Source organism: Burkholderia sp. TSV86 (genome assembly GCF_001522865.1).
Taxonomy (GTDB): Bacteria; Pseudomonadota; Gammaproteobacteria; order Burkholderiales; family Burkholderiaceae; genus Burkholderia.
In genome coordinates, this window is record NZ_LOWB01000010.1 from 1 (window position 1) to 41,386 (window position 41,386).

Sequence of the window (41,386 nt, forward strand, 5' to 3'; positions counted from 1 at the left end):
CGTCGTTGCCCAGCCGGGCCGACAGATTGCGCGCGCGTTCAAGCTCCGTTTCGCGGGCAACGTCGTACACGCGTGCGTTGAGAATCGACGTCAGATAATCATTGAGCGCGTTCGCGGGGACGATTGGCGTATGGGCTTGGGACATTTGCGCAACGGCACCGGCTGACTGCATGGACAGGCTCCTCGATGGTGGATGTCCCGGCAGGCGGAAACAAAAAACCCGCCTCACGGGGCGGGTTTGCAGTGATCGAGACTCGGACGCGCGCTAACCCACCATTCGATGAATGGTGCGAATAATAATGTGCGCGAAGTAAAGGCGAGCCGAGTTCATGCCAAGCAGCATGCGCTGGCAGACGCGCTTTGTCAAGCCCCGGACGCCGGACGCTGCCGCCCCGCTCAATAAATCTCCGGCACGATCATGTCGTCCGGAACCGGCCGCCGGATGTAATCGGGATGGTGCTCGCGCTGCGGCAGATGCACCGGCTCGCGGTCGATATCGTGATACGGCACAAGGCTCAGCAAATGATGAATGCAGTTGAGCCGCGCCCGTTTCTTGTCGACGGCCTGCACCACCCACCAAGGCGCTTCGGGAATATGCGTGCGCAACAGCATTTCCTCCTTCGCCGCCGTATACGCCTCCCAGCGGCGCCGGCTTTCGAGATCCATCGGGCTCAGCTTCCATTGCTTGAGGGGATCGTCGATGCGGTTCTGGAAGCGCGTCTCCTGTTCCTGATCGGTGATCGAAAACCAATATTTGATGATCTGGATCCCGCTGCGCGCGAGCATCTTCTCGAATTCCGGCACCGAGCGGAAAAATTCCTCATATTCGTCGTCGGTGCAAAAGCTCATGACGCGTTCGACGCCCGCACGGTTATACCAGCTCCGGTCGAACAGCACGATCTCGCCCCCCGCCGGCAGATGCGCGACATAGCGCTGGAAATACCACTGCGTGCGCTCGCGGTTGCTTGGCGCGGGCAGCGCGGCTACCCGGCACACGCGCGGGTTCAGGCGCTGCGTGATGCGCTTGATCGCGCCACCCTTGCCCGCCGCGTCGCGCCCCTCGAAGATCACGACGAGCCGATGTCCGGTATGCACAACCCAGTCCTGCAGTTTCACCAACTCGCCTTGCAGACGGAACAGTTCGCGAAAATAGCTCTTGCGCGCGTCGCGGCGCTCCGCGGAGAAAATCGATTCGTCGTCGAAACGGCGATCGTCCAGCTCCATTTCAAGTTCCTCGTCATACGCGTCGACGAGATCCTCTTCGAAACGCCGCTGCCGCTCTTCCAGCGGAGCCATGTCGCGCCGCTGCGTATCCTGCTCGCCCATTCCGGCCTCCTTGCCTATGCTGATCGCGTCTGCGACGCTGCGGTGCAATTATCGCAGGCCGGGCGTGTCGCGGGTATGACGGCGCGCGGCCCGGCGCCGCGAGCCAAGCATCAGCGGCGGTGGCAACAGTAACGCTTTACTCCTTCATCAGGCGGTATCGATTGGTTTTCGCTGGTGGCTTGACCTCTATGCCGATGCTCCGGCAAACCGAGGCGGCGAAACTGGCCGAAGCATATCAGCCGCGATTTTCTTCCCCGCTTAGGCCGGCTCGGCCGAAGGAATCGCCTGCGCAAGGCCACGTCTCAGCGTCCGCCGACGCGCTTCGCTGTCGCGCCGACACTGCCCGCTCCGCGCCTTCCCGGCCCGGCAGGCAATCTACCGACAAATGACTAGGCCACCGTTTCGGTCATTACATGATCGTGCGGATTCCAAAGCTTCGGATTCAGAAACGATAATTGAGCAAAACCGTGCAGAGTATCGGATTTGCGGAGAGCTTCACCGAATTCTTCGCGAGCACTCGCTTCGGATCGTTGATATTGACGTTGATCGTCGTGCGCAACGCCATGTAGGTCAGCGACCCCGACAGCGACAGATTACGGGTGAGCTGATAATTCGCGCCGAGCGTGAAGACGGGCGACCACGCGCTTCTCACGGACGCCGTTGCATACGCACCGGTCGGCAGAATCAAGTCGGCGCCTGCTTGCAGCAGCCGGTTAAGCGCATCCGGGCTGGTGAGCAGCGATTGCAGCGTGCCGATCGACATGCCGGCCGACAGCAGCCCGCCGAGCGACGAGAGCTTTTGCGCGAACACCGAATTCAGGCTCGTGTGCGTGAAGCGCGTATAGCTCAAGCCCGCCCCGAAGTAAGGCCGGAACCGATCCTCACGCTTGCCCAAATAATATTCCATCAAGATTGTGATCGGCCACGCGCGCGTCGTGCCGAGCGGATTGCTGTTCGGATTCGCGAGATTGATGAGCGGCAGACTGCCCAACGTGCCTGGAAAAATCTTGTCGAACGGCAAACCGATGCTGCCTTTGCCGTACATCGTCAGCTTCGGCGGCAGCCCGGCAAGAAGCTTGGCGGTCACATGCTCGGTAAAGAAGTGCGTGAATGCGAGCGCGAGCGTGTTCATGTTATTGATCTGCACGCTGCTGCCCGGATTGTCGAAGGATCCGATGCCGAGTGCGCCCGTCTCCGTTGTCACGCGCGTCGAGCGGCCAGTCGTCACGATATAGTGCCAACCAATCCCAATCATGTTGCTGTCGTCGCCTTGCAGTTGCTCGACGATCGACGGCCATTGCGCCTCGGGCAAATCCGGCAACTGCTGCGAATCGATCGGATGAAGTTCGTATGGCATCCGATCGTAGCGCACGCCGGCAATGAAGCGCGGCGCCGAGCCTGCAGGCGGGCGTACCGGCCCGTCGCCGGGTCCGCACACGTGATCGCCACACATATCGGTCGAATTCGACGGCGACGCGGCGCGTTCGGATCGAGCGCTCGCGGATAACCGTCGCTCGGAAGGTGCTCGGCTGGGAACGTCGGAAAAACCGATGCCGCCGTCACCTTGCGCGCCCTCGCCGGGCGCGGCCGAAGCCGATACGTCATGCCCGAGCGTGATCTTTTCTTCCGTCAGCCTGCGCGGCGGCGCATTCGGATCGACGGCCGACGCAACGGCGCCCGCCGTTGCACCACTCGTCCTGCCGGTTTGCCCCGGCGTTCTCCATGAACTTGCGTCGAAGCCCGGCGCATCGCCGCCCGGATAGAAACCGATGCCATCTGCGCCGTCGCGCCAGCGGCTGGAGTCCGCGCCCTGTGCTTGCGCGGCGCCCGCCAACATCACGAGCGTCGCGCCGAACCAGCACGATGCCGGCACGCGCCAGCCGCGACACGCTCGTTGACGGTGTTGCTTGTCCTTCTTGCGCATGAGCGATTATGCAGGCGTGCCGAACATTCGCTGCCGGATTCGATAGAGCGGCTCAAACAGCCATTCGAGCAGACTGCGATTCTCCAGCACGATATCCGCCCTCAGCAACATTCCCGCCCGCAACGCAAGCGGCTTGCCTTCGAACACCGGCTGCCGATCGGCAAGCTCGACCCAGCTCTTGAAATAGGTCTGCGTCGCGTTGCTGCTATCGGTGGGCAGATTCAGTTCCTTCGCGGAAAACGCCACGGGAGACACCGACAGCAGCTTGCCACGGTACGTGCCGAATTTCTCGACCGGATAGCTGCCATACGCGAGTTTCACTTCCTGGCCGGGCTTGATGAAGCCCGCTTTCGACGACGGGATATACAACTCGGCGACAAGCCCATCGGCCTTTGCCGGCAGGATTTCGACAACGCGTGTGTTCGACTGGTCGATCACGCCGCCCTGTACCACGTCAAGGCGCACGATCTGCCCGTCGGCCGGCGCATACAGTATCTGGTTGACGTTCTCGTCAATGTTGTACTCGCGCGAGTTCAGCTCTTCCTGCTTGATCTTCAGTTCCGCATTCGAGCCGTCGTACTTGCTTTGCATCGTGTCCAGATCGCCGCGCAGCTTCATGATGTTCTTCACGAGATCAGCCTTGCGCAGCAGCAGATCCTGAAGCCCCTGGCTGGCTTGCAGGAACTGCGTATTCACTTGGTTGTACTGCTCAAGCGTGACGACCTGCTCGTTCAGAAGCTGCTTCACGCGATCGCGCCGCTCCTGGTTTTCCGACACGATACGGCGCTGATCCTGGATCTGCTTGTCGATGAGCCCGCGGCTTTCCGACAACGCGGCGATCTGCTGATTGGTCTGCTGTATCGACGATTGGTATTCGAGCTTCGCGGCATCCATTTGCTGATTGACCTCGACGCGCTGGCGCTTGATCGAGTCGCGCATTTCCTGCGCGTTGTTCGCCTGCGCGACGAAGCTCGTATCACGCGTGACGCTCATCAGCTTCTGCCCGGCCTTCACATATTGATCCTTCGCGACATATACCTCGCGTACCGCCCATCCCGGCGGCGCGCCGACGCCGATTAACCCCGAGCGCGGCGCGAGCGTACCCACCACGCTTTCGGTATTCGCGTATGAAAGGCGCACGAGTGCGATGATGAACATCGCGAACATCGCAATCGATAGATAGCAGAAAAACCGCATCGACACCGGCACCCCGACGACTCCGTTGATAACAGTGCCAAACGTCGTGCCGCGCGCCAGCTTGCGTGGTGCCTTTTGCTCTTTCAGGGATTCTGTCCAGGCAGGCATGGGAATACTCGTCAAACGTTCTTGAGCGCGGGCTCGGAAGCGCGCGTGCTGTGCTCGAGCAACGGGGAAGGCATCAAATACGGGGCGAAGTGCTCCCAGAAGTGCCACTGCTCAGGTTGCTTCACGAGCGCTTCCTCGAGTCGATCGACGATCAGCTGGTGGGTCGTCAGCACGCGCGATGCGTTCTCCGGCGTGCTCAGCATTCGCGATCCGTTTTCCGAACCGAGCTCAACGAAATGCACGGTGCAGCGATCGCGAAAAGGCACACCAGTCGCATACGCGACGAGAAGCGGAATGCCTTGCTCGACCGCGAGCTTCACGCCGCCTCCGGCGAGTCGAATCCAGCGGCCACCAAGCCGGCACGGGTTGGTCTTGCCGAAACGGCCGTGCAAATCGGAGAACAGCAGGAACACCGGCTCCTCCTTGCGCAAGCCGGTAATGAGCCGCCGCAGATGCACGCGCTGCTCGATGTCGATCAAATCGATCTTGCCCGCACCGAATTCGTTGACAAGCCGTTGCGCATCGTCGAAAAACGCGCCAGGCGCATCCTTGTGCATCACGATCATCATTTTGCGATCCTCAGGAATCAGGAAACGCAGCTTCGTGACGAACATCATCAGGTTGCCGAAATGCAGCCCCGCGAGCATCAGCGGGCCGCCACGCGCGAGCGCCTCGCGCAGCAACGGCTCTCCTTCGCACTCCATCCGGTCGAGCATCGCCTTCATCGAACTCAGGCTATGCGTGCGCAGCATCAGGCCCGCGAGCTCGGCCTCGAACAGTTCGTTGACGACCCGGTCGGCAACCTGCCGGATCCAGGCCGGATCGTCGTTCAGGTGCGCGCTCATCATATGCGCGATCGAGCGCTCGATCGAATAGCGGATCGACGGAAACAGGCGCAAGCACGTGCGCGAGCACCAGCGCATCATACCGAGCCCCTGCTCGGGCGAGCGGCCAAGCGCGATGCGCCGGACGATCCGCCGAATGAAGAACGAATACGAGAATGCGTTGAATAGAAAGAGCCGAACCAACGTCATCTTGGCACCTCGAATTCCTGCTGCTGGGCGCGATCGATCTCGGCAAGCTTGCCGTCGCGCATCTCGTAGATTCGATCGACCATCGACAGGATCGACGCGTCATGCGTGACGAGCACGATCGTGCACGGCAGCGTCAACACGTTGCGGCAGATCTCGTGCGTCGTTGCCTGATCCAGATTCGACGAGAATTCGTCGAGAATCAGCAGGCGCGGCTCGCAATACAGCGCGCGTGCAATCAACAAGCGCTGCATCTGCCCAGCCGACAGGAATTTCTGCGTGTCGCCAAGCGGCGTATCGTAGCGGTTGTCGAGCATATCGATGTCGCGATCGATACACGCGAGGCGCGCTGCCTCAAACATCGAACCGAGACGCGGTGCCGGCGCGAAGTTCGTGATGTTGTCCCGGATCGTGCCGCGAAAGAGCTGATCGGACTGGGTGACCGCCGCGATATGCTTGCGGTACAGCCGCAAATTCACTTCCGATAGATCGACGCCGCCGACGAACAGCATATTCGGCGCAGGCTTGTACAGGCCGCAAATCAAATTCAGCAACGTTGTCTTGCCGCTGCCGGTACGTCCGACGATTGCGATTTTCGAGCCGGCCGGCACGTCGAGATTGATGTTCTCGAGAATCGCGCGGCGGCCGCCCTTCGGCGTGTAGCTCAACGAACGAATCGATAGCGAACCGTCGAACTGCTCGACTGAGCGCACGGCCGCATCGGGCGCCGGCTCCTCGGTCTCGGTCTGCAGCACGTCGGCGACGCGATCCATGTGAACCTGCAATACCTTGCGCCGCACATAAAGCTGAATCGAATCGATGAACTTGTCCGCAAACAGGTTCTTATATTGGATGAACGCATAGATGACGCCGATCGTGCTTTGCCCATGCATCACGAGCCACGCGCCATACGTGACGATCACCAGTTGCTCGACGTGCACGATGCCCTTCGAAATTGCATCGAACAGAAGCTGCAGCCGTTCCTGTTGGCGGATCGCCTGAAGTTTCTGCGTGAAGGCGTTCACCCACAGATTGCTGCGTGAAGTCTCCGCCGACAGCAGCTTGATCGAATGCGCAGAGCGGATGTTCTCGATCAGCAGCGCGTCGGCCTCGGCGCCGCGCGTGAGGATCTGCGACATCGCATCTTGCAACTGAGGCTGGATCGCCAGCCGCGACAGCGCGAACAGCACCATCCCTGCAAGGCTGATGCCGGCAAGCACCGGACTGTAATACAACATCAGCACGAGCGTCAGCACGCAGGTGACGATATTGAGCAGCCCGCCGATCAACCCGTCGACCAGAAAGCGCCCGACCTCGGACATCGACGATACGCGCGAAATCGAATCGCCGGTATTGTGGAACAGGTAGTAGCCGATCGGCAGCCGTGCCAAGTGCCCGACCATGTTCGACGAGAGTTGCTGCGAAATGATATTGCGCAGGTAGCTCTTGATATTGCCGACGAGATTCGAGTACAGCGTGTCGAACAGAAACACGATGCTGAACAGAATCGTCAGCAGATACAGGATGTCGATGTCGGTTTTCTTCAGCGCCTCGTCAATCGTCAGTTGGACGTAAGAAGGACCGAGCAACAGCAGCAATTGCGTCGCGATGCCAGCTCCCACGCCGATCAGCAAGCTCTTGCGAATACCAGTCAGCCCGTTCAGATAATCGCGCAGACGAATCCGGTCGGTCGTGTCGGAATGCTTGAAACCGATGTCGGGATTGAGTTCGAGCGCGTAGCCCGTGATCTGCGAGAGCGCCTGCGCGAGCGGCATCTTGGTCTCGCCGAGCGCCGGATCGACGATATGGACGTTGCCGTAGCCGACCTTCGTCAGCACGACGAAGTGGTTCATCCCCCAGTGCAAAATGCAAGGCAGCTTCAGCGCGTCGATCTCGTTCGCCTCGAACTGGAGCCCGCGCGAGCGCAGGCCGAGATCGTTCGCGATCTCCATCAGCTCGAAAAACGACAGACCGGAATCGATCTTGACCGGATAGCGATTGCGCAGCGTGCGTAACGTCGTGTCGCGGCCGTGCCAAGTCGCGATCATCGCGATGCACGCCAAGCCGCACTCGGTTACCTCATCCTGGAGAATGGGCCGGACTTTCTTTGTATTGAACCACATAGCTTGCGAATCGCTGGATACGACAATAATGCCGAACCGCACGCGGCGCGCTTCGGCTCAAGGCCGTCGCGCCGGCGCGGCGTGAGCGTCACGGCTGCGCGCGACGAGCAATATGGGCGCGTTGCCGGCTTACCCATGCGAGCCCGAGCCAGAGCCCAGCGCCATCTTGAATTGTTCGACGGCTTGGTACTGAGCTTGAGCCAGGAGTGCCTGCATCGTGGGCTCGATCGCTTGATTCACAAGGGAAATCGTGTAATTGGCTGAGTTGGCGTAAATCGAACCTCCGCCGCGGATGTCTCGTGCCTGATCTTCGGATATGGACTTCATTGGGGTAGCCCTTGTCTTATAGCAACGGTCTCGACGACATTCCAGCCCCGCATCCGCCTGCGGCGAACACTTGCTCCGGAACTCACTTCGACCGCGCCGTCTCCTTCCTGACGTACTTCGCCCGATCATCCACCGGCACAAAAAGAACGGCACTTTTGTGACTTGATCGGCAACGAATTGCCATTTGATGCAAATACTGCTTCGCCGTTACAGCTTGATTGCAAACCACACAATACGCGGGGGGCGCCTCCCCGCGCAAAGCACGACTTACTTGCCTTGATTGTTATACGTCTTCGGGTTCTGCAGGTAATTCCCCAGTTGCGGCGCGAAGGTGGCGAGCGAGCTCAACACCGGGCCGGTTTGGGTCAGCAGCAGACCGATCGAGCTGATCGGGCCGCCACCACGGATTTCCTGAGCCTGTTCCATCGTCATGACCTTCATTACTATCTCCTCGTAAAAATAAAGAAGACCACAAGAACTGCTAAAAAAAGCCAGCGGCCGTATATAACCGAACGACATTTAATTTTTTATCGATACGATTACTAGCCGGAATCAGGCTATCATGCAGACAAGCCGGAAACAAGCTAGCTGATCCCCTGAAATCACGACTTTCCGGCGCGGCGACGTTCCCCAAAAAGATGCATGCGTTTCAATTTGAATTTTAAAACGTTTAATCTATGTCGCCGATGGCTTGTGAGGAAAGGCTGGAGAGGGAGACGGAGATGTTTGAAACATCGAATTTGAATAGATCATCGGAAATTGAACATGCGGGTTTTCACTTAAAAGAAAAATTCTTTAATTTATGTAAATATGTTACAGAAGTGGCTGGAATTGCGGCAGCCGCAGCACTGTGCATCGGTTCCACCAATGCAAGTGCGTTTTGTCTAGATGAAGCGTATCAGCACGCCGTCACCAACGATCCCAAATTTCTGCAGGCGCGCGCCGCATACGATGCCGCTCGGCAAAAATTTCCCCAGGCCCGCGCGCAGATGCTGCCGCAGGCGAGCGCCGTGCTCGAATGGGGCCGGTACGGTACGAATGCGAAGCTGTTCGGGTTCAACGTCAGCAGCACCAGCAATGCCGCCTATGGCGCCGCGCAGGTCACACAGGCGCTCTTCAACATGCCGTATCTGTACGATATGAGCCGTGCGCGCGAAATGGAAGAATCCGCGCGGCAGCAGCTCGAAGTCGAGCGCCAGGATCTGATCATGCGCGTGGCGAACGCATGTTTCGATCTTTTGTCCGCCCGCGAGAAGCAGCAGCTTGCCGACGACGAGGTCGGCGCTCTCACGCGGCTCGCGAGCGACACGCGCAGAATGGCGCAGCTCGGCATGAAAACGATCGGCGACACGGCGGAAATCGAGGCGCGGCGCAGCCTCGCTAAATCGGAGGCGCTGATTGCAGGCACCGAAGTCGAGGCGCGCAAGGCACGCTACGAAACGCTGCTCGGCTCCGAAATCGATTTCTCGCGCTGGCCGCGTCTTGCCATGCATGGCACGTCACCCCGCATTCCGTCGGGCGATTACGCGCCGCAAGACAATCCGTCATATCAACAGGCGTATCGCGATCTGCGCACCGCGCAGCTTACCTCGAAGCGGATCAACGCCGAGCACTTGCCGACCGTCGACTTGTTCGCCTCGTATTCGCGCGGCCTCAACCCGAACCTGCGCGGCGTCACCGATCAGTCCAACTTCCACCAAAGCGCAATGGGCGTGCAGGTCACGATTCCGATTTTCTCCGGCGGCAGCGTGTACTACCGGCATGTCGAAGCACAATACGTCGCCGCGCAATATCAGAACCGGTTGCGCGAAGTCGAGCAGCAACTGAGCACCGATCATCGCGAGGCGCTCGCGTCGCTACAATCGATCGGCGCACGCATCCTGGCGCTTCAGCAGTCGCTGCAGGCGGCGCAGCTTGCGTATGATTCATCGATGAAGGCGCACAGTGTCGGCTACAGCACGACCTACGAGACGCTGAACCTGCGCAAGGATATCTCGAATATCCGCGAGAAGCTTTTCGAAAGCTATCTCGACGCGCTGAAGCTGCAACTGAAGCTCAAGAGCGTTCTCGGCACGTTGAACGAGCAGTCGCTCGTCGCCGTCGACAATTTCCTCGACAGCAACGCGCAAACACCGAATTCGACGAATCAGTGAACACAATGGCCGCAGGCGTGAAAGCCGGCTCGCGACGGCTTTAAAGGCGGCAGCCGTCGTGAGACGGGCCTGATCGGCGCAAACCGATCAGGCCCGTCTCACGGAAAAGCCTTACGTTATCCGAAGCATGATTTTTGAGATAGCCAGGCAATAAGCTTTGCAAGCGCAAAAGGAAAACGAACCGGCCTGCGCTACGATCACGCTCCCCGCCTGTTCAACGGGGAGCACATGCATTAGCGGATCACACGCGACACGCCCCGGCCGCGCGGATCGGACACCGCCTCGGGCGTCCTGCCGTCGATCCGGATGGCTTGGATATCGCCGCTAAAGTCCTGCCCCTTCAGCGTGTAGCCCTTCGCCTCGATACCCTTCGCGAGATCGCCGTCGATCGGCCGGTACGGCTCCCAGAAAATGGTGTTCGGGGGCAAGAGCTGGTGATGAAAGCGCATCGCGGCAACCGCATCGTGCAGCGGCATCTTGAAATCGTACAGGTTGGTGATGACCTGGAAGATCGACGTGAAGATCCGCGAGCCTCCGGGCGTGCCGATGACGAGCGCGACCTTGCCGTCCTTCGTCAGAATCGTCGGCGACATCGACGACAGCGGACGCTTCTTCGGCTCGATCGCGTTCGCGTCGCTGCCGACCACGCCGAACATGTTCGCGACGCCCGGTTTCGCGGAAAAATCGTCCATCTCGTCGTTCAGCACGATGCCGGTGCCTTCGGCGACGACGCCCGACCCGAAGTAGCCGTTGAGCGTGTACGTGTTCGACACTGCGTTGCCCCACTTGTCGACCACCGAGAAGTGCGTCGTTTCCGCTTTCTCCGGCATCGACGTGCCGAGCCCCGGCAGCACGCTCTTCGTGTCGGACGGCTGGGTCGGATTCACGTCGGCCGCGCGCTTGGCGATGTACGCATCGTCGATAAGCTGTGCGACGGGCACCTTGTAGAAATCGGGGTCTCCGAGATACTGCGCGCGATCGGCAAACACGCGCTTCTCGATCTCCGCGATCAAGTGCACGTATTGCGGCGAATTCAGCGTCACGCCGTCGAAATCGGCCCGGCGATCGGCTTTCATCTTCAGAAGCTGCACGAGCCCGATGCCGCCCGAACTCGGCGGCGGCGCGGTATATACACGATAGCCGTTCCAGTTCGCCTCGATCGGCTGGCGCCAGACCGCCTTGTATTGCGCGAGATCCTGCTTCGTGATGAGGCCGCCGCCCTGCTTCATTGCGGCCGCGATCAGATCGGCCGTCTTGCCGTCGTAGAAATCCTTCGCGCCGTCGTTCGAGATACGCGTGAGCACCGCCGCGAGATCCGGCTGCTTGAAGTGCGCGCCGGTCTTCAGGGTGCCGAAGTATTGATCGTAGTTGGTCTTGCCGCCGAACTCCTTCGACGCATCGACGCCACGCTGCGCAAGTTGCTCGTCGACGATAAAGCTGTCGCGCGCGTAGTGGATCGCCGGCGCGAGCACCTGCTTCCATTTCAGCTTGCCGAAGCGCTTGTGCGCCTCCCACATCCCGGCCACCGTGCCCGGCACGCCGACCGCGCGGTAGCCGTACAGGCTCATGCCGCTGACGACGTTGCCGTCCTTGTCGAGATACATGTCCTTCGTCGCGGCAAGCGGCGCGCGCTCCCGATAGTCGAGAAAATACGGCTTGCCGCCGACATAAATGTTCATGAAGCCGCCGCCGCCGATGTTGCCGGCTTCCGGATACGTGACTGCCAGCGTGAATGCGATCGCCACCGCAGCATCGACCGCATTGCCGCCTTGCTTGAAAATCTGCTGGGCCGCATCGGCGCTGTATTTGTCGGCGACGGCGACGGCCGAGCCGTCCAGCACCACATGCTGCGGCGCCTTGGCCACCGCGGGCGCGCCGGGCAAAAAGCTGACGACGGCTGCGCCCAGCAGCGTCGCGAGCATCGACGATTTGAAGCGGTTGGCGGCGTTCATTGACTGTCTCCCATCTCAATCTCCTCGTTTCGCTGAAATATTGGGGCAGAACGCCCCCGAGCAGGCCCTTATAGCATGGTTCAAATTCAGTCAAAAATGGTCAGTTCTGCCAATCCGTGCACACACTGAAAATTTTTATCCGCCACTGCGCGCCAGGCTGCGGCCGAATCTGCGAAGATAGCGCCCCCTTTCCTTTCCGGCGGCACGCGCAGCGCAATACGCGATGGCATCACAAGCAGCACATCATGCAAGCGGCTGGGCCGCGGGTCTAGTCGCCGCGGCGCTGGTCGCGCAAGCGGGCGCGGCGGGACCAGCGCATCTCTTTTGCATTGCGGCATTCGCGGCGGGCGTCGCGGGCGGCACCGCGCCCGATTGGCTCGAACTTGCATGGTGGCGCCGCTCGCGACGGCGCTGGATCACGCATCGCACCGTCACGCATTGGGGCGTCGCGTGGCTCGCGGCGTTCGTGTTTGCTTATCGCTCGCTCGGGCACGGGCATCCGTGGGCCGCGCCGCTCGTCGGCTTCGCGTGCGGCGGCCTCGTCCATCTGATCGCAGACTGGCCGAACCCGCTCGGCATTCCGTGGATCTGGAAGCGTCATTCGCTGAACTGGTGGAACAGCGGGCACTGCGATCTGATTATCGTCGCGGCGGCCTGGGCCGGCGCGCTATGGCTCACGCAAGCGGCGTGGGGACATGCGACGCCGCTCGCGCATTGGCTCGGATGGCTGCGACGGGTTTGACCGCGAGCGAGCGCCTCGTCGATCAAGCGCGCCCGCGTCGACGCGGTGGCGGCAAATCGCTTTTCTTCTAAACAAACCATCCCGATCGAGTAGGCGTTGCGGCCGTATGCGGGTGCACGGCCGTCCGGTTTGGCGGTTTGCCAGCCTCATTCGGCCGCCGCGCGCGCCCGCATTGCGGCAGTCCGCGCGCGGCAACCGGCATCGCGCGGCGATGCCGCCGACATTCGGCCTAAACCCGCGCGGCTCGCGCCCAGCACATCCGCGCGGCGTCTGGCACACTTATCGTTTCGGCCGCCAATGTCCGGCCCGCCCGATGCCTTGCCCGCCGCCATGGACCTCTCCCCCGCCTGCTGCGCCACCGGCGCGCTCGACGCGTTTCACCCCGCCGTCGCCGCGTGGTTCGCCGGCACCTTCGCCACGCCGACCGACGCGCAAGCGCTCGCGTGGCCGCATATCAAGGCGGGCCGCTCGACGCTCGTTGCCGCGCCGACGGGCTCCGGCAAAACCCTCACCGCGTTCCTGAGCGCGCTCGATGATCTGGTGCGCGACGCGCTCGCGCACGGCGGCGCGCTGCCGGACACGACGCTCGTGATCTACGTATCGCCGCTCAAAGCGCTGTCGAACGATATTCGCGTGAACCTCGCCGCGCCGCTCGCCGGCGTCGCCGCCGAGCTTGCGCGGCGCGGGCTGCCTGTGCCCAATATCCGCACCGCCGTGCGCACCGGCGACACGCCGTCGGCCGAGCGCGCCGCGCTGCGCAAGCGCGCGCCGCACATCGTCGTCACGACCCCGGAATCGCTGTACGTGCTGCTATCGTCCGAATCGGGGCGGCGAATGCTCGAAAACGCACGCACCGTGATCGTCGATGAAATCCACGCGCTTGCAAACAACAAGCGCGGCAGCCATCTCGCGCTGTCGCTCGAACGGCTCGACGCGCTCGCCGGCCGGCGGCTGACACGCATCGGGCTATCGGCGACGCAGCGGCCGATTGACGCTGTCGCGCGCTTTTTGGTCGGTGCCCGCGCCGACACCGGCGACGCGCCGCTCGATTGCGCGATCGTCGACACGGGCCACGCGCGCGAGCGCGACCTCGCGCTGGAGTTGCCGCCGGTGCCGCTCGGGCCAGTGATGGCCACCGACGTATGGGAGCGTGTCTACGACCGGATCGCCGAACTCGCGGCCGCCCACCGCACAACGCTCGTGTTTGTCAACACACGGCGCATGGCCGAGCGCGCCGCACGCCATCTCGCGCAGCGCGTCGGCGCCGACGCTATCGCCGCGCATCACGGCAGCCTCGCGAAGGAGCATCGCCTCGACGCGGAACAGCGCTTGAAGAGCGGCCGGCTGAAACTGCTCGTCGCGACTGCGTCGCTCGAACTCGGCATCGACATCGGCGATGTGGACCTCGTCTGCCAGCTCGGCTCGCCACGCGCAATCGCACCGTTGCTGCAGCGCGTCGGCCGCTCGGGGCACCAGGTCGGCGGCATGCCGAAGGGGCGGCTTTTTCCGCTGTCGCGCGACGAACTCGTCGAATGCGCCGCGCTGCTTGATTGCGTGAGGCGCGGCGAGCTGGATCTGCTGCGCATGCCGCGCGCGCCGCTCGACGTGCTCGCACAGCAGATCGTCGCCGAAACCGCGTGCCGCGAATGGGACGAGGACGCGCTTTATCGCTGCGTGACGCAAGCCGCGCCTTATGCGGCGCTGACGCGCGAATCGTTCGACGGCGTGCTGAAGATGCTGGCCGAAGGCTTCGTGGGCCGGCGCGGCCCGCGCGCCGCGTATCTGCATCGAGACGTGGTATCGCGCACCGTGCGCGCGCGGCGCGGCGCGCGGCTCGCGGCCGTCACCTCGGGCGGCACGATCCCCGACAACGCCGATTACGCGGTGCTGCTCGAACCGCAAGGCATCAACATCGGCACGGTTAATGAGGATTTCGCGATCGAAAGCCTCGCCGGAGATGTATTCCAGCTCGGCAACCAGTCATACCGGATCATTCGCGTCGAAACCGGGCGCGTGCGCGTGGAGGACGCGCATGGGCAGGCGCCGAACATTCCGTTCTGGCTGGGCGAGGCGCCCGCGCGCAGCGACGAGCTGTCCAGAAGCGTCGCGCGGCTGCGCGAGCGGATCGACGCGCTGCTCGCGCAAGCCGCCGCGCCGGCGCAGCAGGGGCCCGCGGCACTGCGTCTGCCGGAGCCGGCCAGTGATGTGGCCCGCCCTGCGGCAGCCGTTGCTCGCACGTCCGCGCGATCCGCCCGGAGCGGCGCGTCGACGGTTCGAACCGCGACAAAGACTGCCGAACCTGCCGCGCAACCCAAGGGGCCCGGCGCGCCCGCCGGTGCGAGCCCAACGCCCGCGCCGCCCCCGCTCTGGGCTGAGACCGCCGAAGCCGCCGCCCCGGCCGAGCCGAGCCGCCTCGCCCCGGCGCTGACGTGGCTGACGCATGAGCTTGGCTTGAATGCCGAAGCTGCGCGGCAAATCGCCGACTATCTCGCGCGCTCGCGTGCGGCGCTCGGCGCACTGCCCACGCAGCGCACGCTCGTGATGGAGCGCTTCTTCGACGAATCCGGCGGCATGCAACTCGTGATTCACGCGCCCTTCGGCGGCCGGATCAATCGCGCATGGGGACTCGCGCTACGCAAGCGCTTCTGCCGCACGTTCAACTTCGAACTGCAGGCGGCGGCAACCGACGATGCGCTGATCCTGTCGCTGTCGCTCGCGCACAGCTTCCCGCTCGACGAAGTGTGGCGCTATCTACGCTCGGCAAACGCCGAACACGTACTGATCCAGGCGCTGCTCGACGCGCCTTTGTTCGGCGTGCGCTGGCGCTGGAACGCGACGACGGCGCTCGCGCTGCCGCGCTTGGCCGGCGGCCGCAAGGTCGCGCCGCAACTGCAGCGCATGAAAAGCGACGATCTGCTCGCCGCCGTGTTCCCCGATCAGGCCGCGTGCGCGGAGAATCTGGTCGGCGAGCGCGACGTCCCGCGGCATCCGCTCGTCGATCAAACGCTCGATGATTGCCTGCACGACGCGATGGACACCGACGGCTGGCTCGCGCTGCTGCGCCGGATCGAGGCGGGAGACGTCGCGCTCGTCGCGCGCGACCTGCCCGCGCCGTCGCCGCTCGCCGCCGAGATTTTGAACGCGAAGCCATATGCGTTCCTCGACGACGCGCCGCTCGAGGAACGCCGCACGCAGGCGGTGCTCGCGCGGCGCTGGAGCGATCCGGAATCGGCCGACGATCTCGGCGCACTCGATGCCGGCGCGATCGACGCGGTGCGCGAACAAGCGTGGCCGCTCGTGCGCGACGGCGACGAGATGCACGACGCGCTCATCGGCCTCGCGTGCATCTCGGACGACGAGGCGCGCGCGAACGACGGCTGGCTGGCTTGCCTCGAACGGCTCGCCGCCGCCGGCCGGGCCACGCGGATCACGCTCGCTGGCGGCGACGCGCCCGCCAACGAGCGGGCGCCCGAGCGGCGCGACGCGCGTGCCGATGGCCGCGCATACCAGCAGTCCGCCGTGCCCGCTGCTGCACGCGATGTCGCTGGCGGCGACGGCAGTGGCATCGGCAACGAAAGCGGCGGCAACATGCCCCATCTTCAGCGCGACGCGCTCGCCACCAGCCCCGAACCTGCCGGCCTCCCCGGCAACTCGCCGCGTGTCAGCCCGCGCCACGCATCCGCCCATCACCGCAGCCTATGGATTCCGGTCGAGCGCATCACCTGCATGCGCGCAGTGTACGGCGACGCCCCGGCCACGCCGTCGCTCAGTGCACCGCCCGGCTTCGACACGCCATGGGAGCCCGACGCCGCGCTCGTCGACATAATCCGCGCGCGGCTCACCGGCTTTGGGCCGCAAACGGCCCAGGCGATCGCCGCGCCGCTCGCGCTGCCGCACGCCACGCTCATGCGTGCGCTCGCCGCACTCGAACGCGAAGGTTATCTGATGCGCGGGCGCTTCACGCCCGGCGCGCGCAGCGACGAATGGTGCGAAAGGCATCTGCTCGCGCGTATCCACCGCTACACGGTCAAGCGGCTGCGCCGCGAGATCGAGCCCGTCGAACTTGCCGACTTCATGCGCTTTCTGTTTCACTGGCAACGCGTCGCGCCCGAAACGCGCGGCATCGGCGTCGATGCGCTCGCGTCGGTCGTCCACCTGCTAGAAGGGTTCGAGGCGGCCGCGAGCGCGTGGGAGGAGGAATTGCTGCCCGCGCGGCTCGCCGATTACGTGACGGGCGGCCTCGACGAACCATGCCGCGCCGGCAAGCTCACATGGACGCGGCTCGGCGCGCCCGCGAAAGCGGGCAGCGCGCCCGTCAGGACGACACCGATCGTGCTGCTGCCGCGCCGCGAACTGGCATGCTGGCAAGCGCTGCGCAACCCGGCCGCGCAGCCTGCGCTGTCTGCGCGCGCCGAACGAGTGCGCGCGACGCTCGCCGCATACGGCGCGATGTTCTTCGACGAGCTGGCCGCGCACGCCCGGCTGCTGCCCGTCGAACTCGAGCGCGCGCTCGGCGAACTCGTCGCGGCGGGACTCGTCAATGCGGACAGCTTCGCGGGCCTGCGCGCGCTGCTCAAACCGTCGGTCAAACGTCATGCGCATGCGTTCTACGTGCCGCGCACGCGGCGCGGCGGCGCGCTGATCGGCGGCATGGACGACGCGGGACGCTGGGCGCTTGTGCGGCGGCTGCCGCTTGCGGAGGTCGAATCCGGCAGCGATCATGGCCATCGCGGCGACGATGGCCGCTTCGATGCCGAAGCTGGCGGCGATGCCGCGCGGCCGGCGCGTTACGCCCCGCCGCCGTTTACCCGCCGCGCGGCGATCGAGCCGGCCGCGCTCGAGCATGTCGCACGAACGCTGCTGCGCCGCTACGGCGTCGTGTTCTGGCGCATCCTCGCGCGCGAAGCCGAATGGATGCCGAGCTGGCGCGAACTGCTGCCCGTCTACCGGCGGCTCGAGGCGCGCGGCGAGATTCGCGGCGGACGTTTCGTCGCCGGCCTGGCGGGCGAGCAATTCGCGCTGCCCGATGCGATTCCGATTCTGCGCGAGATCCGCCGCCGGCCGGCTGAAGGACTGATGCTGCGCATCAGCGGCGCGGACCCGCTCAATTTGACCGGCACGCTTCTGCCGGGCGAGCGCGTGCCTGCGCTCGCCGGCAACCGCATCCTGTTTCGCGACGGTGTGCCGGTCGCGTCGCTCGTCGGCGGCCAGTTCGTCTATGCACACGATCTCGACGCCACGGATCGAGAGGCTGCGCGAGCGAAGCTCACGCGCCGTTGAGGCCGTTGCCACTATCGGCGGCACCCATTACACACAATATTGCTCACACGAATAACCGTGACGCCGCCGCCAGCAGATACCGCCCTTGCCGCTCGCAGCGCATACGGCTACTCTGCCGCCCATCGCCGCCGTGCGGCCCGCGCCGTCCCGCCGGAAAATTAAACGCGGCCATCCCAAAAAAAGGCGCGATCCACTATCATCGCCGCAGCCGCGAGCGTCGCGAACCGCGTGCACCGCACGCATGCGCCATACACGAGTACAACAAACGGAGACACCCGGATGAACATCACCGCCGAGCACGGCGCCCCCGCCCAGCCTCACCACGCCGGTTCGCTGACGATCGTCCAAGGCACGGCGCTCTATGTGGGCGCCGTGCTCGGTACCGGCGTGATCGCACTGCCCGCGCTCGCCGCCGAAATCGCCGGCCCCGCGTCGCTCGTCGCGTGGGCCGCGCTCGTGCTCCTGTCGATCCCGCTCGCCGCGACCTTCGCCGCGCTCGGCGCGCGCTATCCGGACGCCGGTGGGGTGTCGACTTACGTGCGCAACGCATTCGGCCCACGGGCGGCAACCGTCGTCGGCTGGTGCTTCTACTTCGCCGTGCCCGCCGGTGCGCCCGCCGCCGCAATGTTCGGCGGCGCATACGTCGCCTCCGTCACGGGCGGTGGGCACACGACGGTCGTCGTCGCTGCCGCCGCGCTGATCGCGATCGTCGCGGCGGCCAATGCATTCGGCGTCACCGTGTCGGGACGCATGCAGCTTGTGCTGTCCGCGCTGCTTGTCGCGCTGTTGCTCGCGGCCGTGCTGGCGTCCGCGCCACATGCGCGCACCGCTAATTTGCATCCGTTCGCGCCGCACGGCTGGCTCGCGGTCGGACAAGCCGCCGCGCTGCTTGTCTGGAGCTTCGCCGGCTGGGAGGCGATCACGCATCTGGCCGCCGAATTCCGCCGCCCCGCGCGCGATCTGCCGCGCTCGACCGGCATTGCCGTCGCGGTGGTCGGGTTGCTCTATCTGGCGGTCGCGGCGGCCAGCGTGCTCGTGCTCGGCCCGACGGCGGGCGCGTCCGGCGCGCCGCTTGCCGAGTTGATCGCGCGCGGCATCGGCGGCCGCGCGCAATGGCTCGCCACCGCCGCGGCGCTGTTGCTGACACTCGGCACGATGAATGCCTACTTTGCCGGCGCGGCGAAGCTGGGCGCGGCGCTCGGACGCGACGGCGCATTGCCGGCATGGCTCGCACACGGCAGCCAGACCGGCGGCGTGCCGCGACGCAGCCTCGCGTTGATCGCCGTGCTCGCGGGCTGCGCGCTCGGCGCCACGATTGCGACCGGCATGGGACCAAAGCCGCTCGTGCTCGCGACGTCCGGGAATTTCGTGATGGTTTATCTGCTCGGCGCGGCCGCCGCGGCGAAGCTGCTGCCGCGCGGCGCGTTCGCGCATCGATGCTCGCTCGTCGCGTTCGTAGCGGCGGCCGCGCTGTTCGCAACGAGCGGGTGGTATCTGCTCTGGCCGCTGCTGGTGACGGCCGCGGCGCTGGCTTATACGCGAATCAGCCGGGCCGCGGAAAGCCAGTAGCGCGGCGCGGTACGCCGCACACGGCGCCGGGCCGCGCAGCCGCACCGCCATCTGCGCCCCCCGGCAAACCGGCGTACCGGCAACCCGACCGATCCGCGGGGAAACGCGGGCGTCGCATGCGCCGCCCGCCCCCGCGCATCCGTGCGCCTCAACCGCGCGCCTCACCTCAACCGCGCGATTGCCCTCCGCTGATTTGCGCGCGCAGACGCTCCTCCTGTTCGCGCAATTCCGGCGTCAACTCCGGGCCGAAATCCTGCGCCTCGAACAGCGGCCGGATCTCGATCTCGGATTCGCCCTCCATCGGATTCGGACACCGCTTGCCCCATTCGACGGCTTCTTCCATCGACTCGACCTGCCACAGCCAGAACCCGGCAACGAGTTCCCGGGTTGGCGCGAACGGCCCGTCGATCACGCTGCGCCCGCTGCCGGAAAAACGCACCCGCTTGCCCTTCGAGCTTGGATGCAAGCCTTCGCCCGCCAGCATCACGCCTGCGCTGACGAGTTCCTCATTGAATTTGCCCATTGCGTCGAGCAGCGCGGTGCTCGGCATCTTGCCGGCCTCGGATTCGCTGGTCGCCTTGACGATCACCATCACACGCATCTCGCCTCTCCTTGACTTGAACAGAATCGGCCCAACGGGCCACATGTCTGCCGCCGATCCGGCAATCCGGCGGCTCCGATACCACGACGCGCCAACCTAGCCGAAATCGACAACGCCGGCCATCGCCATTCGATCAATACCGCATGCGCTGCCGTCGCGTTCATGCCGCCGTGCAACAAATGCGATAATTTCCGCTTTGCCCGCCTCGCCGCCAGGACAACGACATGACCCACATCGACGATCCCCGCCACGACCGGGAAGCCGGCGCCGCCGACGCCACCCAGGACACCACCCGCATCGACGACGTGCGCATCAGCGCGGTGCGGCCGCTGATTTCGCCCGCGCTGCTGCAGGACGAGATGCCGGTGCCGCCCGGCGCTCAGGCGCTCGTCGAGCGCACCCGCGCCGAGATCGGCGACATCCTGCACGGCCGCGGCGACCGGCTCGTGACCGTGGTCGGCCCGTGCTCGATTCACGACCACGATCAGGCGCTCGCCTACGCGCAGCGGCTGAAGGCCGCCGCCGACGCATTGCGGGACGATCTGCTGATCGTCATGCGCGTGTATTTCGAAAAACCGAGAACGACAATCGGCTGGAAAGGCTATATCAACGATCCGCGGCTCGACGGCAGCTTCCGCATCAACGAGGGGCTGCGCGCCGCCCGGCAGCTGCTTCTCGATATCAACGCGCTCGGCCTGCCCGCGGCAACGGAATTTCTCGATCTGCTGAGTCCGCAGTACATCGCGGACCTGATCGCGTGGGGCGCGATCGGCGCGCGCACGACCGAAAGCCAGAGCCACCGCCAGCTCGCATCAGGGCTGTCGTGCCCGATCGGCTTCAAGAACGGCACCGACGGAGGCGTGCAGATCGCCGCCGATGCGATTATCGCCGCGCGCTCGAACCATGCGTTCATGGGCATGACGAAAATGGGCCAGGCCGCGATCTTCGAGACGCGCGGCAATGACGACGCGCACGTGATCCTGCGCGGCGGCAAGCAAGGCCCGAACTACGAGCGCGCCAGCATCGAAGCGAGCTGCGCGGCGTTGCGCGCGGCCGGTCTGCGCGAGCAGGTGATGGTCGATTGCTCGCACGCGAATTCGAACAAATCGCATCTGCGGCAAATCGACGTCGCCGGTGATCTCGCACAACAACTCTCGGACGGCGAGCGGCGCATCGTCGGCGTGATGATCGAGAGTCATCTGGAAGCCGGCCGTCAGGATCTGAAGCCGGGCGCCCCGCTCCAATACGGCGTGTCGATCACCGACGCGTGCCTGAGCTGGGCGCAAACCGAGCCGGTGCTCGATACGCTCGCGCAGGCAGTGCGGCGCCGCCGCGCACTTTGACGCACGCGGCGGCGCGCGGCCGGCGCGCCGATTGCGCGCGCCGCCGGCGCGGGGCTACGCCGACACCCGTGTCACCGCGAATCCATCCCAGCCTTTCGCGCCGACCGTTTGCAGCACGGTCGTCGACAACCGGGGATCGGCGGCTGCCAGCCTAAAATACTCCCGCACGCCGACGGCATCCGGATCGCCGTTGCGCGTATCCGCGACACGCCCGCCCCTGACCACGTTATCCGCGACGATCACGGTCCCGGCGCGCGCAAGCTTCAACGACAGCGGCAAATAGTCCGGATAGCCTTCCTTGTCCGCGTCCAGAAAAATGAAATCGAACGGCTCGGCCTGCTCGCCGATCAAGCGCTCGAGCGTGTCCTTCGCACGGCCGACGACCACCGTCGCGACGCCGTCCAGCCCCGCGCGCTCGATGTTGCGCCGTGCAAGCGCCGCATAGTCGGCATTCGCTTCCAGCGAGATCAGCCGGCCGCCCGGCGGCAATGCACGCGCAAGCCAAATCGTGCTGTAACCGCCCAGCGTGCCGAGTTCGAGAATCCGGCGTGCGCCGCCAAGCGACGCGAGCAGGTTCAGGAATTTGCCCTGGCTCGCGGTCACGTTGATCGGCGGCAAGCCGGCCTGCACACTGGACGCCAGCGCAGCATCGAGTGCCGGATCGGTCAGATCGAGCTGGGCGGAAAAATACTCGTCGACGGCGCTCCACTGTTTCTGATTCATCGCACACCTTCGTCCAGGAATCGAAGGAATCATTCTAGGTGCACCCCGTCGGGACCGTCGCAGGCCACGCGCTGGATTTACCTGACATAACCTCAAGCCCGTCCTGTCCGCGTCGTGCACGGCCGCGCGCCGGAAAATTTCCACGCTGCGCCGCCTGCGCGTCGAATGCAAGCTACCGGAGCCTGACGATGTTGAGCGCGCCCGCGCAAACAGCCTCGGGGCGGCAAGCGAGCGGCGCCAAACGGCCATGCGGCAACGCCTGTCCTGCCCGGTGCAATTTCACGGCGCCGCGCGCGTGCCCCGGTATTGAATGGCGCCGCGCGCAACGCGCCCCTGGGCGTGAAACGCCCGCCCGCAGCCGCCAGCGCCCGTCACGACGCCCTGCGCCCCGAAGCCAGACGAGCACGCGCGACCGCGCGCACCGCATCGATCAGCGTATGCGCGACGGGCGACGGCTGCGCGTCGGTGCGCAGGATCAAACCGACCGGCTCGTCGGCGCCCTCGACCGGCAATGCCAGCCGCGCGAGCGTGCCGGCCGCGAGGTCATATTCGGCCGCATAGCGCGGCACGAACCAGATCGCATCGTTCTCGAGCGCGAGCGCACGCGCCACCGATACCGACAGCACTTCGACGAACGATTCGAGCAAAGGCGCGCCGCACGCGCTCAACAACTGCTCGGCGGACTGGCGGATCAGCGTGCCGTAAGGCGGCAACACAACCGGATACTGCGCGAGCCGCTCGGCGGGCGCAGCGCTCGCCGCAAGCGGGTGGCCCGCACGAACGACCGCGATGAGCGGCTCGTTGTACAAGTGCTCGAACGACAGCCCGACCATCCGCTCGGGCTCCGACAGCCGTCCGATCGCGCATTCGAGCGCACCGGACTTCAAATGCTCAAGCAGTTCGGCATTCGCGGCGGTCGTGATCCGCACGGCAGCGCGCGGCCATGCATCGGCAAGCGCCTTCAGCACGGCGGGCGCCAGCGACGCCGCAACGCTCGGCAGCATGCCGAGCGCCAGCGTCGCCGCCGCACCGCCGCTGTCGCGCGCCAGCAACCCGACGCCCTGCCGCAGCGCGAGCACGCACGCGTTCGCGTGCGGCAGAAAGCGCTGCCCGTCGCGCGTCGGCGTCGCGCCGTGCCGCCCCCTTTCGAACAGCGGCACGCCGAGGATCGACTCGAGTTCGGCGATCGTCTTCGATACCGCCGGCTGCGTGATCGACAAGCTCTGCGCCGCCTTCTGCACGCTGCCGAACTGCGCGATGGCGAGAAAGCATTGCAGATGCCGGAACTTGACCCGGCCGTCGGTGAGCCGGTCCCCGCCTGGGCTTCGGCCGCCAGCGCGGCGGCCGCCACGATCACGATCTTGCATAACATCCGGTTATACGAATGACGATAAAACATCATTTTGCATAACTTTTCTGATTAGCTAAAGTCCTGAAAACCCGCTTTGTCATCCACAAAATCATCAGGAGACGCCCGCGATGGACTCCCCTCATCTGACCCCGCGCGACTGGCCGTCGCATCCCGCCTATGTGCACCCGCCCTACCGCTCGTCGGTGAAACGCGGGCCGACGCAACCGCTGATTCCGCTGCAAGAGAAACTGCGCAACCAGCATGTGCCCGTCTACGGTGCCGACGACCTCGGCCCGCTCGATCACGATCTGACGAAGAACGCCGTGAAGAACGGCGAGCCGCTCGGCGAGCGGATCATCGTGACCGGCCGCGTGCTCGACGAGTTCGGCAAGCCGCTCGCCAACACGCTCGTCGAGATCTGGCAAGCGAACGCAGCGGGCCGCTATGTGCACAAAGCCGATCAGCACGACGCGCCGCTCGATCCGAATTTTCTCGGCGCGGGCCGCTGCCTGACCGACGCGCAAGGCCGCTACCGGTTCCTCACGATCAAGCCGGGCGCGTATCCGTGGGGCAACCATCCGAATGCGTGGCGGCCCAATCACATCCACTTTTCACTATTCGGCGAATATTTCGGCTCACGCCTGGTCACGCAAATGTATTTCCCCGGCGATCCGCTGCTCGCGCTCGATCCGATTTTCCAGGGCACGCCCGAAAGCGCGCGCGAGCGGCTGATCTCGCGCTTCTCGATCGACACGACCCAGGAAGGCTTCGCGCTCGGCTACGAATTCGACATCGTGCTGCGCGGCCGCGACGCCACCCCGATGGAGCGCTGAACATGACGACGACCAAGCTAAAACAAACTCCTTCGCAAACCGTCGGCCCGTATTTCGCATATGGTCTTTGCCCTCAACAATATGGCTACGACCTGGCGAGCCTGTTCGAGCCGGCGCTGGCCACGCCCGATGCGGCGGGCGAGCACATCGTCGTCATCGGCCAGGTGCTCGACGGCGACGGCAAGCCGGTCAACGATGCGCTGCTCGAATTTACGCAGGCCGACGGCGCGGGCCACTATCCGTCGTCGCGCGACAACGCCCGGCAAAGCGGCTTTCGGGGTTTCGCGCGAATCGGCACGGGAACCGATCCGCAGCATCGCTTTGTCGTCCATACGGTCAAGCCGGGGCGGACATCGCAAACGGACGCGCCGCACATCGACGTGACGGTGATGATGCGCGGCGTACTCACTCACGCATTCACGCGGATCTACTTCGACGATGAAGCGGCCGCCAACGCAGCCGACGCCACCCTCGCGCGCGTGCCCGCCAGCCGGCGCGCCACGCTGCTCGCCCGCCGCGAGCCGGATACGGCGGCGCGGCGCGCCACGGTGTACCGCTTCGACGTGCGGATGCAGGGCGAGCTGGAGACGGTGTTTTTCGATATCTGACGCGAGCGGCACCGCATCGGCCAACCCGTCGAGCTCGCGTGCACAGTTGCGCGCGCGTGCCGGACCGGTCATCTCGCGCGGCATAAACCGCGTCGCGCATGACGGCCGGCAACGCCCCGTCCACTCTAGCGTCAGCGTTATGGGCCAGCCGCAACACGGTCACACCGCGCGCGGCAACGACGAAACCGTCGCATGCCCGCACGCGCGACCCCATACGAATCGCTGCTTGGCCACGCAGCGCATCGGTCGCGCGTCCCAGTCCGGCCATACCGGCACCGCCCGATACAAACGCGGTGCGATCGACCGATCGAACAACACGCGCGACGGCGCGCAACGCGCCGCGCCCCTCTCTTCCCGCACGCGTCGATGCTGGACAGACCGGCCGGTTGCGCCGACGGACCGATCCACCGGTGCGCGGCGCGCCTGCAATGCGCGGTGAATGCCGCGCGCCGCGCGCCGGGCCACGCGGCGTCATTCGCTAAGATATCCGGTTATCGAGTCGAGAAATATCGAAAAGGAACCGTTGATGAATGCCCCCGTCACGCTCGCGTCCGCCGGTGCGATGCCCGCCGCCGAATGGATCGGTTTAGGCGCGCTCGCGTTGCTGTATCTGTTCGGTATCGGTTGGGCGTCGTACTGCGCGATCACGCGCGCCCGCGGACGCGGTTACTGGCTCGCGTGCATCGCGTTGATCGCCGCCGGCACCGCAATCGCATGCTTCACGGCATCGTCGCCACCGCCCGGCTCTGGCGAAATGCCGGCGGGCTTCGGGTTCGGCGTGGACGTCGCGCTGCTCGGCATCGCGGGCGTGACCGCAGGCTGCGCGTGGCAAGCGATCGCACGATTGCGGCACAAGTTCCATTAAGCCGCGTCCGTGCCGGCAGGCGACCGCACAGCGCGCACCGGCCCGCGCCAGCCACCATACGAAGCCGAACTCGCGCAAGCGGCACTCAGCACGGCACACGGCGATGAGCAGTCATTCGCAGCCGCCATCGCTCGCGAGGAGCCGAAAAATCTCGCACCGAGCCGGCAGATCGGCTTATCGCTGCATCGCCGATGCGTGGCGGCGGCCCTTACCAGGCACGCCGAGTCTTTACGCACCGCACGCGAATAAACCGGGTTCGCCGCCCATTTCGAATCGGCGCGATCGATCGAGCAATAGTCGACAAGTATTTTTCATACCACGCCACTCTCATCCAATTCTTATTTTTTATTTAAGGCGACAAAAAAACAGAATCAACACTTTCGCTTTGAATCATGAAAATAATCAGGCCAATGCAATATTTGGAGCCGGCCTCCCATATCTGGGATGACAGTTTCGCTCTTTAAACGGCCCAGAATTTCACCTCCGGCGTATTGTTCATCCCGTTGCATCGACACGCTCGTGGCATTCAGCGGTATGCGCCGTCGCCGCTTCGCACGCATGATATATACCTGTGCTCCGGTATCTGGAGTCAACGTTCTAACGGATACATGTATGCGCAATTAATATAAAGAATATGATTGTGACATTCGCCACGCTGTTCCATTCAGCCACGAGGGGGTCCAAGTGTTTGTTCGAAATCAGTGGTATGTCGCCGGCTTGTCGAGCGAAATCGGCACGGCACCGTTTCCAAGAACCATCGCCAATGAAAAGATCGTTTTTTATCGCACGGTCAATGGCGATCTGATTGCGCTGCCAAATCGTTGCCCGCATCGTCAGGTGCCGCTCTCGGAAGGCTGCGTCGTCGATGATCACATCCAATGCGGTTATCACGGCATGAAATTCTCGTCGGCCGGGCGGTGCGTGAGCATTCCCAGCCAGTCAATCGTGCCCGAGCGCGCGCATCTGAAGCCGTATCGCGTCGCCGAAGCGCACGGCTTCGCATGGATCTGGATCGGCGACAGCGAACCCGCATCGTTCAGCGTGCCCGACGAATTCTCCGTGTGCTCGTCCGAACAGTACGCGGGCGAAATGCTCTATGCGCACGCCAAAACGGACTACCGGCTCGGCATCGACAATTTTCTCGATGCCTCGCACGTTCTCTTCGTGCACCCATGGACCGTCGCGTCGGCGGCCGTCACCGCCGCGCAGACCGAACTGTTCGTCACCGACGACGAGGTGCGCGTTCGCCGCACAATGCCCAACGAAGCCTGCTCGCCAATGTTCAAGAGCATGCTGAAGGTCGATTTCATCGATCGCATCCAGGACGCCGTCTTTCGCCCGATCAGCCATACGTGGATCGATACGACGATCACGCTTTGCGGCGTCGAGAACAGCCCCATGATGAAAACGCGCACCTTCGGCCTGTTCACGCCCGAGACTGAATCGACGTGCCATTTGTTCGCCGGACTGTACCGCAACTTCGAGATCGGCAATCAGCAGTTGAGCGAACTCACGGCACAACAAATCAAAAAAACGATCGACGAAGATGTTTATATTTGCGAGCAGGTACAATCAAACTGGGACGACGGCTATCCGATCGTTCATTTCGGCGTCGATCAAGCTTGCCTCGCTGCGCGTCGGATGATCAGAAACCGAGCGCAACCGGCCGATATCCAGCAGGCCGCCAGGCAAGTCACGTCGACGTTCTCGCAAATCGAAAGCGCAGTGGCTCAGATTCGATAGCCCATAGCGGGCGACGCGCCATGAGCGCCCCCTGTCGAGAAATCAGCGATGACTCCTGAACAAGCCGCCATTCTTTTTCTCACGCCGAGGCGCGAGGCCGCCGCCGATAACCATCCGCCCTTCGACGGCGCATCCGGCAGCACCGCCGACTTCGAAGGCGCCGCGCTCGTGTCGTGGCAGGCGGGTGCGGGGCCGACCGTGCTGCTGGTTCACGGTTGGGAGGCAAGCGCCGGCGCATTCAAACGCTTCGTGCCGCCGCTCGTCGCGGCGGGCTACCGGGTCGTGGCGATCGATCTGCCCGCGCACGGCCGCTCCGCCGGCGCACGCACGTCGATCGTCGATTGCGCGAGAGCCGTGCGTCAACTGATCGAGCATCTCGGCCCCGTTCATGCGATCGTCGCGCACTCGATCGGCTGCGCGATCGCCGTCGAGGCGATGAAGGCGAGCGCATCGGCGAATACGGCCGTGCTGATTGCCCCCCCCGCCCGATATCGCGATTACGCCAACGCCTTCGCAATGCAAGCCGGGCTCTCGACCGACGATGCAAAGCAAATGGTCGCCCATCTTCTCGCGCTTGGCGTCGACGTCGCCTCTGTCGATACGCCTCGCGCCGTGCAAACCTTCGACACACGTGCGCTGATCGTTCATTCGGAGGACGATCGCGTGGTGCCGGTTTCGCAAGGCCGCGAAGTCGCCGTGGCTTGGCCGGGCGCGCGTTTTGTCGCGGTAAACGGCCTCGGCCACCGCAGGATACTGGACGCCGACGAGGTGATCAACGCGGCCGTGACGTTCATTCAAGCGCCCCGCAACGAGCAGCACGGGCTCGAATCGTAAGCCGATCGCCGCCTGAACCGGGTATCGCACGATTTACGCCGTGACAAAGGGCATCCGCTCACAGCGCGGATGCCCTTTGTCATGGTTCGCCGACATACCAGATTCGCTTTTCATTCCTTCTTGTCATCCCAACCGCTGGCCCGAGCGCGTGCGGCGCCCCCTGCCCGGCCCCACCCCGCCGATTTGCCCGCCTATGTTTGCTTCGCCGCTCACCAGCAGCCTCCCCGTCAATAGCTGAAGCCGCAATACCCTCGGCTCGCCATCCGGCGCGAATGCCGAAAATCGCTGATTGAATCACCGACTGAACACGGACCGCCGGGCGCATCGCGCGCACCGCACGCGGCGACGATCCGGCGTCAGCACGCATCACGCCGCCGATTTGCCATAGACTAGCCGCCCGTCACCAGCCGCCTAAATTAAAGTTAACATGAAGTTGAAACATAACCAGAAAGGCAAGCCATGACTCCATCCCGTCCCGTCAGCGATCCGCTGTTGCCGATCAGCGAAGTCGTCGCGCGCAGCGGCGTTGCGGCGTCCGCGCTGCGTTTCTATGAATCGCGCGGCCTGCTCGTGTCGACGCGACACGGCCGCAGCCACCGCCTTTATCCGCGCTCGAGCCTGCGCCGGATCGCGTTCATCGTGTTCGCGCAGCGCATCGGTTACTCGCTCGACGAAATCGCCGAACAGCTCGCGGCACTGCCAATCGATACGCTGCCGACCAACAGGGACTGGCTGCGCTTGTCGCGGCAATGGAAGCAGCGCGTGGCGGAAAAGATCGACGAATTGCAGCGCCTGAATATCAGCCTCGATCACTGCATCGGTTGCGGCTGCCTGTCTTTGCGCCGCTGCAAGCTGACGAATCCCGACGACCGCGCGGGGCGCGCCGGGCCGGGCGCCCGGCGCTGGCTCGGCGATCCGCCGCCGGTTTGACGCGTGACGGCATGCCAGCCGTCAATGGGCCGGGGTGCGATCGGCAAGGGCGCATCGCGCGCTGGCCAGCCAGCGGCCGGCCGCCATGTCCAAGCCCCTTCAAAATCAGCCAGAATCGGGCATGATGCGATAGACGCGCCGCGATACGGCACTCCCGCCGCCTATACCGCCCTCTCCCCCACCGTCAACGATCTAATCGACATGAAAATACGTCCGGGCCTTCTCGTCGAACTGGCGGTCAACCTGCTGCTTCCCTGGGCCGCCTACCGCGCGGCGGCGCCTCACTGGGGGGAAACAGGCGGCCTGATCGCGTCTGCCGTGCCGCCGCTCGTCTGGAGTGTGCTCGAACTCGTGCGCTTTCGCCGGATCGACGCGCTCTCCGCACTCGTGCTGTTCGGCATCGTGCTATCGATCGCCGCCGCGCTCGCAGGCGGCAGCCCGCGAATGCTGCTGATGCGCGAATCGCTGGCGTCCGGCACGGTCGGCGTCACGTTCCTGCTGTCGCTCGCACGGCGCAAGCCGATCGTGTTCTATCTAGCGCGTGCAACCGTCGCACGTGAACAGAGCGACGGCGCCGCCCGGCTCGACCGCCTTTGGAACGAGCAGCCGGCGTTCGTCTCCGCGATGCGGCTCATCACGCTTGTCTGGGGTTGCGGCCTCGTCGCGGAAAACCTGTTGCGCGCGTGGATGGTCTGGCATTGGCCGGTCGAACGCGTGCTCGTGGTCACGCCGATTGTCGGTTACGGCACCTATGGTGCACTGATGCTCTGGACGTTCTGGTATCGGAAGGTGATGCGCAGCCGCGCGCTCGCCGGTATGCCTCCGGGCGGCGCACTTGGATGAACGGCGAGCCGCAACCGGTATCATGTGCGCCGAATCCGGTAGCGCGATCGGCTGGCTACCTAGGCCGGGCGGGACGGCAGCACGGCGGCAAACGCGGGCTCCGGCAAGCCGCCCGGATAGGCGCCGGCGTCGAAATGCCGGTTCCGGCCGGCTGCCTCAGGGATTGAAGTTGACGTTGCAGCGCCGCAACCAGCCGGCCGCCACCGGGCATGGATCGGATACTGAGCGCCCCCTTGCGCCAAACACGGCGCGGGACTGGAGCAAGCGCTAAAGCGCTGACCCCGGTCGACCAACACTGGAGATTTCATGGCCTTACCTCAAGACAGCGTCAACATGGCGCTCTTTTGCGACTTCGAAAACATCGCACTCGGCGTGCGCGACACGAAGTTCGAAAAACTCGACATCAAGCCCGTCCTCGAAAAACTGCTGCTGAAAGGCAGCATTGTCGTCAAAAAGGCGTACTGCGATTGGGAACGCTACAAGACGTTCAAAGCGGCGATGCACGAAGCAAGCTTCGAGTTGATCGAAATTCCGCACGTGCGCCAATCCGGCAAGAATTCGGCCGATATCCGCCTGGTCGTCGATGCGCTTGATCTCTGCTATACGAAAGCGCACGTCGATACCTTCGTCATCATCAGCGGCGATTCGGACTTCTCGCCGCTCGTGTCGAAACTGCGTGAAAACGCGAAGCGCGTGATCGGCGTCGGCGTGAAGAACTCGACGTCCGATCTGCTCGTCGCGAACTGCGACGAATTCATCTTCTACGACGATCTCGCTCGCGAGCAGCAGCGCGCGCTCGCCAAACGCGACGCGCGCACGGCAAGCCCGAATGCCAAGCGCCCGGCCGACGACGACAAGCACCGCAAGCACGACGGCGACGCGCGCAAGTCAGAGGCAATCTCGCTCGCCGTCGAGACCTTCGATGCGCTCGCGTCCGAGCGCGGCGAGAGCGGCAAAATCTGGGCATCGGTGCTGAAAAGCGCGATCAAGCGCCGCAAACCCGATTTCAACGAGTCATATTATGGATTCCGCGCGTTTGGCAATCTGCTCGACGAAGCACAGGCGCGCGGCCTGCTCGGGATCGGCCGCGACGACAAATCCGGCACGTTCGTATTCCGGCCGATTCAAATTTCGCCGCGCCCCGCCGCGGTCGAAGCGCCCAGCTTGGCAGTCACGCCAGCCGAACCGACTGCCGCGACCAACGTAGCCGGTACGCCCGATGCGAAGCCATCCGGCAAGAAAGGGCACGGCAAGGCACGCGGGGCAAAGAAGCGGCTACCTGAGCAAATGCCGCTGATCGTCGAGACGGCAGCGAGCGTCGACAGCGAAATCGACTTCGCCATCGAAGCCGACGCCGAAACCGTCACGCATCACACCGCGCACAGCGCGCGCACGGCACAAGAAGCACGCGCATCGCACGCTGCTCACGAATCAGCAAGCACGGACGAAGCCGCAGACCTCGGCACGGCCGATACACCAAAGCCCGCCCGTTCGCGTGCGCGCAAAACGGCGCCGAGAAAAACCAAGGTCCGCGCGAACCACGCAGCCGAACCTAAAGCGGCGACCGACGACGCCATGCCCGACGAAGGAATCGAGGCCCAAGCCCGTGCAGGAGCCGAGCGCGCGCAAGCAGCCGAGCCGGCGGCAGCGAAAAAACCGGCGCGTCAATCGGCGGCGCGCCCGCGGCGGCCGCGCAAGAGCACATCGGCAGGCGAAGCCTGAACACCGCGCAATACGAAGAACGCACACGGGCGCGCGCCGCCGGCGCAGTCCCGCGTTAACGGCGGCGAGGCTGCCGACCCCGCCCGCGGCGAGGCATCCTCGCAAGCGGAACGATCCGCCAGCCCGCGCGCGGCCGTCCGTCCATCACGCCGCCACCCCGGCCGCCGGCCTGCGGCCTGACATCGACGCCGCCAGCATGCCAATTCCAAGTGTCGCAAGACAAACGACGGGCACGAGCATCGGCGCGCCCGCATTGCCCGCGACCTTGCCGACATACGGCATCAGGTTTTGCGCGAAAAAGCCGCCGAGGTTACCGATCGAATTGATCGCGGCAATGCTCGCGGCAGCGCGCGCGCCGGAGAAGAAACGTGGCGGCAGCGACCAGAAGCACGGATACAGCAGCGGAATACATGCACCGCCGAGCACGAGCGCCGCAAAGCGCAGCGGCAGGCCGGGCAGCGCGAGGCTAAGCGCGAAGCCAGCAACACCGATGCCCGCCACGGCCGCCATCGCCTTCAACACGATGCGCTCGCGCTTAATCCGCGCGGGCAGCCACAGCAGCAACAGCGCGGCAATCGCCCATGGGATCATATTGAGCAGCCCGTTCGCCGATGCCGCCACGCCGCTGCTCTTGAGCAGCGTCGGCAGCCAATATGTCACGCCGTACAGCGATGTCGACATCAGCATGTACGCGAGCGCGAACATCAGCACGCGCGGATCGACGAGCGCGCGCCACGGCGATTCGGATACCGCCTCGGGCGGCGCCTCCCGTGCGAGCGCCGCGTGCACGCGCCGCTTCTCGTCGTCGGACAGGAACGTCGCGCGCTCAACCGATTCCGGCAGCAAACGCAGCGCAACGAGCGCAACGACGACGGCGGGCGCGCCCGTCGCAACGAACACCCATTGCCAGCCGGCAAGCCCAAACGATCCGTCGAGCGACAGCAGCAGCCCGCCGGTGAGCGAGCCCAGCATGTTCGCAAGCGCGCTGCCAAGCGTGAAAAAGCCAAGCACGCGAGTACGCTGGCTTTGCGGGAACCACAGCGTCAGGTAATAGATAACGCCTGGGTAAAACCCCGCTTCCGCTACGCCAAGCGCGAAACGCAACACGTAAAAGAGCCCGGTCGAATGCGTAAAACCGAGCAGCATCGTGACCACGCCCCACGTCATCATGATCCGCGCGAGCCAGAGCCTCGCGCCAAACCGATGCAACGCAAGCGTGCTCGGCACCTCGAACAACAGATAGCCGATGAAGAACAGCGACGCGCCGAGTCCATACGACGACTCACTCATCCCGAGCGCGTGCACCATCTGCAATTTCGCGAAACCGACATTCTGCCGATCGATGAACGCAATCAGGAACATGATGACGAGTAGCGGCATCAGCCGCCGCGCGATTTTCGTCATCAATGCCTGCTCGCTGAATGTGGGCCCGTCCATCGGTTATCTCCTTGTCGCTCAATTCATATAGATGATTAATTGACTTACCTGCTTCGACAATGCGTGGTAACCCGTGAAGAGATGAAATTCCGGCTTGTCTGTACGGGTTTTTCCCGTTTCCTACCTGGCCTACTCATGCAAACATATAGATGAATACACCGACCTCCCATGATTGCCGACGACCGCCTCCCCCGTTACCAACGCCTGCACGACGAGCTGGCCGCGCTGATCGCGGCTCGCCATTGGCAGCCGGGCGAAGCGATTCCGACCGAACAGGCGCTCGCGAAACGTTATGACGTGGCAATCGGCACGGTGCGTAAGGCGGTCGAACTGCTCGTCAGCGAAGGGATGCTCGAACGCTTTCAGGGGCGCGGCACGTTCGTCAGGCGCGCGAGCTTCGACGGTTCGCTGTTCCGATTCTTCCGCTTCCAGAGCAAGGGCGGCGAGCGGCGGATACCGCAGAGCCAAATCCTGCGCCGCGAAATCGTCGAAGCGACGTCGGCCGTCGCCGCCGAACTGCAACTGCCAAACCGCACGCGGGTCATCGAAATGACGCGGCTGCGCGTGATCGACGCCATACCGATGCTCGCCGAAGAAATCTGGCTGCCGTATGAGCCGTTCGCCGCGTTCGCGCAGCTTGAACTCGACGCGATCGGTGATCTGCTCTATCCGGCCTACGAATCGCATTGCGGCCAGATCGTCGCGTCCGCAACCGAAACGTTGACGGTCGAGGCGATCGGCGCCGTGCATGCGCGGCTGTTGCGGATCGAACCGGGCACGCCTGCCATCGTGATCGAGCGGCTCGCATATGGCTACGATCGCCGACCGCTCGAATGGCGGCGCTCGCGCGGCCCGGCGCGCGAATTCGTCTATCAGGCGGAAATTCGCTGACACACGAACGTGCGCGCGTGCGGCGATCGCTGCTTCGCCATCGCAGCCGGCAACGCACGGTGGCTTTGCCGTTCGCGCCGCCGTCCACGCCCCCCCCCCCCCGGCTCATGCGTAGGCATGCCACTCGCCGCAAACAGGCCAATGGCTTTCACATATATTGCATATAGCATGCTTACCATTACGGCTCCCAAACGAGGACGACCATGCGACGACCGCTCCTTCGCCACACTGCCGCGTTCCTGCTGACGCTCGCGAGCGCCATTTTTTTTCTCCACGCCTGCAAGAGCGACATCGACGCACAGCAGGACCCGGCCAGTGCCGCTGCAAACATCGAGGCCGCTTGGGTGGAGATCGGCGACACGAATCAGGCGATCGCCCGGGTCATCACCAGCTACGCACCGCCCGCCGCCGCGAGCGATCCGGCAAGCCCGGTCTGTCCGCAATTGAACGCCGACGGCAAGATCACGCGAATGACACTGCGCGTCGCCGCGGGCACTGTCGCGCAACGCACGACCGCAAGCGATCCGGCTGATTCGAAGCCGTCGAGCTTTCCGGTATCGGTGTGCGAAACGACGTTACCCACCGGCGCCAAGGACGTCACGGTCGCCGGACGCGCGCTGCCGTTGCCGAAAGCCGAGCCGCAGCGCGTGGCGATCATCGCCGACACCGGCTGCCGGATGAAGAAGGCAGACAACGCATTCCAGGCGTGCAGCGACACGGCCGTGTGGCCGTTCGCGACGATCGCGGCAAGCGTCGCGCGGCTGAACCCGGATCTCGTGCTGCATGTAGGCGATTATCACTACCGCGAAAACGCCTGCCCGCCCGACATCGCCGGCTGCAGGAACAGCCCGTGGGGCTACGGCTGGGACACCTGGCGCGCGGATCTGTTCGAGCCCGCCGCGCCGCTGCTCGCGAAGGCGCCATGGGTAGTCGTGCGCGGCAATCATGAAGAATGCGCGCGCGGCGGCCAGGGCTGGTTCCGCTTCCTCGATCCGCGGCCATACAGTGCGGCGCGCTCGTGTGACGATCCGGCCAACGACGGCAACGCAAACTATTCGGAGCCCTACTCAGTGCTGCTTGGCACCGGCTCGCAGGTGATCGTGTTCGATACCGCGAAGGTCGGCCGCAACCCGCTGAAAACGACGGACGTGCAGTTCCAGATCTATCAGAAGCAATTTCAGACGGTTGCCGCACTCGCGAACAAGGCGGGCATGACAACGACGATCTTCACGAACCATCATCCGATCCTCGCGTTCGCGCCGATCCCTGGCAGCACGCCCGCGCCAGGCAATCTTGCGCTGCAATCGGTGATGTCGAGCCTTTATGCGCAGGCGTACTATCCGCCCGGCGTGCAGGTCGCGCTGCACGGGCACGTGCACGACTTCCAGGCAATCAACTTCGCATCCGGCCATCCGGCGACGATCGTGTCGGGCAACGGCGGCGACAACCTCGATGTCGCGCTGCCCGATCCGTTCCCGGCGAATTTGACACCCGCACCCGGCGTCGTGATCGACAGGCTGTCGCACAACAACAGCTTCGGTTTCCTGATCATGGAGCGCCGCGCGGCGCCCGCACGCGGCTGGACGTTCAATGCCTATACGGCAGCGGGCAAGCTGCTCGCGACCTGCAACCAGTCCGGCACGACACTTATGTGCGACAAGACCGGTTTCATCGCGCCATGACGTCGTACAGGCACGGCAAGCAGCCAACCACCGGATCGCAGACGCGCATCGAATCACGGCATGCGCATGACAATGCCCCGCATCGATCCGACCCGGCCAACGCGAATGCCCGCACTCGATATCGGGTGCCACGCGCTGGCGCGTTTGCAGCGGCATGGGCCGCACCTACTTCCCCGTCTCGCGCGTTACAGCGTCATGCCGGCACGGGATGGGCGCACGCGGCGCTCGTCATCGCCATGCTCGCGGCCCCGGCCGCGACGATGGCAACGGCCGTAGCCGCGACGACCGCCGGCCTATCCCGCCACGCCGCTGCATCGGCGCCATCCGAACCCCAACCGTCCACGCCGCTGCTGCCCGGCGCGCCGGCACCGCGCATCGTCGCCATGATCGGCCGCGGCACACCGCAAGTCGCGGCAAAGGTCGATCCGGCAGCCGCGGTATTCCGCCCCGACCCGGCGCTTGCCGCGCTCGGGCGGCGCATCTTTTTCGACCCGCGCCTGTCCGAGCCGCGCGGCACGTCCTGTGCGAGTTGCCACGACCCCGGCCGTGCGTTCGCACCGACGCTGTCGCCCGCGTCGCTCGCCGGTCCGCGCGTGCCGCAGGGCAGCCGCCCCGCGCACTTCAGCCGCCGCAACGCGCCGTCGCTGCTGTACGTGCGCTACGTACCGCGCCGCTACTTCTATCAGGACGATGACGCCCTCGCACCCGCGCCGTTCGGCGGCCTCTTCTCCGATGGCCGCGCCGACACGCTCGCCGAGCAGCTACGCGGCCCGCTGTTCGATCCGAACGAGATGAACAACGCGTCACCCGCCGCACTGTTGCGCAAGATCGAAGGCACCGAGCTCGGCCATGCACTCGCCGAACGCTTCGGCCCGGATGTCCACCAGGATGCCGAACGAATGACGCGCGCGCTCGGCGAGGCGATGCAGGCGTATCTGCAAAGCGACGAAATGGCGCCCTTCACGTCGCGCTTCGATCGATACGTAACGAAGCATGCGCCGCTCACGCCGCAGGAACAGCGCGGGCTGGCACTCTTCAAGAACCCCGACAAGGGCAACTGCATGAGCTGTCACGCGCTGTCGGACACGGCCAGCCGCCCCGAACGCTCGCTGTTCACCGATTTCGGTTACGACGCGATCGCCGTGCCGCGCAATTACGCGCTGCCCGCCAACCGCGACCCGCGCCATTTCGACAATGGCCTGTGCGAGACGGCCAAGCAACTGCGCTGGCCCGACCCCACGCAATGGTGCGGCTATCTGCGCACCCCGGGGCTACGCAACGTAGCGATCAAGGAAACGTTCATGCATAACGGCGTGTTCGACACGCTGCGAGACGCGGTCGCTTTCTACAACACGCGATCGACCGACCCCAAGCACTGGTATCACGGCCGGGACACGTTCGATGACGTGCCCGCCGCGTATCGCGGCAACATCAACGTGAATTCGACGCCGATGAACCGCCGCCCCGGCACGCCGCCCGCGATGACAGAAGCCGATATCGACGATCTCGTCGCGTTCCTGCGAACGCTGACCGATGAGCGCTATGCCAGCCTGATGCCTGCGACGCTCAGCGGCAAGGCCGCACGGCCTTGACCTTGCGGCACACCATGCGCGTACCACCCGCTGCGCGCCGTGCGCCGAGACGATGCCCTGCGTTCACGGCGTAGCGGCGACACAGCGTTCATCCGGCAAGCGCGCATAGATATCGAAATCCCTCGGCCGTCCTCGCATGATCCGATACGATCGCAGTACGCCTTCACGGCAAACCCCGCATTTGCGCAGCACGCGCGCCGAATCCGGGTGAGCCGTCATCACCATGCCCTGCACGCGCAGCCAGCCGTATTCGGCAAACACCCATTCGGTTACGGCGTTGCAGACAGCCATCGCGATGCCTTTTCCCGGTATTCGGGCGCGACATCGTAAGCGATTTCCGCCGATTGGTGACGCATGGAAATCGTATGGAATCCTATCGTGCCAGCAAGTTTTCCAGCCTGCGCGTCAACGATCGCCAAGCGCCGAACCGACTGCGGATCGGCGGATTCGATCGCATCGAATATCGGCGTGAGAGCTTGCGCGGATCGCAAATCCCAACTCGTATGCCGCGTGGCAGCCGGAGCCGACAAGTATGCATACCAGTCATGCAGATCGGCACGTTCCAGTTGCCGCAACCAGATGCCTGGATAGCCCGGCTCGGGCACAGAATCGATTCTCATCGTTCGTCTCGTTCGCAAGGATGCCAAAGTTTACTGCGTCGACGCCGAGCGCACACCTAGATGGAGACGTCGAACGACCCCCGTCACACGCGCCAATCGCCGGCGCGATGAAAACCAGCGCGCAGCCCGCGCCTTCATACAGCCACGGCAGTAGCGCTGCTCCACGTGTGGTTGCAAAATCGTTGGGATCGCAACTGGATTCGCGTGGATCAACAAGGAGACGGACATCAAGCGAGCCAGCTCGCCGGTCTTTCATGAGCGGGGCCATTGCCGGAAGCGAATCGCGTGCACACCGGCATCCGCGGCCGTCTGCAAATCCGGCATCCGCGACAGCAAGCCGAACGCGCCCGCTCCGGCCAGCGGCGCGACGCCTGATCGATACTGAATATATGGCACCGGCAGGATGAGATACGGCTCGTTACCAGCTACACTTGCGCCCATCGGCAAACGGCGCTCGGCCATGAACGGAGAACCGCATGCAAGACAAGCAAACTGCGATACCTGACAGCACAGCGGTGCGCGTCGCGCTGTGGCGCGCGCTGCACGTGCGGATCGATCCGCCGCCGCATGTGCTCGAAGACGAGATCGGCCTGCGGCTCGCCGCGCCGCCCGAAGGCTGGCGCGAGCGCCCCGACATGCATCCGCAAGGCACGGCCGGCTATCGCGCGGCGATCGTCGCACGCGCCCGCTTCGTCGAGGATCTGGTCACTGAACGTGCGGACCAGGGTGTCGATCAGTATGTGATACTCGGCGCGGGTCTCGATACTTTCGCTCAGCGCAGGCCGGAAATCGCCTCCCGCCTGCGCGTATTCGAAGTGGACCGACCCGGCACGCAAGCATGGAAACGGCAACGCCTGACGGAACTCGGCTTCGGCGTGCCTGCCTGGCTGACGTTCGTGCCCGTTGATTTCGAGGCAGGCGGGCTATGGCGTGACCAGTTGAGCGCCGCCGGCTTCAATGCCGCCCGGCCAGCGATCGTCGCATCGACAGGCGTATCGATGTATTTGACCCGCGACGCAATCGCGGCAACGCTACGCCAAATCGCAGCGTTCGGGCCGGGCACAACGCTTGCGATGACGTTCCTGTTGCCGCTGGATCTGATCGATCCGGCCGAGCGGGCGGAGCATCAGGCCGTGTATGAACGAGCGCGCGCCGCCGGAACGCCCTTCGTCAGTTTCTTCAGCCCGGCCGAGATCGTCGCGCTCGCCCAGCAAGCCGGCTTCGGCGACGTTCGGCACGTATCCGGACACGACCTCGTCGAACGATATTTTTCGAAGCGGACCGACGGCTTTCGGCCGGCAAGCGGTGAGGAATTCATCGTGGCGTCGGTGCGGGCCTGATGCCGGCTTTCGGCGCCGCTACGGTTTCATCATATCGAAGGCCGGATCAGGGCCAGCGCGCTCGGCCACTTCGATCCGGAAACAGGTGCGTTTTAGCCCATCATGTATGCCATCTGACCACACGTACACCCGGCATAGGCCCGCTGTCCAGTGGGATCTGTTGACCGCCGTCGCCTATGCAGACGCGGGAGCGAAAAATCGAGCGGCGTCATGCTCACACCGGCGAGCACTTCGTTTTCAAGGCGATACCCGCCTGTTTCGTCATCGTCGAGCCAGCCCCAAAGCGTCCGTGAAGGGCCATGATTGACCGCTCAGGCGCCCCATTGCGCTTCGAGACGCCATCGGAATATATGAGATTGCATCGCAACAATTCATCGTCCCGAACAGCGCGCACAGCGGCTCGCCGCCCCCCCGGCCGTTTTCCAACAGGAATGCAAGTTGAACATGCAAGAAGCGGACAAACGGCACCGAGGCCAGCCCGGCTCGTGCCGGCGCCTACCAGCAAAGGCTGTACGAACGAGTTCATATAACTCACAATTACCGCCATTCGCCACTGCTCTTCGAAGCCGCAAGGGAGCGAATCTTCACGGCAGTAATCCCAATGCAAGCATTAAAATCCGTCCGGAAACCGCTAGCCCAGTACATCGGATTTCCCCACTCCGCAAGTGTCTTGTATCATTGCGGCTCAGTACCGTATTCAACTTCGATTTGATCGTGAACCCAACCCTCCAGGAACTTCAAGCGCAGTTGCGCGACACCAATATCCGTCTGGCAGAAGCCAAGAATGATGAAAAACGCGCAGCGCTCGCGGCATTCAAGGAACAAGTCGAGCTGTACAATATTACGCAGGACGAAGTAATGCGCGCACTCGGTTACTTGAAGCCGGAGCGCAAACGCCGTGCCGAAGCCAAGTATTACGACCCGTCATCGGGGCGCTCATGGTCCGGTCGCGGCCCGCGGCCAAAGTGGCTCGAAGGCAAGGAACTGGACGACTATCTGATCGACCGCGCCCCTAAGCCTTGGTGGCCGGGCGAAGACAATTGAGCGGCAACAATCTGCCGCCATGCATTCCGCACGGATCGTGTAGTACGCCCCGTCCATATCTGATGGACGGGCGGATTTGGCCGTATCACATAGCCATCACGGGGCGCTCCAGTCGTTCGTCGTCCGAAATTCCCTGCCCGGCGGGCCTCGTCGAATACGCGCGTTCCGATAAATCGTTTCAGATATCGTGTCCAATTCGTCGAGCGTTCACTCATAGCTATCCGCCGTGGCGTCTTTTCCGGCGAGTCCGATGCATGTGAACGCACACCGCGCTGGATGTGCTGCCCGCTGACGGCAAAAATACCGCTCGTCGGCCCATACCCATTGCCGCCGGGAAGTTGCATTTCGAACGAACGCACCCAACGGGTGGCCGGGCCGCACTTATCCGTCGCCCGGACTTCTCAACGCCTCCTTCGATCGCGTATCGCAGCGCCGTCGACTCCCTCGATGGCTTCGACGCGCGTCGTCCGAGCCCCGCCCGAAAGCGACTTCCCCGCAGCGCTCTTCGAGCATGGGCGACGGCGATCGCCCAATTGCCGTCAAGAATCGGCCATCCGCAATCGCAATGCTCCTTCGTACGCGGTCTTTTAACGACGCCCCTCAGCGGTTGAGGGCAGCAGGCATTCTCCAAGGCATGAGATCGGCGTAGTCG

Annotated in this window: 30 protein-coding genes and 2 pseudogenes; 18 read left to right on the forward strand and 14 right to left on the reverse strand. The window is 64.4% G+C overall.

Going from position 1 to position 41,386, the window contains the following annotated elements; genetic code table 11:
* From WS68_RS25505 to WS68_RS28180, 8 genes and pseudogenes are all read right to left on the reverse strand, one after another.
* A pseudogene (locus WS68_RS25505) lies at nucleotides 1-145 on the reverse strand (pyridoxal-phosphate dependent enzyme); the annotation flags it as partial.
* A 251-nt stretch (nucleotides 146-396) separates the two neighbouring features.
* Nucleotides 397-1,326 carry a polyphosphate kinase 2 gene (gene ppk2 / locus WS68_RS00485; protein WP_059568951.1) on the reverse strand — a complete coding sequence of 310 codons (930 nt, stop codon included), beginning with the start codon at nucleotides 1,324-1,326 and terminating at the stop codon, nucleotides 397-399.
* 442 nt (nucleotides 1,327-1,768) lie between these two features.
* On the reverse strand, nucleotides 1,769-3,250 hold the full coding sequence (locus WS68_RS00490; protein ID WP_059568952.1) for an OmpW/AlkL family protein: 1,482 nt from the start codon (nucleotides 3,248-3,250) through the stop codon (nucleotides 1,769-1,771).
* A gap of 6 nt (nucleotides 3,251-3,256) precedes the next feature.
* On the reverse strand, nucleotides 3,257-4,555 hold the full coding sequence (locus WS68_RS00495; RefSeq protein WP_059568953.1) for an HlyD family secretion protein: 1,299 nt from the start codon (nucleotides 4,553-4,555) through the stop codon (nucleotides 3,257-3,259).
* 11 nt (nucleotides 4,556-4,566) lie between these two features.
* Complete coding sequence (locus WS68_RS00500; RefSeq protein WP_059568954.1) at nucleotides 4,567-5,589, reverse strand: hypothetical protein; 1,023 nt, start codon at nucleotides 5,587-5,589, stop codon at nucleotides 4,567-4,569.
* Entirely contained in the window at nucleotides 5,586-7,709 is a 2,124-nt protein-coding gene (locus WS68_RS00505) for a peptidase domain-containing ABC transporter (protein ID WP_059568955.1), read from the reverse strand. Before WS68_RS00505 ends, WS68_RS00500 begins: the two co-directional genes overlap by 4 nt.
* Before the next feature lie 129 nt (nucleotides 7,710-7,838).
* Nucleotides 7,839-8,036: a hypothetical protein gene (locus tag WS68_RS28610; protein WP_059568956.1), complete on the reverse strand. Its 198-nt coding sequence runs from the start codon at nucleotides 8,034-8,036 to the stop codon at nucleotides 7,839-7,841.
* A 267-nt stretch (nucleotides 8,037-8,303) separates the two neighbouring features.
* Nucleotides 8,304-8,477, reverse strand: coding sequence for a hypothetical protein (locus WS68_RS28180; RefSeq protein ID WP_082709727.1), 174 nt, complete (start codon nucleotides 8,475-8,477; stop codon nucleotides 8,304-8,306).
* Nucleotides 8,478-8,758: 281 nt separating this feature from the next.
* Here WS68_RS28180 and WS68_RS00515 point away from each other — a divergent pair, with 281 nt between their 5' ends.
* Nucleotides 8,759-10,189, forward strand: a complete 1,431-nt coding sequence (locus WS68_RS00515) for a TolC family protein (RefSeq protein ID WP_082709728.1) — start codon at nucleotides 8,759-8,761, stop codon at nucleotides 10,187-10,189.
* Between the two features lie 233 nt (nucleotides 10,190-10,422).
* Here WS68_RS00515 and ggt read toward each other — a convergent pair whose 3' ends face one another.
* A complete protein-coding gene (gene ggt / locus WS68_RS00520; protein ID WP_059568958.1) occupies nucleotides 10,423-12,141 on the reverse strand; it encodes a gamma-glutamyltransferase in 1,719 nt (572 codons plus the stop codon).
* Between the two features lie 223 nt (nucleotides 12,142-12,364).
* On the opposite strand from ggt, the gene WS68_RS00525 reads away from it, so the two are divergent.
* The 3 genes from WS68_RS00525 (at nucleotide 12,365) to WS68_RS00540 (ending at nucleotide 19,732) form a co-directional block, all read left to right on the forward strand.
* Entirely contained in the window at nucleotides 12,365-12,883 is a 519-nt protein-coding gene (locus WS68_RS00525) for a metal-dependent hydrolase (RefSeq protein WP_059568959.1), read from the forward strand.
* A 330-nt stretch (nucleotides 12,884-13,213) separates the two neighbouring features.
* The gene (locus WS68_RS28615) at nucleotides 13,214-18,163 is read left to right on the forward strand and encodes a DEAD/DEAH box helicase (protein ID WP_231752918.1); all 4,950 of its coding nucleotides are present in this window, start codon (nucleotides 13,214-13,216) and stop codon (nucleotides 18,161-18,163) included.
* A gap of 279 nt (nucleotides 18,164-18,442) precedes the next feature.
* Nucleotides 18,443-19,732, forward strand: a complete 1,290-nt coding sequence (locus WS68_RS00540; RefSeq protein ID WP_059568960.1) for an APC family permease — start codon at nucleotides 18,443-18,445, stop codon at nucleotides 19,730-19,732.
* A 166-nt stretch (nucleotides 19,733-19,898) separates the two neighbouring features.
* On the opposite strand, the gene WS68_RS00545 is transcribed toward WS68_RS00540, so the two are convergent.
* A complete protein-coding gene (locus WS68_RS00545; protein ID WP_059568961.1) occupies nucleotides 19,899-20,333 on the reverse strand; it encodes a YciI family protein in 435 nt (144 codons plus the stop codon).
* 224 nt (nucleotides 20,334-20,557) lie between these two features.
* Between WS68_RS00545 and WS68_RS00550 the strand changes: the two genes are divergently transcribed.
* Complete coding sequence (locus WS68_RS00550; protein WP_059568962.1) at nucleotides 20,558-21,676, forward strand: 3-deoxy-7-phosphoheptulonate synthase; 1,119 nt, start codon at nucleotides 20,558-20,560, stop codon at nucleotides 21,674-21,676.
* Nucleotides 21,677-21,730: 54 nt separating this feature from the next.
* Here the strand turns inward: WS68_RS00550 and WS68_RS00555 are convergent, their stop codons facing one another.
* Entirely contained in the window at nucleotides 21,731-22,399 is a 669-nt protein-coding gene (locus WS68_RS00555; RefSeq protein ID WP_059568963.1) for an O-methyltransferase, read from the reverse strand.
* A gap of 371 nt (nucleotides 22,400-22,770) precedes the next feature.
* Entirely contained in the window at nucleotides 22,771-23,766 is a 996-nt protein-coding gene (gene pcaQ / locus WS68_RS00560) for a pca operon transcription factor PcaQ (RefSeq protein ID WP_059568964.1), read from the reverse strand.
* Between the two features lie 112 nt (nucleotides 23,767-23,878).
* Between pcaQ and pcaH the strand changes: the two genes are divergently transcribed.
* The 8 genes from pcaH to WS68_RS00610 all read left to right on the forward strand — a co-directional run bounded on the left by pcaH (nucleotide 23,879) and on the right by WS68_RS00610 (nucleotide 32,128).
* On the forward strand, nucleotides 23,879-24,583 hold the full coding sequence (gene pcaH, locus WS68_RS00565; RefSeq protein ID WP_059568965.1) for a protocatechuate 3,4-dioxygenase subunit beta: 705 nt from the start codon (nucleotides 23,879-23,881) through the stop codon (nucleotides 24,581-24,583).
* 2 nt (nucleotides 24,584-24,585) lie between these two features.
* Entirely contained in the window at nucleotides 24,586-25,191 is a 606-nt protein-coding gene (gene pcaG, locus WS68_RS00570; protein WP_059568966.1) for a protocatechuate 3,4-dioxygenase subunit alpha, read from the forward strand.
* Between the two features lie 526 nt (nucleotides 25,192-25,717).
* A complete protein-coding gene (locus WS68_RS00580; RefSeq protein ID WP_059568968.1) occupies nucleotides 25,718-26,056 on the forward strand; it encodes a hypothetical protein in 339 nt (112 codons plus the stop codon).
* Between the two features lie 684 nt (nucleotides 26,057-26,740).
* Entirely contained in the window at nucleotides 26,741-27,799 is a 1,059-nt protein-coding gene (locus WS68_RS00590; protein ID WP_059568970.1) for an aromatic ring-hydroxylating dioxygenase subunit alpha, read from the forward strand.
* A 48-nt stretch (nucleotides 27,800-27,847) separates the two neighbouring features.
* Entirely contained in the window at nucleotides 27,848-28,633 is a 786-nt protein-coding gene (locus WS68_RS00595; protein ID WP_059568971.1) for an alpha/beta fold hydrolase, read from the forward strand.
* Nucleotides 28,634-29,092: 459 nt separating this feature from the next.
* Nucleotides 29,093-29,563, forward strand: a complete 471-nt coding sequence (soxR, locus tag WS68_RS00600; RefSeq protein WP_059568972.1) for a redox-sensitive transcriptional activator SoxR — start codon at nucleotides 29,093-29,095, stop codon at nucleotides 29,561-29,563.
* 201 nt (nucleotides 29,564-29,764) lie between these two features.
* Nucleotides 29,765-30,406 carry a VC0807 family protein gene (locus WS68_RS00605; RefSeq protein ID WP_059568973.1) on the forward strand — a complete coding sequence of 214 codons (642 nt, stop codon included), beginning with the start codon at nucleotides 29,765-29,767 and terminating at the stop codon, nucleotides 30,404-30,406.
* Between the two features lie 306 nt (nucleotides 30,407-30,712).
* A complete protein-coding gene (locus WS68_RS00610) occupies nucleotides 30,713-32,128 on the forward strand; it encodes an NYN domain-containing protein (protein WP_082709730.1) in 1,416 nt (471 codons plus the stop codon).
* A 144-nt stretch (nucleotides 32,129-32,272) separates the two neighbouring features.
* Here WS68_RS00610 and WS68_RS00615 read toward each other — a convergent pair whose 3' ends face one another.
* A complete protein-coding gene (locus WS68_RS00615) occupies nucleotides 32,273-33,532 on the reverse strand; it encodes an MFS transporter (RefSeq protein ID WP_059568979.1) in 1,260 nt (419 codons plus the stop codon).
* A 201-nt stretch (nucleotides 33,533-33,733) separates the two neighbouring features.
* On the opposite strand from WS68_RS00615, the gene WS68_RS00620 reads away from it, so the two are divergent.
* The 3 genes from WS68_RS00620 (at nucleotide 33,734) to WS68_RS00630 (ending at nucleotide 37,730) form a co-directional block, all read left to right on the forward strand.
* On the forward strand, nucleotides 33,734-34,456 hold the full coding sequence (locus tag WS68_RS00620) for a GntR family transcriptional regulator (protein WP_059568975.1): 723 nt from the start codon (nucleotides 33,734-33,736) through the stop codon (nucleotides 34,454-34,456).
* A 203-nt stretch (nucleotides 34,457-34,659) separates the two neighbouring features.
* On the forward strand, nucleotides 34,660-36,138 hold the full coding sequence (locus WS68_RS00625) for a metallophosphoesterase (RefSeq protein WP_059568976.1): 1,479 nt from the start codon (nucleotides 34,660-34,662) through the stop codon (nucleotides 36,136-36,138).
* A gap of 260 nt (nucleotides 36,139-36,398) precedes the next feature.
* Nucleotides 36,399-37,730 carry a cytochrome-c peroxidase gene (locus WS68_RS00630; protein ID WP_059568980.1) on the forward strand — a complete coding sequence of 444 codons (1,332 nt, stop codon included), beginning with the start codon at nucleotides 36,399-36,401 and terminating at the stop codon, nucleotides 37,728-37,730.
* 63 nt (nucleotides 37,731-37,793) lie between these two features.
* On the opposite strand, the pseudogene WS68_RS00635 reads toward WS68_RS00630, so the two are convergent.
* Nucleotides 37,794-38,350 (reverse strand): annotated as a pseudogene (locus WS68_RS00635) (GNAT family N-acetyltransferase).
* 476 nt (nucleotides 38,351-38,826) lie between these two features.
* Between WS68_RS00635 and WS68_RS00645 the strand changes: the two are divergent.
* Both WS68_RS00645 and WS68_RS27140 read left to right on the forward strand, forming a co-directional pair.
* Nucleotides 38,827-39,690: a class I SAM-dependent methyltransferase gene (locus WS68_RS00645; RefSeq protein WP_059568978.1), complete on the forward strand. Its 864-nt coding sequence runs from the start codon at nucleotides 38,827-38,829 to the stop codon at nucleotides 39,688-39,690.
* A 714-nt stretch (nucleotides 39,691-40,404) separates the two neighbouring features.
* The gene (locus WS68_RS27140) at nucleotides 40,405-40,734 is read left to right on the forward strand and encodes an H-NS histone family protein (protein ID WP_059568981.1); all 330 of its coding nucleotides are present in this window, start codon (nucleotides 40,405-40,407) and stop codon (nucleotides 40,732-40,734) included.
* The last annotated feature ends 652 nt before the right edge of the window (nucleotides 40,735-41,386 follow it).

Coding starts and splice junctions, on each gene's coding strand:
- ppk2 (WP_059568951.1), bottom strand. CDS start 1,326: ATGGGCGAGCAGGATACGCAGCGGCGCGACATGGCTCCGCTGGAAGAG.
- WS68_RS00490 (WP_059568952.1), bottom strand. CDS start 3,250: ATGCGCAAGAAGGACAAGCAACACCGTCAACGAGCGTGTCGCGGCTGG.
- WS68_RS00495 (WP_059568953.1), bottom strand. CDS start 4,555: ATGCCTGCCTGGACAGAATCCCTGAAAGAGCAAAAGGCACCACGCAAG.
- WS68_RS00500 (WP_059568954.1), bottom strand. CDS start 5,589: ATGACGTTGGTTCGGCTCTTTCTATTCAACGCATTCTCGTATTCGTTC.
- WS68_RS00505 (WP_059568955.1), bottom strand. CDS start 7,709: ATGTGGTTCAATACAAAGAAAGTCCGGCCCATTCTCCAGGATGAGGTA.
- WS68_RS28610 (WP_059568956.1), bottom strand. CDS start 8,036: ATGAAGTCCATATCCGAAGATCAGGCACGAGACATCCGCGGCGGAGGT.
- WS68_RS28180 (WP_082709727.1), bottom strand. CDS start 8,477: ATGAAGGTCATGACGATGGAACAGGCTCAGGAAATCCGTGGTGGCGGC.
- WS68_RS00515 (WP_082709728.1), top strand. CDS start 8,759: ATGTTTGAAACATCGAATTTGAATAGATCATCGGAAATTGAACATGCG.
- ggt (WP_059568958.1), bottom strand. CDS start 12,141: ATGAACGCCGCCAACCGCTTCAAATCGTCGATGCTCGCGACGCTGCTG.
- WS68_RS00525 (WP_059568959.1), top strand. CDS start 12,365: ATGGCATCACAAGCAGCACATCATGCAAGCGGCTGGGCCGCGGGTCTA.
- WS68_RS28615 (WP_231752918.1), top strand. CDS start 13,214: ATGGACCTCTCCCCCGCCTGCTGCGCCACCGGCGCGCTCGACGCGTTT.
- WS68_RS00540 (WP_059568960.1), top strand. CDS start 18,443: ATGAACATCACCGCCGAGCACGGCGCCCCCGCCCAGCCTCACCACGCC.
- WS68_RS00545 (WP_059568961.1), bottom strand. CDS start 20,333: ATGCGTGTGATGGTGATCGTCAAGGCGACCAGCGAATCCGAGGCCGGC.
- WS68_RS00550 (WP_059568962.1), top strand. CDS start 20,558: ATGACCCACATCGACGATCCCCGCCACGACCGGGAAGCCGGCGCCGCC.
- WS68_RS00555 (WP_059568963.1), bottom strand. CDS start 22,399: ATGAATCAGAAACAGTGGAGCGCCGTCGACGAGTATTTTTCCGCCCAG.
- pcaQ (WP_059568964.1), bottom strand. CDS start 23,766: ATGCAAGATCGTGATCGTGGCGGCCGCCGCGCTGGCGGCCGAAGCCCA.
- pcaH (WP_059568965.1), top strand. CDS start 23,879: ATGGACTCCCCTCATCTGACCCCGCGCGACTGGCCGTCGCATCCCGCC.
- pcaG (WP_059568966.1), top strand. CDS start 24,586: ATGACGACGACCAAGCTAAAACAAACTCCTTCGCAAACCGTCGGCCCG.
- WS68_RS00580 (WP_059568968.1), top strand. CDS start 25,718: ATGAATGCCCCCGTCACGCTCGCGTCCGCCGGTGCGATGCCCGCCGCC.
- WS68_RS00595 (WP_059568971.1), top strand. CDS start 27,848: ATGACTCCTGAACAAGCCGCCATTCTTTTTCTCACGCCGAGGCGCGAG.
- soxR (WP_059568972.1), top strand. CDS start 29,093: ATGACTCCATCCCGTCCCGTCAGCGATCCGCTGTTGCCGATCAGCGAA.
- WS68_RS00605 (WP_059568973.1), top strand. CDS start 29,765: ATGAAAATACGTCCGGGCCTTCTCGTCGAACTGGCGGTCAACCTGCTG.
- WS68_RS00610 (WP_082709730.1), top strand. CDS start 30,713: ATGGCCTTACCTCAAGACAGCGTCAACATGGCGCTCTTTTGCGACTTC.
- WS68_RS00615 (WP_059568979.1), bottom strand. CDS start 33,532: ATGACGAAAATCGCGCGGCGGCTGATGCCGCTACTCGTCATCATGTTC.
- WS68_RS00620 (WP_059568975.1), top strand. CDS start 33,734: ATGATTGCCGACGACCGCCTCCCCCGTTACCAACGCCTGCACGACGAG.
- WS68_RS00625 (WP_059568976.1), top strand. CDS start 34,660: ATGCGACGACCGCTCCTTCGCCACACTGCCGCGTTCCTGCTGACGCTC.
- WS68_RS00630 (WP_059568980.1), top strand. CDS start 36,399: ATGGCAACGGCCGTAGCCGCGACGACCGCCGGCCTATCCCGCCACGCC.
- WS68_RS00645 (WP_059568978.1), top strand. CDS start 38,827: ATGCAAGACAAGCAAACTGCGATACCTGACAGCACAGCGGTGCGCGTC.